Source organism: Paraburkholderia franconis, assembly GCF_009362735.1.
Lineage (GTDB): Bacteria > Pseudomonadota > Gammaproteobacteria > Burkholderiales > Burkholderiaceae > Paraburkholderia > Paraburkholderia franconis.
The window spans coordinates 1-57,671 of the sequence record NZ_WHNP01000040.1 but is presented as its reverse complement, the minus strand read 5'-3'; the positions used below and the strand labels follow the sequence as shown (position 1 = coordinate 57,671).

Sequence of the window (57,671 nt, the reverse complement as noted above, 5' to 3'; positions counted from 1 at the left end):
AACGGCGCCGCCGGGATGCCGTTGAACACGACATCGATACGCGTGTCGCCGAAATTCGTCAGTTCCGCAAATGCGCGCGCCGAGGCCGCCGAGTTCGCGATCACATGCGCGAGGCCCAGCTTCGCGCACCATTTGATGATCGCAAGCTGCCTGCCGCCGAAGTGCTCGCGGCTCACGATGTCGCGCAGATGCCAGACCACGGGTCGTCGCGCGAAGCGGCCCGCGAGCGCGCCGATCACCATCGCGCGCTGCGTGTTCGCGTAGATCACATCGCTATGACGCGCGCGCCCGACCGTTTCGCGCACCAGCGACGCGACGCCCTTCACCGCTTTCATCAGCGGCGGTGTGCCGCCCTGCTTGCGGATATCGCGCGTCGCGCCGGGATCGAGCACATCGACGTCGATGCCTTCGCGACGTAGCGCGACGCGAAACGGTCCGTCGTCGAACAGCACGACCTGAACGCGTGCCTTGAGCGCCTTCACGATTTCGAGCAGCGACAGCTCGGCGCCGCCCATCACGCCGCTCTGGTCGATCGCGAGCACGCGCAATGCGCTCGATGCGTGACCGTGCACGGCGTTGCCAGCGGGGACATCATTCGAGGGCAGCGTCGTGCCCTGCAACGCGGGCACCGTTTCGCGCACGAAGCCGAAGAAGCGCTCGCGGAAATGCCCGATCGAAAAGCGCTCGGCGTTCGCGCGGCAATCAGATGGCTTGAAGCGCGTGGGATCGTCGGCGAAATTCTCGACGGCTGCGACGATCGAATCGACCGACTGCTCGCTGAAAAAGAGGCCCGTCGGATGCGGATCATATTCGTCCCGCACGGTTTCGAGCGCCCCGCCCTTGCCGTATGCGATCACGGGCGTGCCGCACGCCTGCGCCTCGACGACGGAAATGCCGAAGTCCTCTTCCGCCGCGAACACGAACGCCTTCGCGCGGCGCATGTGATCGCGCAACACCTCGAACGGCTGATAGCCGATGATCTGCACATTCGGCGCCGCGTTCCCGCGCACCTTCTGCATGTCGGGACCGTCGCCGATCACGACCAGCTTGCGCTGCGGCATCTTCGCGAACGCTTCGACGATCAGGTCGATCTTCTTGTACGGCACCATTCGCGATGCCGTCAGATAGAAATCCTCCTTCTCTTCGCAAAGAGAAAACGAATCGACATCGACGGGCGGAAAGATCACTTCCGATTCGCGCTGATAGACCTTCCTGATGCGGCGTGAAATGAACCCGGAGTTCGCGATGAAAGCATCGACGGAATTGGACGTGCGGATATCCCAGTTGCGCATGTAATGGAGGATGAGCCGCGCAAACGCGGACTTCGGGCCGCGCGTGAGCTTCGACTGCTGCAGGTACTGATGCTGCAGGTCCCACGCATAGCGGATCGGCGAATGCACGTAGCTGATATGCACCTGGTCCGGGCCCGTGAGCACGCCCTTCGCGACGGCATGGCTGCTCGAGATCACGACGTCATACGCGGACACGTCCAGCTGCTCGATCGCGAGCGGCATCAGTGGCAGATACGTGCGGTACTTCGTGCGCGCAAGCGGCAGTTTCTGGATGAACGAGGTCGTCACGGGCCTGCCGCGCAGGAACGCGCGATCGTCGACGTCGAGAAAATCGACGAGGCTGAAGAGATCCGCATCCGGAAAGCACGCGACGATCTGTTCGAGCACGCGCTCGGCGCCCGCATACGTGACGAGCCAGTCGTGAATGATCGCGACGCGCACAGGCCTGTCGCTGTGCAAATGCCGTCGTTTGACGGGTGGCTTCGTAACCGGCGTCGCGATGAGATCAGCGGCTGCATCGCGTGTCATCGGGCGACGCAACAGGTCTTCTTCTACGATTTCGTGGTTCATGCGCTATTCCTCGGATTGAGTCGCAACTTCAGACGCGCAAGCAGCGAACGCGCAAGATCGCGCAATGCAGGGGTCATCGTGAGCGACCATGCGACGTTCGCGCCCACGACGAGCGCGCCCGTGGCGATGGTCATCGGCAGGCTTGAGAGCAAGGTGGCGAGCCATAGCGTGCCCACCAGGAAGGCGAGATGCGCAAGCATGTCGAGCACGATCGGACGCGCGTGAATGGCGGACAGACGCAGCAGCGCGACGTAGTCGAACAGGCCGCGCGCGGCGACGACGACGGCGGCGCCCGTCAGTCCGAAATGCGCGATGCCATACCACAGTGCGCCCGCATAGAACGGCAACTCGAAGAGGCCGAGGCGCGCGGCCGTCGCCGGATGCACCTGCGACTGGATCAGGATGCGCGCGAGATTCGCCTGGCCGACGAGCCATACGGAGACGATCAGGATGCGTCCGACGGGGCCCGCCGCATCGGCGACTTCGCTGCCTACCCATACGTGCAGGAACGGTTCGAGCACGATGATCGCGACGAGTGCAACGGGCGTGAACACGCCGTTCAGGAATTCGAGCGACTGCCGCATGATGACGTCGGCATCGTCGCGGCCCACTGCGGAAAGGCGCGGAAACAGCGTGCGCAGCATCGCCGTCGGCACGATGTTCAGACGCGTGACGAGGTTCTGCGGCACCGTGTAATACGTGACGAAACGCGCGCCGAGATGGCTGCCGAGCATCACGCGGTCGAGCGATTCGGCGACCGTGTTCGTGAGGCTCGCCACCAGCATCCAGCCGCCGAAATTGAACAGTCCCTTCGCGACATCGAATTGCGGCGCACGGATGTGCCGGATGCCGAGCACGCTGAACGCGGAGCGTCCAAGCAGAATCGCCGCGGCAAGACGCGCGACGACGGCGGCCGCGAGCACGTTCTGCAATGTCGGCCCCATGACCCACGCGGCGGCAAGCGGCAGCAACTGAAACAGGAACGTGCCGAGCGTCTGGTTCGCGTTGTAGATGCCGAAGCGTTCCGCACCGTTGATCGCACCGGCAAAGACCCACGACACGTTCGCGAGCGGAATCGCCACCGCGAGCCACGGCAGCGCGTTGTACACTTCGTGCTGCAACGCGGGCGAGACCGTCGAAAAATACGCGGTATAGAGCGCCGCGCCGAAATAGATCACGAGCCCGCCGATGATCCCCGTCGAGAGGTTGAGCCACGTGGCGCTCCAGAACACCTGTTCGCACGCGTCTTCATCGTTCGATGCGCGCGCCTTCGAAATGTGGTTCTGCGCGGCCATGCTCATCCCCAGATCGAGAACACTGAAGTAGCCGATCAGCGTCCACACGAGGCTGATCACGCCGTAGCGTTCGACGCCCAGCAGCCTGATGTACGACGGCACCGTGACGAGCGATACGAACGTCGGCAAGACCAGTCCGAACAGGTTGATCACCACGTTTCTGAGGATGCCTTTATCCATCGGATACCTTTGGATCGGTACGTGAGTGTTGGGGTAGCGTGTGGGTGGAGAAGCGGCGTCTCTTCATGCGCGAGGCGTTGGTTTCCAGCGGTACATCATCACTTTCCCGCGCGCGTCTTCTTCGACGAACACGAGGTACTCGCCGTCGTTGCGGCGATACGCGCTGATGCCGTTCGGCACGTCGACCCAGCCCGATGCGTGGCCCACTTCCGGTCCGGGCTGCATCGTGCCGATGGGCGTGCCCGTATCCCTGTCGTACACGTGGACCGTGCCCACGGGTTCGACGGCAAACAGGTATTGGCCTTCGACCGTGAGGCCGATCAGCGTCGAGACGGGCTTGCTCTTCGTGTCCCACGGTAGCGGCAGCGTGTAGCGCAGCACCGGCTTGCCGCTCGACCAGTTGTCGTAGCGCACCAGCACGCGCCCCACCTCTTTCCAGAAGCCCCGGTCGAACGGCGCTTCAGGCGTGTAGCCCGTCACGTACATCGAATCCGTTTGCGGGTCGTAGAGCGCGCGCTTCACTTCGCTGAAAGGCGGCGGCACCGGATAGGCCGTCATGTCCGCGTACGAATAGATCGGGTTGCCCTTCGCATCGAGACCACCGAACCTGAAACAGTTGATGCCCTTCGAATCGCGTGCGCGCCAGATGTCGCCGCGCGTATCGACCCACCAGCCCCAGCCGCCCGCGAGGTGCGCGCCCGTCGTGTTCGGCGTGAATTCGTTGGCATCGAAGCGCCCGTTGCCGTTCGTGTCGCGCCAGATCCAGTCGCCGCCGGGCGGCGCGTTCGGCACCTTGAGCACGGCCCGTTCGCGGCCCGCGATGAAGCCCGAAGGCGTGGCCGTCTCGCCGTCGCGGCCGCCATCGAAGCGATAGATCTTCAGATGGTCCGCATACATGTCAGTGAGGAACAGGAACGTGCGGCCCTTCAGCTTGCGTGCGATGGGCAGGCCCGGCCATTGATCGATGTTGAGAACGGGATCGTCGGGATACTTGAAGCGGTTGGTCAGAAAGCCCGCGTACGTCCATTGCCGACCCGGCGGTTTCGACAGATCGAGTTCGAAGCGCTTGTTGCCCGTGTAGACGCTATCGGGCCGCGACGGGTCCATCCACGCGCCATCGACGAACAGCAGTCCCTCTACCTGCCACCGACGCCTGCCATCGGGCGCGTAGCTTTCGAGCGTCGCGCCGAGGCCGGCTCCCGTCGGCTCGAAACGCGGGCCGATGCCGTTGGTCGCCACATAGACGTTGCTGCGCGCATCGATGCCGATGCCCGTCAGTCCGTTGAAGCGCTGCGGACCGGGGCGTCCCGCGATGCCCGCGAAGATGCCGCCGCGTTCGCCCAGCGTCGAAGTGAGCGCGTATTGACCGTCGCGCTTGCCGAAGAACAGCACTTGCTGGCGCGGACCGTTATCGGCGATCAGCACGCGGCCGTGGCTGTCGACCGCGAGATCGACGGCAACGGTATCGGCGGGCAACGGCAATGCGTCGTTCAGGCGCTGACCGTTGGCGTCGAGATGCGCGACCTTCGGCCTGTCGCCGAGCGTATCCGTCAGCACCCACAGCGTGCCGTCACTCGCGCGCGCAATCCGGCCGGGCTCGTGCACGCTCCATTGCGCCTTGCGCTGCATCGATACGGCGTCGTACACCTCGACGCAATCGCGCGACGTATTCGACGCATAGAGCGTCGTGTCGCTCGCCGCGAGCCCGTTGATGTCGCCGCGCGTGCCCGTCGGCACGTCGTTCACCAGCATGAAGGCGGCGGCCGCCTTCGCATGCGGATCGATGCTGTTCGCGACGGGCTGGAATGCGGCGACGCGCTTCGTGTCGCCGTTCTCGCGCCGCGAGATGCCGTACCACTGACGCCCCTTGTCCGGCCACACGCCCGCGCCGACGAGGTGCCCCTTCTCGTTGCCGACGCCGACGGCCACATACGCGTAGCGCCCGTTGATCGCGATCGCGTTGCCGCCGCTGTTGCCCCAGCCGTGCGTGCCGCCTGCAAAGCCGAGCATCTTGCCGTTCTGATAGACGCTCGATTCCGCGCCGCTCTCGTCCCACGGCGCGTTCGTATAGACCTTGCCGTCGGGCGACACGGCGATCGCCGTGATGTTGATCTGCGTCCATGTGCCGTCGCCGAAACCAGACGTATTGCCGATCCATGAGGTCTGCACGTTCAGCGCGGGTTCGGCGAACGCATGCAGGGTCGCGAGAAAAGCGAACGCGCACATCGCGCGGGCAAGCGTGAGTCGGGACAACGCAGGTTCTCCGGTCGAGGCGAAGCGAAGGCGAGCATTTCCCATTCGGATTGCAAAGGAATCGGGAAACGGCAAGGCGCCGCATAGAGCAATGCGCAATGATCCAATCAGCGCTTTACGGTACGTGCAAACAATCGCGATGAAATGCGCAAATAATCCGAAATTATTCGTTCATTGAAATTTATCAAAAAGAATGCGGAAATAATTCGATGCGCATGAGTTGCGGGCGATCTTGTACACGAAAGAGCCTGCATTTGCCGGCAAAATCCGTGCTGCCGCATTTCCCACCATCCATCGTTGGGTGTCCGTGACCGATGCGCAACCGGTCGCAAACGAGAACAAAAATTCAATTCTTTTTATTCGAATCAATTCGTTTATTTGATTCGCGTTTTTTCGGCATTTTATTTACCTAGAATGGAACGCACTTTGCCGTCTTCATGGCGATCGCATTGCGGCGCCATGCATGGCCCTTCGAATGACGGATCAGGCGCATACACGGACGCTCATGACAGCCAGCACCCTGCTCGCATCGCCCTCTCACAACCGACGCATCGTCCAGCTCGACGGACTGCGCGCGGTTGCCGTGCTCGCGGTGTTCGCGCAGCACGCGCTGAAGGCGCCGCTGTGGATGGGCGTCGATCTGTTCTTCGTGCTGAGCGGCTTTCTGATCACGGGCATCCTGCTCGATCGCAAGGCGCGCAAGCAGTCGTATTTCGGCTACTTCTACGCGCGCCGCGCGCGGCGCATCCTGCCGCCCTTTCTGTTGCTGATGGCCGTGTCGTCGCTGCTGTTCGGTTTCGGCTGGGCGCGGCACTGGGAGTGGTATGCGTTCTTCGCGACGAATATCGGCGATGCGCTCGGACAGAGCGGGCATGACAGCCTCAACGTGCTGTGGTCGCTTGCCGTCGAAGAGCAGTTCTATATATTCTGGCCGTTCGTGATTCTGCTCGTGCCCGAACGCGCGCTCGGCTACGTGGCGCTTGCGCTGATCGTGCTCGTGCCCGTGCTGCGCGCCGTCGCGACGCCATGGTTCGACTCGTTCTGGCCGATCTACTACCTGACGCCGTTCCGCATGGACCTGCTTGCGGCGGGCGCGCTGCTCGCCGTCGCTGTGCGGCGCGACGCCGACGCACTGGCCCCCTGGAAGCCGCTCGCCGTGCTCGGCGTGTGCGCGGCGCTTGCGGTGCTCGCGTGGTTGCATCTGCACTTTCCACGTTTTCGCGCGGCCAATACGCCGCTGTCTAACGCGGCGCTGTATAGCGTATCGCTCGTGCTGTGCACGTCGATCGTCGTGATCGCGTTGCAGAGCAAGGGCATCGTGAAGCGCGTGTTGTGTAACCCGGTGCTCGTCTATATCGGCACGATCAGCTACACGATCTACCTGATTCACCTGAGCGTGCTCTATGCGCTGTGGCCGCTGCATGACAACCGCTATGTGACGGCCGCGCTCGCGCTCGCGATCACGCTCGTCTACGCGAGCATCACGTGGTTCGCGTTCGAGCGACGCCTGATTCACGGCAATGCATCAAGCAGCCGCCGACGCGAAGACACGTTGCACGCGGCGCGCGAAGCATCGAGGACGAGCGCATGAAGCGCGCGCTTTCGGTATGCGCCGCAGCGTGCGCGCTCGCCCTTTCCGCGCCTGCTCTTTCTCATGCGGACGACAACACGCAATCGCAAGTGCTGATCGAGGCCTACGGCGATTCGACGACGCTCGGCATCTCGTGCATCGACGGCCGTTGCGGTCCGCAGCCCGACAACGCGGTGACGTATCTGCAAGACGAACTGCGCGCGAAATACGGCGCGCGCGTGACGGTGGCGAATCTCGGCGTCGGCGGCACGATGGCTTCGCAACTGCGCGACGGCACGGGCCCCGGACGCAACGGACCATGGAAAGCGCGTCTTGCTGCATCGAATGCGCAGATCGTCACGATCAACTACGGCATCAACGAAGTGATGCACAACCAGACGCCCGAGCAGTTCTACGAAGCTGAGACCGATCTCGTGAAGACGGCCCAGGCGCTCGGCAAGCTTCCCGTGCTGCAGACGTCGAACCCGATGCCCGACGGCCGCCTGAACACGCGACTCGCCGCGATGGCGGCGATGACGCGACGCGTCGCGGCCGAACAGCACGTGCCGCTCGTCGATCAGTACGCGGCGATCTCCTCGATGGCCGACTGGAAGACGCAGATGTCCGACGGCGCGCATCCGAAGCCCGGGCTGTATCGCGTGAAGGCGCAGCAGGACTTTCGGGTGATCGATCCGCTCGTGCAGCGGATGTTCGACGTCGCCGCAGCATCTGTGCAGAAGCCACAACAGCGACAGCAGCCACAGCGTCAGCGCTCGGCCTCTTCCCTTCATTCAACCTCAGGCAACCCGACGAAAGGCAACTCATGACCCATCAGCGCAAGGCCATCATCACGGGCGTATCCGGCCAGGACGGCGCCTATCTGACGAAACTGCTGCTCGGCAAGGGCTATCAGGTCACGGGCACGTATCGCCGGACGAGTTCCGTCAACTTCTGGCGCATGGAAGAGCTCGGCGTCACGGACAACCCGAACCTGCAACTCGTCGAGCACGACCTCACGGACGCGGGCTCGACACTGCGCCTGCTCGATACCGTGCAGGCCGACGAGCTGTACAACCTCGCTGCGCAGAGCTTCGTCGGCGTATCGTTCGATCAGCCGTCGACGACGGCGCAGGTGACGGGCGTCGGCGTGCTGAATCTGCTCGAAGGTATCCGCACCGTGAATCCGAAGATGCGCTTCTATCAGGCATCGACGTCGGAGATGTTCGGCAAGGTGCAAGCCGTGCCGCAGCGCGAGGACACGCCGTTCTATCCGCGCAGCCCGTATGGCGTCGCGAAGCTGTTCGCGCATTGGTCGACGATCAACTACCGCGAATCGTATGGCCTCTTCGCGACGAGCGGCATTCTGTTCAATCACGAATCGCCGCTGCGCGGCCGCGAGTTCGTGACGCGCAAGATCACCGACACCGTCGCGAAGATCAAGCTCGGCAAGTTCGATGTGCTCGAGCTCGGTAATCTCGATGCGAAGCGCGACTGGGGCTTCGCACTCGAATACGTCGAAGGCATGTGGCGCATGCTGCAGGCCGACGAGCCCGACACTTACGTGCTCGCGACGAATCGCACGGAGACGGTGCGCGATTTCGTGAAGATGGCGTTTGCGGCGGCCGGCTATCAGCTCGAATGGTCGGGCCGCAACGAGCGCGAAACGGGCATCGATGTCCGGACGGGCAAGACGCTGGTTCGTGTGAATCCAAGGTACTATCGCCCCGCCGAAGTCGATCTGCTGATCGGCTGCGCGGACAAGGCGCGTGAGAAGCTAGGCTGGGCGCCTGGGACCTCGCTCGAACAGCTGTGCAAGATGATGGTCGATGCGGATATCGCGCGAAACCGGAATGGGGTGTCGTGCTGAAGGTGTGAGGGGCGCTGAGGCGCCCTTGGTTCTTTTAAAGCAGGTTGCGGTTGACGCGCGGGACCGCGAATTCCAATAGCTCCGATATTGTCGGAATAATCGATGGTGTCGCGTATTGCCGCCCCATAATTCCTGAAATATCGGAACTATGTATTCGTCGGCCGCCTCAATTCGGGATCACAGCCATCTGGAACGAAGAACGAAAAGGAACGGCATCCGTGCCGTTCCTTTTCGTTCGCTGCGTGCCGCCCGGAGGGCCTCCCTACGCCACCCGAATCGCCTCCGCATACACGGCAGCCACGCGCTTCGCGATCACCGGATTGTCGAAATTTGCGCGCGCATACGCACGGCAGGCATCGGCATCAGGCAGTTTCATCGACCCGTCGAGCGCCTTGCCGAGGCCATCGGCGATCGCATCCGCGCCCGTCGAAGGCAGCACGAGATCCTGCGAGAGCCCTGCCACTGCTTCCGGCAGACCGCCGACGGGCGTGACGAGAACAGGCGTCCCCGAGGCCAGCGATTCGACCGTGATCAGGCCAAAGCCTTCGAGCGCGACGGTCGGCACGACGCTGATATCGGCCGCGCGATACAGCGACGCGAGATGCTCGTCGGGCACGAAGCCGAGCAGCTTCACGTTGTTGCCGAGACCCGCATCGTCGATGCGCTGTTGCAGTTCCTCCTGCAAGCGGCCCTTGCCTGCGATCAGCAGCAGCACATCCGGATTGCGGCGCTTGACGATCTTCACGGCATCGATCAGATCTTCGAGCCCCATGCGCCGAACGAGACGCCGCACGGCCAGCACGACCGGACGGCCGAGCGGCAATTGAAGGCGCAGGCGCGCTTCGTTCCGCATCAAAGGCAGGTTGAACTGATCGACGTTCACGCAGCCCGGCACGACGCGAATGCGGTCCGCGGGAATGCCGTAGCGCGACGTGAGAATCTTGCCGAACGCATCCGACAGCACGATCACCCGCGACGAACGCGCATAGACGGTCTGCTCCAGATAGCGCTTCGCGCGCTGTCCGAGCGAGTCGGCGCCTTCGACATGGCTCTCGTCCGCCCACGGCCCCTGAAAATGCGAGACCTGCGGAATGCCGCGCGTCACATCGAGGCCCGGAAACGTGTACAGCGCGAAGTGCGAAGAGATCACGTCGGGACGCTGCGCGCGAATCTCTCGACGCAGCGCGCGGCGCGCGGCCATCAGGCGCATTGGCAGCGATCGCGCGGCGGAACCGAAGCCCTGGATCGCCCCGTTGGTATCCTGCGCGACGCGCTCCGAGCCCGCCACCACGCCTCGCACTTCGACGCCCGCGCCAGGCAACGCGCCGATCAGCGAGTAATACATGCGGTCGAGTCCGCCCGCGCGCTCGGGAAACCAGTGCATGCCGATTTGCAGCGATTTGATGGAACGAGCGTTCATCATGTGTGCCTTCCTTTTCGTAGTCGATGACATCACGCGCGGTCGGCGCGTTGCGGGCCGGGCAGCACGTTCGTCGTCAGCGTGTCGGTGTCGTTTGCATCGGTTTTTTGCGCGCGGCGACGGTCTTCGCGCCGCCCCGCGATCTGCCGATACAGCGCGATGTACTGCTGCGCCATGCGCGCCCAGCCGAAGCCCATCGCGAGATCGCTGGCTGCTTTCCCCATCGCGAGGCGCTCGCCATCGTTCGACGCGAGGCGCGCCACGGCTTGCGCCAGCGCCTGCGGATCGTCGGGATCGTCGAGCACGATCCCGCATTCGGGCGTGATGATCTCCGCCCCGCCCGCCGTGCGCGCCGTCACGACGGGCAAGCCGGCCGCCATCGCTTCGAGTAGCGACAGGCTCATCGCTTCGTAGCGCGACGGAAACACGAACGCATCGACGGAATGCATCAGCACGGGTATCTCCTTCACGAGCCCCAGAAAATGCACGCGATCCGCGACGCCGAGCGCTTTCGCTTCATCCGGATACGGGCTGCCGGGGAGATAGCCCGCCACGGCGATATGCACGCGCTCGGGCAAATGCTGCAATGCCTTGAGCACCGTGCCGAGGTTCTTGCGCGGCGTGCGCAGATCGCCGACGAAGAGCAGCAGGAACGCGTCGTCGGGCAGCCTGAAGCGCGCGCGGTCGCCTTGCGCGGCTGCAAAGGCCTGCGTGTCGACGCCGTTGTAGATCACGTCGAGCCGGTTGCGCGGCGTGAGCCCGATCGCGGCGATCTCGGCCGCGACCTTCTGCGAGACGGCCGTGATCACGCGCGAGCGTCGGTACGCCCAGCCTTCGAGCATCGCGTTCACGCGCGTATAGACGAACTGATACGCGGACCACAAACCCTTGCTCAGGCCGAACGGGTAATACGGGCTCTTGAACCAGCCACTGTGCACGAAGTGCGCGGTGTTGACATCGGCGGGCATCCACGTGATGAAGCCGTTCACGTGCAGCACGTCGTATTCCGCGCGATGCCTGCGCAGCCACCAGGCGCTCTTCAATGCGAACACCTGCTGGCGCAGCAGATTGGTCGGCCAGAAGCGCCCGATCCTGATCGGCACCCAGCGCACGAGCGGGTCCGCGAGCAGCTCGGGCGCGACGTGCGACGCGACCAGCGTGACCGCGATGTGCTCGTCGAGCGCCGCGCGCGCGATCTCATGATTGACGCGGCCCTGCCCGTCGTTATGGCGCACCACGTGCGTGACAATGGCGACTCTCAATCAGTGGCCTCCATGAAGAAAGGGATCGCGGCGGCGGTTCAGCTTCTGCCAGTGCGCCGCGGAAAGAATCGAAAACACGCCCATGAAAAGCAGCAACCCGCCCGTGCCGACGAGCGAATTGGTGAACACGAGCATCGCGAAGATCGCCAGCGAAAGGGACATCGACGCGGACGCGAACTTGTCGTCGGTCAGCCGGAACGATGCGCGCAGCGCGCGCACGAGCAGCCAGATCACGCCCGACATGTACAGCAGCGTGCCCGGCCAGCCGAGCACGAAGGGAATGTTCATCACGCCACTGTCGAAGTTGCCGTACTGGCCGAGCTGGCCGCCGTCGTTCGAGAGCTTCGTCGACGTGCCCGTCGCGCCCAGTCCTTCGCCGGATACATCGGTGAACGCGGTCTTCGCGAACGTCGCATAGAACTCGTTGCGCGCGGCGTAGCTCTGGTCGTCGTGCAGATTGACGATGGTGTCGAGGCGCGCCTGCATTCGCTCGGCAACGGGACCGACGGCAAGCAGCGGCACGCACAGCCCCGCGAGCACCACCGCGCTCGCGACGATGCGGATGCGCACCTTGTTGTTCGACTTCACCAGTTGAATGAGCATCGCGATCACCCAGCCGCCCCATGTCGAGCGCACGAGCGACAGGCAAAACGACAGGAAGCCGAACGCGCCCGCGAGCCAGCGCACGCGGTGCGTCGCGGCCATCACGTAGACCATCGCGCCCATCATCGCGAGCGCAAACGGACCCGACGAGTTCATCGTGCTGAACACGCGCACGCCGAACGGCACGGGGTCGCCCTGCGAGTTCATCTGCGAGCCGAGCATCCACAGCGCGTCCCACTGCGGCATGACGAAGAACTGCACGAGTCCGTAGCCGCCCATCAGCAGCATGCCCCAGATGAACGTGTTGACGATGGTCTCGCGGTAATCGGGATACTGGCGCGAGTGCGCCATGATGTGAAAGCCGACCAGCACGGGATACACCCAGTTCGCCAGGTCGTACAGCGCGGCCAGCGGGCCGCTGGAGACTACGCCGACCATGAACGCATACCCGAGCCCCGCGAGCACCAGCAGGACAGGCAAGCCGCGCTTTTGCGCGAGCGCCGGGTAGAAGCGGATCAGCGACAGCCCGCTGATCATCGTGACGGCGAGCGGCGCGATCTGGATCAGGCTCGTCGGCGTGAACGCACCTTTCGACCAGTCGGCAAGGCGCCGCACTTCGGGGCTCAGGAACCACAGCCACCACATGTAGCCGACGTACTTCGCGGGGCTCCTGAAGTACAGCCAGAAGCCGACGCCGATCGACAGCACCGGGAACGCGAGCGTGAGCACCGTGCCCTGGTGCGCGACGATCAGCATCGCCGTCAGCAGCCACAGCAGCGCGGGCGGCATCCACTCGCTGCGATCGCCGTTGACGATGCGCGCGGCGCTGTCGATACCGGCTCGTGCAATCGACGACATCGCTCACAATCCTCCGCGGCTTTGCGACGGCATCTGCGCGCGGGCATTCGCGTTCGCGCCCGTCGTCGCCTTTGCAGCGGCATGCACATTCGCATGCGCCGGCGAAGGTGCGGCGTCGCCGTGCTGCGTCGTCTGCGCGCGGCGGCGCAACAGCTCGCGCGTGATCCGCACGTGCTGCTGCGCGTAGTGCTGCGTCGTGTGATCGCGCGACACGAGCTGCAATGCGGCCGCCTGCGCCTGTTGCAGCGCTTCATCGGGCGATGCCGCGAGGCCGATCAGCGCGTCGCGCAGTGCGTCGGCGTCGAACGGAGGCACATACGCGGCGGCGCGCGCCGAAAAATAGTCCTGCAAACCGCCGACGTTCGTGACGACCATCGGCTTGCCGACGGCAGCCGCTTCGAGCATCACCGTGATACCCGACGCATGCGAATTCGGCCGCAGCGGCACGACGATCACATCGGCCCAGTCGTACAGTTCGCGCTGCTTCGCGAGCCCCGCAGCGGGCGCGACATTCACGTTCAGCGCGCGCAGCGAGCGCGGAATGCGCCGCCGCGTCGCGAGCCGCACGGCAAAGCGCGGATCGTTGCCGACAGCCTTGATCAGCGTTTCCCAGTCGCGGTCGCGGTCGTTGCCGATCGCGGCGATACGCAGCGGCATGTGCGGCTGCCATTGCTTCGGCGGCTGCACGGGAAAATCGCGCGTGTTCAGGCCGTAGAAGAGCTGCGTCGCGTCGCGGCCGAAATATTGCCCGCATAGTTCGGCGTTGTCGCGCGCGAGCGTCGTCAGCAGATCGGCGCGGTCGATCAGCTTGCGATAGAACCAGCGGCGCAACAGGCCATAGTCCGGCCACTTGTCGAGCAGCCATACGCTTTGCGCGACGAGCAGCGGCTGCCTTTCGTGCTTCATGCGCCCACCGTTCATCAGCAGCATCAGCGCGACGGACAGCCATTCGTGCTCGGTATGCGTCCAGATCACATCGGAGCGCAGCATCTCGTCGCTGTTGCGCAGCGTGTGAATCAGATCGAAGCCGAGCATCGCCTTCAATGCGCGGCGCACGAGCCGCACCGGCTTGCTTTCCTTCGTGTCCTGCGAATAGCTCAGCTGGAACTCGTCGGACTCGGCATGATGATAGCCGTACAGGCAGCCGATGTTCTCGCCGTTGCGATAGAAGCGCGGATCGGCACCGTAAAAGAGATGCACGTGGACTCTGGTCGTCATGCGTGCACTCCCGTGCCCGCGCCTGTCTCGCGGCTCTGCGCGAGCGCGCGGCGTGCCTCGCGCGCGCCTTTGCGCACCGCTCGCCAGCGTGCGAGCTTGGTGCGCCCCTTTTTCGACGTCAACGCGAGCAACGCATGCACGGCGCCCGGATAGACGCGCGTGCCGATCAGCGCATACCACCACCACACCACTTCGCGATGCACGGGCGGCACATGATCGCGCAAGATCAGATGGAGGTTGTACGCGGCGTTGCGCACGGCCGTCATCGTCTGCGCGTCGCGGCCGTCGTCGTCGAAACGCTCGGCGGGGAAGTGATCGACGGCCACGCGCGGATCGTAGACGAGCTTCCAGCCCGCGTTCTTCACGCTCAGGCTGAACGCCATGTCGTTGTGCACCTGCGCGCCCGTGCCGCGCAGGCGCGCGTCGAAACGGATATGGCGGATCGCATCGTGCCGGTAGCTCATGTTCGCGCCCTTGAGCAGATCGACTTCGCGCGCTTCGCCCACGCCCAGATGATGATTGCCGATGATCTTGCCCGATGGCGTCAGCTTGCCGACGAGACCGCGCGAGCCGTCGAGCACGCCGCCCCTCTGATGCACCCAGTCGCGTCCGCCGAGCGCGCCCAGGCGCGGATCGCTTTCGAATGCGGCTCCGATGCGGCGCACCCAGTCCGCGTGCGGCGCGGCGTCGTCGTCGGTGATCGCGATCACGTCGCCCGTTGCGGCATCGAGCCCGCGATTGAGCGCGGCCACCTGGCCGGGCACGTCGACGAGCGCGACGATCAGCGGCAACACGCCGACCATCTGCGGATCGCGCAGACATGCATGCGTCGCGTCGTCGTCGAAGCGCGCGACCACGACGACCTCGTCGGGAATGCGCTCCTGTGTTCGCAGCGCCGCGAGACAGCGCGCGAGATCTTGCGGCCGGCGATATGTCGGCACCAGTACCGTTATCTTCATAGTGTCCTCTCCGTGGCTGGGTTGACGGCATCGACGCCGCATGCGCGGGGCCGATGCGTGCGCGTCAGGTGCTCAGGTATTCCTGTACGGCCGCGTAGCTGCGGTCGTAGTTGCCGCGCGCGCGCGGCGGCATCGCGTTGAAGATCGCACCCTGCACGTGGACGCCCGCCGAATGCAGACGCTTCAACGCATCGGCAAGCTCGCCTTCGCTGTGCATGCCCGAGCGCACGACGAAGAACGTCGAGCCCGCATGACCGCCGATGATCGACGCATCGGTCACGGCGAGCACGGGCGGCGTGTCGATCAGGATCACGTCGTAGCGCCGCGCCAGTCCGTCGAGGTATTGCGGCAGACGCGGTGACATCAGCAGCTCCGATGGATTCGGCGGACGATGGCCACACGAGATGAACGCGAGGTTGTCGATCTCCGTTGCGCGCACGGCTTCTTCGAGCGAGATCTGGCCGCTCAGCAGCTCGGACAGCCCGTTCTCCTGCGTGCCGCCCAAATGTCTTTCGAGCGCGCCGCGCCGCATGTCGCCGTCGATCATCAGCACGCGCTTGCCCGAATGCGCGAGCAGCACGCCGAGATTGATCGTGAGAAAGCTCTTGCCGACGCCCGGCATCGGCCCCGTGAACATCACGATGCGATTGCGCGCGTCCTGCAGCGTGAACTGCATCGACGTGCGCAGGCTGCGCAGGCTTTCGATGCACACGTCCTTCGGCTTTGCGTTCGCGAGCACTTCGCGCTGCTGCGTACCACCGCGCGCCGCGGCGCTTTCGAGCACGGCCTGCTCCGCCGACAGCGGCACGAGGCCGTACACGGGCAGATGAAATGCGCGTTCGACCGTCTCCGGGTCGTCGATGCCCTTGAACATGTTGCGGCGCAGGAACACGAAGCCCGTGCCGACGATGAGCCCGAGTATCGTTGCCGCCGACAGGATCAGCACCTTCTTCGGCTTGACGGGCGAGCCTGGACGCAGCGCCGCGTCGACGATATGCACGTTGCCGCCCGTGCCCGCCTTCTGCACGGCGAGTTCCTGCACGCGATTCAGCAGCAGCACGTAGATGTCTTCGGCGACCTTCGCATCGCGTTGCAGCTGCACGGCCTTCACTTCCGTCGCGGGCAGATCGCGGAAGCGGTCCGCGTATTTCGCGCGCTGCGCCTGCAACTCGGTCATCTGTTCCTGCGCAGCCTTGATCATCGGGTGATCGTCGCCGTAGCGCTGTTCGAGCTGCGAGATCTGCAGGCGCAGCGCCGAAATCTGCTGCTCGTACTGGATGCTGCCTTCCAGATAGACCTTCGCTTCGTCGCTTGCATTGATCGAGCCGCTCTTGCTCTGGTACGCGGTGAGCGCGGCCTCGGCGCGTTCGAGATCGCCCTTCAGACGCGGCTCTTCGCTCTTCAGGAAGTCGAGCATCTTGCTCGCGTCGGCCTGCTTCGTCTTGATGTGCTCGTGCAAGTACGACTGCGCGAGCGCATTGGCGACGGCGGCCGCGTGCGCCGGGTCCTGGTCTTCGAGCGAGATCGAGATCACGCCCGTCTGCTTGCCCTGCTCCTGCACGTTGATCGCCGACTGAAACGCGCCTATCGCATCGAGATCGTTCGCGCGCATCACGGTGAACTGCGTGCCGGGCCGCGCGACCAGCCTGTTGACGAGTATCGACACGCCGCCGCCCTGCGCGGGCTGGCCCGCCTCGCCGCGCAACAGCAATACGCCGTCAGGCGACATCAGCGCGTAGCGTCCGTTGTCGAGCGCGGTGAGGACGAGCTTCTTGCCTTCGAGCGCGGGCGTCACGTCGATGGAGTCGACGTTGGCCACTTCGCCGCCCCACGCATACGAGCGGAGTCCGAGCCACGGCTTCGCAGGCTCGCCCGGCGTTGCGAGACGCGCGGCAAGGCTGCCGAGGATCGGGATCGTCTTCGGCGTCACCGAGAAGTTCAGCTTCATCTGCTGAACGACGGGCGCAACCACGCCGCGGCTCTTGATCATTTCGATCTCTGCGTCGGTGGGAACGGTCGTCTGTCCCGTCGAGATCGTCGCGCCCGTTTGCGTCTGCGTGAGCGCCTGTGACGTGTTGTCGGACGCTTCGACGCGCACGTGCGCATCGGCGGAATACACGGGCCGCGCGACATAGCAGTAGAAGCCGGCGATCGCGACGATCGCGAACGCAATGCCGATCAGCCACCAGATGTCGTCGAGGATCACCTGCAGCAATTGGCCGAGGACCACGTCCTCTTCTTCGGTCCTGGCCTGCATGGCCAGATGGGGATTCGCTTGAGTGCTCACTTGGATGCTCGCTCGAGTGCTCAGGGTTGTGACCCGGATCGGGTCGCCGACGGACATCCGGCGCGTTGCACCCGTTCGTGTTCCGGATGCGAAGCGCCGGGACGCCGTCGGCGGTTCAGGCGTTGCGTCTGCTTGCTATCAGCGCGTCAGCTGCTTCAGATAGAACACGCTCTGCAACGTCGGCAGTACCTGCTGCAAGACGCGGTTGAAGGTCGTCGATGCCGCGGTGCCCACATACACCACGTCCATCGGCTGCAACTGGAATTGCGACGACAGCATGATCGCGTCGGGCTGCGTCATGTCGAGGCGATACACGTCGGGCGTGGCCGGCCTGTCCTTCATACCGCGCATCACGTAGATCTGGCGCGGGTTCGCGTCGGTATCGAGAATGCCGCCCGCTTGCGTGAGCGCATCGGCGATCGTCAGCGTGCCCTTGATCATCGTGACGGGCATCGGCGTCTTCACTTCGCCCATCACGAAGATGCGGCTGTCGCTACGGTCAGGCACGTTCACGATGTCTCCCGCTTCGAGCATCACGTTCTGTGTCGTGTCGCCGCGATCGAGCAGACCGTTCGCGTCGAGCACATAGAGCTGGTTCTTGCGCGTGAGGCGCACGCGCTGCAGGTCGGCATCGGCCGTCGAGCCGCCCGAGCGCGTGATTGCGTCGACCAGCGTGAGCGGCACATCGGACATCGCGAGCGGACCCGGCGACTTCACGTCGCCCGTCACCTGCACCTTCTGGCTGCGATACGACAGCACGCGCACATCGACTTGCGGATTGCGGATATACGGCACGAGCTTCGTGGCCAGCTCCTCGCGGATCTGCGCCGTCGTCTTGCCGGCCGCGCGGATGCGGCCGACGAACGGGAAATAGATCGTCCCGTCGGGCGCGACCGTCTGGCCGTATGGATCGGCCTGCCCCGGCAGCGCCTGCGTGTACGGCTGCTGAAGCGCGCCGCCGAGCGTCTGTGTCGTGTTGCCGCCCGCGGACAGCGTGCTGCCGTTCGGCGTCGTCAGTTCCGGGTGGTCCCACACGGTGATGCCGAGAATATCCTGCGGCGCGACGCGATAGACGTACTGCGTCGGATCGGCAAACGGGCCCGGCGGCGGCAGCACCTGTGCCGCCGTTTTCATCTGGGCCTGCTGCACGATGAGATCCGAGTCGATCAGCCTGACGGGATACGTCTCCTTCGGCGCGCTCTGCGGCTCGTCCCTCAGACGCGACGTGTCGAGGTAATTACCCGGCGCCGTCGCGCAAGCCGACAGAAAAGTCGTCAGCAGAATAGATAGCGTGATGTTTCGCTTCAGCATATTTTTTTCAGCCATCCGATGACCAGGTGTTCGATGTGCGCGAGGCTCTCGCGATAGACGCCTTCGTCGAGCCCATACGGATCGACGACATCGGTGTTCTCCCACTTGCCGAGCGGATAGACCTTGCCGCGCGAAGTGGGCTCGAGCGCTTCCACGTCTTTCACTTGCCGCTGTTCGGTGACGAGGATCAGATCGGCTTCGCGCACGATGCGGCCGTCGAGCCGCCGCGCGCGATGCACGCCGCTCTCGACGCCGCGTTCTTCGAGCAGACGCCGCATCACGGGGTCCATGCCGAGTCCGTCGATCGCGCGCAAGCCCGCCGAGCGGAACGCGATGGACAGCGCGCCGCGCTCGTGCTGACGGGACCTGAAGAGCCGCTCGGCGGCGGGCGAGCGGCACACGTTGGCGTGGCAGACGATCAGGACGTTCGCGAACATGAGCGGCCTCTCAGGAAAGTCGATGACGTTCGCCGGTTACAGCGCGGCGGCCGCGAGCGATGCGAGATCACGCGCGGACGCCTCGGGCTGCGCGTGCTGACGTCCGATCGCGTGATACTCGATGCCGAGCTCGCGCAGCGTTTCCGGTTCGTACAGATTGCGACCGTCGAAGATCAGCGGCGCTTTCAGCAGCGCCTTGAGGCTGTCGAAGTCCGGACTCTTGAAGACCTTCCATTCGGTGAGGATCACGAGCGCATCGGCTCGTTCTGCGGCCTGCATCTCTTCGTGCGCGAACGCGAGCCGCGCGAGATGCTGCGGCTTGCCGTGCAGATCGAGTGCGAACACGCGCTTCGCTTCGTCGATCGCAACGGGGTCATAGGCGACGACTTTCGCGCCGCGTGCAAGCAGTTCCGCGATCAGCGCGCGGCTCGGCGCTTCGCGCATGTCGTCGGTGTTCGGCTTGAACGCCAGGCCCCAGACGGCGAACGTGCGATCCGACAGATCCTCGCCCATGCGCGCGACGATCTTCTGCGCGACGATCTTCTTCTGCGTTTCGTTGACGGCTTCCACCGCTTCGAGAATGCGCAGCGTGTGGCCCATTTCGCTGCCCGTGCGGATCAGCGCCTGCACGTCCTTCGGGAAGCACGAGCCACCATAGCCGCAGCCCGCATACAGGAAGTCGTAGCCGATGCGCGGATCGGAGCCCATGCCGCGGCGCACGGCTTCGATGTCGGCACCCACGCGGTCCGCGAGATTCGCGAGGTCGTTCATGAACGAGATGCGGGTCGCGAGCATCGCGTTGGCCGCGTACTTCGTGAACTCGGCGGAACGCACGTCCATGTAGAGCGTGCGCTCGTGGTTGCGGTTGAACGGCGCATAGAGGCGCTTCATCAGTTCGCGCGCCTTTTCGCCGGGCACGTCGTCGTCGCAGCCGAGAATGATGCGGTCGGGGCGCGTGAAGTCGTCGACGGCGGCGCCTTCCTTCAGGAACTCGGGGTTCGACACGACCGAGAACATCTGCTTCACGCCGCGCCTGTCCAGCTCTTCCTGCACGGCCTGCGCGACGCGGCGCGCGGTGCCGACGGGCACCGTCGACTTGTCGACGATCACCTTGAAGCCCTTCATGTGGCGGCCGATATTGCGCGCGGCGCCGAGCACGTATTGCAGATCGGCGGAGCCGTCTTCGTCGGGCGGCGTGCCGACCGCGATGAACTGGATGTCGCCATGCGCGACGGCCGCTTCGATATCCGTCGAAAACTTGAGGCGCCGCGCCTTGCGGTTGCGCGCGATGATCTCCAGCAGACCCGGCTCATGGATCGGCACGCCGCCGTCGTTCAGCACGTCGATCTTGCGCTGATCGACATCGAGGCAGAGTACGTCGTGCCCGATGTCGGCAAGACAGGCGCCCGTCACGAGGCCTACGTATCCGGTTCCAACGATCGTCAGGTTCATGAATCACACCTCGGAGATTGAATGGTTCAGTGAGTGAAGAATGCGTGGTGCGCTCAGTACGCGTTGCTGCCCGCGAAGCCCTTCCACAGCGTGAGGCCCACGATCTTGATGTCGAGCCAGAAGCTCCAGTGCTGCATGTAGTACAGGTCGAGCTTCACGCGGCCCATCATCTTTTCGATGCGATCGGTTTCGCCGCGATAGCCGTTGATCTGCGCCCAGCCGGTGATGCCCGGCTTGATCCGGTAGCGGTGCATGTAGCCCTTCACCAGGTCCTTGTAGATGTCGTCGTGCTCGAGCGCGTGCGGACGCGGACCGACCACGGACATCTCGCCGCGCAGCACGTTGATGAACTGCGGCAGCTCGTCGAGGCTCGTGCGGCGCAGGAACGCGCCGACGGGCGTGATGCGCGGATCGCGGCGCGTGGCCTGCGTGAGCCTGCCCGCTTCTTCCTTGTGCACCTTCATCGAGCGGAACTTGAAGATTTCGAACTCGCGTCCGTCGATACCCTTGCGCCGTTGACGGAAGAACACGGGGCCCGGCGACGACAGCTTGACGGCCGCCGCGATCGCGAGCATCAGCGGCGCGAGCGCCGTCAACGCGGCAAGCGCGAACAGCCGGTCGAACACCCGCTTGGGCAGCACGCGCAGATCGGTGATCGGCGACGCGGCGAGATTGATCGCGGGCACGCCGAGCAGATCGACCATCGGCTGACTGAAGAGCGTGAGGCTGCGCACATCGGGGATAAAGCGGATGTTCACGAAGTCGTTGCGGAACTCCATCACGAAGCGATGGATGAGCTTCTCTTTCGACATCGGCAGCGCCATCCACAACTCACGCACCGAACGGCGGCGCATCTCGTCGATCATCGCCGCGTAGTCGCGCTTCACGGGCACGCCCGCGATCGTTTGAGGCCCGTCGGTGTCCTCGTAGTGGCTGCGGCTATCGTCTTCGTCATAGACGACGACGGGGCTGAAGCCCGCCTCGGGACGGCTGCGCATCTGGTCGATCAGGAACTTGCCATACGGCGCGCCGCCGACGATGGCCACCTTCTTCTGGTTGTAGCCCTCGCGACGCAAGCCGCGCAGCACGGCATGCACGGCCGCTTTCGATACGACCAGCAGCACCACGGTCGCGACCGCCCAGTACGCGAGCCACAGGCGGGACAGCATGTCCGAGCGGTGCAGGCTGAAGCCCATCAGAATGCCCGTCATCTCGGCCATCAGCCAGCCCATCGACACGCGCCACAACAGGTCGTAAATCGGCTTGCCGCGCCACGACTGATAGATGCCGAGCGCGGGAAAGAACAGGATCACGAGCAGGCAGTCGAACGCGAGCGACACGCTTTGCATGTCGTCGAGCCACACGAAGCGTCCATTGTGCACGGCCGACGCGATCAGCGCGCCGAGCGCCACCATGCCGATGTCGATGATTCTCGATAGAACGCTCAGCATCTGCTGCACCTCGCCTTGTCTGTCGGGTCAATCAAGTTTTGTCCACGGTCTGTCGATCGATGCGCGACGTTTGCCGCGCGGCTATTGCCGATAGGGTCATTGGTTTGGCGGACGCGCATCGCGGCTGGCCAAGGCTTATTGCCGCGCATCTTTTCAAACGAATTGCAATCGGCATTGCAATCTCTATTGCGAAGCGATTGCCGCGATGAGTGAATACCCTCGTTCAAGCCTAGATAAAGCGGCATTAAAATTCGCGTAGCAAGACAGCAAAAAATCTCAAAATGTATCGGCAGGAGTTGCATTATTTTTTCTGCATTTGTTCGGTAATTATTGCCGAAATATTCGGAATTCGCATATTTGCCGCGATTTTTCTTGTCCCTTTCTCCGCTTTATTTCTCTTGGCGATGCGGATTGCTTATAGGACGACGCCGCGTCACCTTCTTTATTTTCCTCAGCGCAACTTATGTCACACCGATTTCGAATCGAATTTATTTTGATTTTTTAATATTTGCGAATCTGAAATTTAACGCGCATCCGGCGTTTTCAATTATGGACGGCAAAATAAATCCGATGTCGATTTATTGCGTTTTTACGACGTGATAAAACGAGGCCATTTCCCCCGCTTCGAGGAGTTATCACCATGACTGCTACGGCGTCGGCCGTCGACAATCGACAGGCGAATCAGAACCGGCTCAATGTGAAGCTCAAGATTCATCCCGTCATTCTGGCCGGCGGCTCGGGTACGCGTCTGTGGCCGATGTCGCGCGAACAGCATCCGAAGCAGCTGATCGGCCTGCTCGGCGAAGACTCGCTGCTGCAATCGACCACGCGCCGGCTCGACGGACTCGACGCCGGCTACCCTGTCGCGGAGCAACTGGTTGTCGTGTGCAACGAGGAGCACCGCTTCACGACAGCCGAGCAGTTGCGCGTAAGCGGCAAGGCGAGCCGCCTCATTCTCGAACCCTGCGCGCGCGATACCGCGCCCGCGCTGACCATTGCGGCGCTGACGGTGCTCGCGCAAGACGACGACGGCCTCATGGTCGTGATGCCCGCGGATCATGCCGTCGCCGATCTCGACGGCTTTCGGGCGGCCGTCGCGGCCGGCGCGCGGCACGCGGCGAACGGCCCTATCGTGACGATGGGCATCGTGCCGACGCGCGCTGAAACGGGCTATGGCTATATCCACATCGGCGCGCAGCTGCCCGCGAGCGGCAACGAGGACGACGGCGCCATCGATGCGCATCAGCTCGACCGCTTCGTCGAAAAGCCGCATCTCGAACTCGCGCAGCACTACGTCGAGTCGAAGGAGTACTGGTGGAACAGCGGCATCTTCATCCTGCGCGCGTCGACGTGGCTCAAGGCCGTGCGCCACTTCCATCCCGCCATCTACGACGCCTGCGAAGCCGCGCATAAACAAGGCGCGGCCGACGGCGACTTTTTTCGCGTGCAGCGCGAGGCGTTCGGCGCGTGCCCGTCCAATTCGATCGACTACGCGGTGATGGAACAGTTGGGCGGCGACACGTCGGTGTGCTCGGGCGTCGTGGTGCCGCTCGATGCGGGCTGGTCGGACGTCGGCTCGTGGGATGCGATCTGGGACATCCTGCCGAAGGACAGCGACGACAACGTCGGCCGCGGCAACGTGATGTTCGAAGGTGCGGCGTCCACGTTCGCGCATTCGGAAGGCCGCCTGATCGCGTGCGTCGGCACGCAGGATCTGGTCGTCGTGGAAACGGACGACGCGATTCTCGTCGCCGACAAGCGCCGCGTGCAGGAAGTGAAGAAAGTGGTCGGCCGTATCCGTGAAGCGCACCGCCCGGAGGCCGTGAACCATCGCAAGGTGCACCGCCCGTGGGGCCACTACGATTCCGTCGACGTGGGCGAGCGCTTTCAGGTCAAGCGCATCGTCGTGAAGCCGGGCGCGCAGCTGTCGTTGCAGATGCATCATCATCGCGCCGAGCACTGGATCGTCGTGCGCGGCACGGCGCTCGTCACGCGCGGCGACGAACGCTTCATCGTGTCGGAAAACGAGTCGGCGTATATCCCGCTCGGCATCACGCACCGCCTCGAGAATCCGGGCAAGATGCCGCTCGAAATCATCGAGGTGCAGTCAGGCTCGTATCTCGGCGAAGACGATATCGTGCGCTTCGACGATAGCTACGGGCGTCGAACGTAGTGCGGGTGGCGGGCTGTTGCGCCCGCCACCGATGTTGCGTGAGGTGATTCGACGAAACGCACGCAATATCGAAGATGAATCCGCGCGCGAGCGGCGCGCGCGGGTGCCGACGCTACCGGTTCCTTCGCTTTGGCAAACGTTTGCGCACGAGCACCGGAATTTCAGACGTGCGTGATCAATTTCGGATTCGACGGATAACGCTCGACCGCAGTGTCCATCGCCGTATCCGGGGACGGATAGCGGCGCAACGGCATCACACGCGGATTCAGCGGCTGCGGCAGATGCGGATCGCCGGACGACGCAACGGACGAAGCGCCAGACGCGCCTGCATTCGACGCCATCAGCGCGGGCATCGGCGTGAGCTCGGGGATCACGCGCGCCACGGGCCTGACGTCGGCCGTGACGCTCAGCGGCGCGATCGCACTCGCCTTCTGCTTCGCTTGCTGTTCTGCCGCCGCTTCGTGGACGCGGCATTCGCGATCGATCCACTGACGCGCCCAGTCGAGCGCGAAACGATGCGCGGCATCGGCATCGGCGAAACGCGGGCCGATCAGGCCCGAACGTTCGACGCGCTTGCCATCCTTCATGATCTCGGCCCACGCGCGGAACATGTCGTTGGGCACGCGCTCCGCCGCGACATAGACCACATACCCGTGGCGGTCGGCGAACTGCAGGCCGCGCGGTTCCGTGTGGCCGATCCACAGTGGCGCGTGGTGGACGCTGGCCGTCGGCGAGCTGTCGCCGCGGGCTTCGGGGCCGTGAGTTGCGGATGCGGCAACGTCCGGTGGCATGTGGGCCGTATCGAGCGTCATGGCCACAATCGTCGGCGCACCCATGGCCTGCGGATTACCGAACGCATCGCCCGAAGGCACGGGACTGGTTACGTGCGCGCGCGTGTCGACGAAACCCGTCTCGACGGCCGCCGAGCCCGCAAGCTGGCGCGTGATGTCGGCCATCGGCGCGAGCGCGTGCCAGCCGAACGGCGAGCCGTTCGCGACGCCCGGCTCGTCGGCCGCCGATTTCCACGTCTCGGGGCTCTTCCAGTAGACACCGCGAGCAAGCTCATCGCGCGGCTTCGGCGCTTCGACAACGGGTGCGGGCTTGGGTGGTGCAGGCGGCGTGGGTTCGGGAATGTAGGCGAACGTGCGCCCGATTTGCGTGAGGCGGCGGATCATCTCGGCCAGCGTGCCGTTGGCCTGCCACTCTTCGAATCGTCGCCGGCACGTAGGGCCTGACGGATAGCGACCGGGAAGCTTCGACCAGGGTTCTCCAGTGGTCAGTATCCACAGGACGGCGTTTGTCACGATGCGTGGTTCGGCGCGGGGCCGTCCGCGTCGGTTCAGACGGACGGCTGGCTCGTCGGAAACGAGCGCTGCCAGCTGAGCCCATTCGTCATTGCTTAGCTCATCGAAAAACATTGAGTTCTCCACGCAGCCTGGCCTGGCCGCGGCTTGGGACAATCACGAACTTCATCGGACGGTTCGTGTCGTGCCCCCGGTTGCACAATATGCTTATACGTTCTTGCGCCGGTATTACGAAACCGCACATCGATAGTGCGCTGTTTCACCGCTACGACGCACAAAACGTGGTCTCACTCGTGCATGGGAGAATTTGTGCACGAAGCATACCATCGCCAGGATTTGTCTGAATATGACTGAATGCAAGTGTTACGGATAGAAACAAACTTGTCCTTTTTGCTATGCCGTTTAATGCTTGACTGTCACAGAAACGACGTCGACCACGACGTCCAGCGCAATGCACGAACAGCGCGCGACACCGTCTCAATGCTCGCGCCGACGCGATGACAAATGTGTGTGAACGTGGACGATGCGCAACAAACAGGCGCAGGTGGAATCAACTTAATGTGCCAGGCATAAAACGCCATCGCGCAGACGGATTTTCTATTTGAGCCGCATATTTTCCGCTGCGCGAGGCGCTCGCGATCGCTTCGACGAACCGTCGTTTTTGTCTTCTGCGATGCACTCGCAGTGTGCAAGCGAAGGATGTGCGTTCAACGAACGGGCGTCGACGCGTGCTCGCCGACGACGGTCGTCCAGGGACGCACGCGCCATTGCGTGACGAGCCCATTGAGCACGTACGGGTCCGCTTTGGCGAACGCTTCGGGCACTTCGGGCGAATCGGCTTCGAACAGCAGCACAGCGGTATCGACGGGGTCGGCCAGCGCGCCCGCCAACAGCAGCTCGCCGCGCTCGGCGGCCGCCCATGCGAGCTTCAGATGCGCGCCACGAAATTCGGCACGGCGTTCGAGATAATCGGATGACACATCGTAGATCAACAGATAGTGCATAGTGAAAACTCCTGGATGGTTACGACTCAAGCATAGCGGTACCGATTGTTTGAACTAGCGGTCCTGGGGAAATACCTGTGCATTCCGAACGGTGTCCCGGTCAACCGATTGCCCTGTCCATTCGTTCTGACAGGCACCATGCGAAGCAATGGTGACGGCCAATCACAGCGAAGGCGACCCGCCCGGCTCGAAGCCCGTCTCACGAGAATCAACAACATCCACAACCCGTGATGGAGTGTCCCATGAAGATGCAAGCCATTATCACCGCCCTCGCCCTGACGGGCTTGCTCGCGTCGCCGGCATTCGCCGCGAACAGCCAGCAAACGAAGATGGCCGATTGCAACAAGCAGGCCGGCGACAAGAAAGGCGACGAGCGCAAGGCGTTCATGAAGAGCTGCCTGTCGGCCACGCCGGCGGCTGCTTCCACGCCGATGTCGCAACAGGACAAGATGAAGGCGTGCAACACGCAAGCCGGCGACAAGAAAGGCGACGATCGCAAGGCATTCATGAAGACCTGCCTGAGCAACAAGGGCTAACGAAGGTCCGGTTCGCTGTCTCGTGGCTTCGTCCTTTACGCGGGATGAAGCGAAATCGAACAGCAAAGCGCGAAAAGCGGCGTCCGTTGTGTGGGCGCCGTTTTTTTTTGCGCTAGGGCCGTGCGCGTAGCCGGTGTCACGCGTCACGTCACGCACCGGCGCTTTGCGCGCCTTGCGATGCCACGCACATATCCGCGCTGCCCGGCGCATCGCGCCCTGCACTTTGCGGGCCATTTTCTTCTATGATGGCTGCACAGACGGCCCACCCCCACCTAAAACAAGTCCCGCGGGCCGCCAGCTTGTCGTTGATGCCCCTCGCGCATCGCACGGAGGCAAGGATGGTTGGGAGACACAAGAATCGCTGGCTGCGTCGCTGGCTGGTGGTGATCGTATTCTGGGCGGTGCCCGTGGCGATCGTCGCCGTGCGCGAGATTCAGGAGGAGATGGCTTACAACCGGGTCGACCTGAACAACGCGCTCACGACCTGGCAGCTCACCGATGCGCAACGCGCCGCCGGCGCCGCCGCGCGGTGTCGCGGCACGCCCGACGATGCGCGCGCGGCCGGCTGTCCCGCCGACGTGCTCGCGGCCAATGCGCCGCGTCAGCAGGACGCGCTCAACGAATACGAGGTCCGCAAGAGCACGCTCGCCAGCTATCTGTGGCATGCGTTCGTCGGGTATTGGGTCGTCCCGGCCGCAACGATCTTCGCGATCGGCTTCGTCATCGGGATGGTGCGGCGCGCGCTGCGGAGGCCGCCCGTGAACAAGAGCCCGGCGAATCATTAGCGCACTGGCTGGCTCGCACAATCCAGGCGCGCTCGCCCGCACAGATGTTATGGCAATGCGGTGCGCATGCCGATTGTGGCGCAACCGACGCTGATGCGGCATTCCAGCAACACTTTCCATTGGCTTTCGAGCGATTTTTTCGCAGCGCAGAAACCGGTAAATACGCCCTGTCTTCACCGTAGCCGAACGGTACGGAGAGCGCGGCGAAGCGAGCCATTCGTATGACATCGCGAGATCGTTCGACGCAGCCGGGACGCGGTTGCGGCATACGGCCACCGACCGGCCAGAATTACCCAACGATTCGCTGACCATCCCCAGAGTGCCCGTCGCACAAGGGTTTGCGCGATGTTCGCAAGACCCTTGCTTTCTTGTGCGTGTGATATAACTAAACAGGCAACCCGCGTGAACTGAGGCTGCACCCCCGGAACCACGATGGAGAAAAACGATGCAAAGACGAAACTTCATTCTGAAGAGTACCGCCGCGCTCGCTTTCGGAAGCCTTGCACTGGCCGGCTGCACCACCACCAAGAGCAGCGGAGAATCTGCCGCTACCGACATGTCCAAACGACAGTCGATCGACGCCAGCGTCGACGGCACGATGTCGCGCCTGTACACCTCGGTCAGCGGGTCGCGCGAGCTGGTCTCGAAGGCGCGTGGCGTCCTCGTGTTCCCGTCCGTGCTGCAGGTCGGCTTCGTGGTCGGCGGGCAGTACGGTGAAGGCGCGCTGCGCGTCGGCGGCCACTCCGTCGGATACTACAGCACGGTCTCCGGCTCGTTCGGCCTGACGGCGGGCGCGCAGTCGAAGGCGATCATCTTCCTCTTCATGACGCAGGACGCGCTCGACAAATTCCGCAATTCGGATGGCTGGTCGGCGGGCGCGGATGCGTCGGTTGCGCTCGTCAAGGTCGGCGCGAACGGCGCCGTCGACACGACGACGGCCACCGCCCCCGTCCAGGCCTTCGTGCTCACGAATGCCGGCCTGATGGCCGACGTGTCGCTGAACGGCACGAAGGTATCGCGGCTGAAGATCTGACGATGTGACGCCGGCGCGGCCCGCTTTCCTCCGTGCACCGGGGCCGGGCCGCTGTTGGCGCATGGCGAGGGGACGCGGACGCAAGTCCGCAAGGCAGTCGGTGTTCCGGCAGGCTGTCGATCAACCGTGCGGCGTCGCAGACCGTCGACGGCGAATATGACAAAGGGCGATGCAGCTACCCACTGCATCGCCCTTTCTTATGCGCGATTTTTATCCGCGATCCTTTGCGTCTGCTGACGTGGACTGTGCGGACGCGCATCAGGTAGTGCTCGACGACGCGTCGATCACCTTGAAGCGCGAGCGCTTCTGCGCGCGGATCACGGATTGATACGCCTCGATGTACTCCCGCGCCATCCGGTGCGACGTGAAGCGTTCTTCAAAGCGCTTGCGCACGAGCGCGCGCGGCAGCTTGTGCAGACGATTGATTGCGGCCACCGCGCCTATTTCATCTTCGACGATGAAGCCCGACACGCCGTCGTCGACGACTTCGGGCACCGCACCACGATTGAACGCGATGACGGGCGTGCCGCACGCCATCGCCTCGATCATGACGAGCCCGAACGGCTCGGGCCAGTCGATTGGAAAGAGCAGCGCATGCGCGCCCGACAGGAATTCGGCCTTTTGTTCGTCGGCGATCTCGCCGATGTATTCGACATACGGCAGATCGAGCAACGGCTTGATGTCGCGTTCGAAGTACTCGCGGTCGGCGGCGTCCACCTTCGCGGCGATGCGGATCGGCAGCCCGCAGCGGCCCGCGATGCGGATGGCCGTATCGACGCGCTTTTCAGGCGAAATGCGCCCGAGGAACGCAAGGTACTTCTGCTCGACGGGTTGCGGCACATAGAGCATTTCTGGCAGCCCGTGATAGACGGTGGAAAGCCATTTCGCCTGCGGCAGCGGATGACGCTGCGCGTTCGAGATCGAGATGACGGGTGCCGTGTTGAACGTATCGAATACCGGCTGCTGCTCGGGCAGATCGAGACGTCCGTGCAACGTCGTGACGAACGGCGTGTCCTGGCGCTTGAACACCGAAAACGAGTAGTAGTCCATGTGGAAATGGAGCACGTCGAAATCTTCTGCCTGACGGCGCACGAGTTCCATCAGCAGCATGTGCGGCGCGATGCGGTCTCGAATGCCCGGATCGAGCCGCAGCGCGCGCGGCCACACCGCTTCGAGCTTCGCGCTCGTGACGGAGTCGCCGCTTGCAAAGAGCGTCACGTCGTGCCCGAGGTCGACGAGCGCCTCGGTGATGTACGACACGACCCGTTCGGTGCCGCCATACAGTTTCGGCGGCACTGATTCGGTCAAAGGGGCGATCTGCGCAATTCTCATGTGTGTCTCCAGGCGGACAATGATACGGGCCCGCGGCGGCGAGTCGGTGGCGAACGAGTATGCCAGCACGCAGACGGCCGATCAAACGCGGCGCAGCGGTTCGATGCACGCTCACGCGTCGATGCGCCGCCCGGCTCGGGTCGAACGCCGGTCAACCCGGACAACCCCTAAGCGGCGCTATCGCTATTGCTTCGGCCGCAAAGGGGGCGCTTCGCTTCTTCACCCGGCACTTCTCGTTTCCATCTACGGATTATTGCCTACCGTTTCGCGAAAGACCCTGGGGTATTTCAATTGCATGTCGCTGTTACAGTCGCGAAACACTCGATTACGGCGCCCGGTTCTTCGCGCATCGCGCACGTTGCGTAGCCCTTCACGGTGCGTAGCGTTATCGCTCAGGCCACTTCCATGCGGGCAGATCGCGCGCGAGCGACGGAATGACGCCGCCGCGCGCCGTCGCTGCCAGCAGACGCAACGCGCGGCACACACTCGACTTGCCGCTTCCATTGGGTCCCCTGACGATGTTCGGCCGTCCGAGCGGCACGATCAGATCGCGAAGCGACCGATAATTGGCGATCGCAAGCGTGCTCAGCATCCGCACTCCGAACGGCGGGCATTTTCTTCAGAACGATCGAGATTGATCGGGATCGCGAATGAATTCTGTCGACGAATCACGTATCCCTCGCCTGTCTCGCCGATGACCAGCTCTCGGGAAACTCAGCGGGCGCCGGCACGTTGCGCAGATCGCGCAGGAACGAGTCGCGCCACACGCCGAGATCGTTCTTGCGCAATGCTTCCATGTCCGTTTCGTGGCGCTGCTGGCGCTCCGCGAGCGGCATCGCGAGCGCCTGCTGCAACGCTTCGCACATGCCGATCGAATCGTGCGGATTCACGATCAGCGCGCCCTTCAGTTCCGCCGCCGCGCCCGCGAACATCGAGAGCACCAGCACGCCCGGATCGTCCGGATTCTGCGCGGCCACGTACTCTTTCGCGACGAGATTCATCCCGTCGTGCAGCGGTGTGACGAAACCGACCTGCGATTCGCGGAACAGCGACATCAGTTTCCAGCGGTCGTATTGCTGGTTCAGATAACGGATGGGCGTGTAGTCAAGGCCTGAGTATTTTCCGTTGATACGCCCTGCTTCATATTCGAGTTGCTGACGAATGTCCTGGTATGTCGTGACGTCGGAACGCGTCGGCGGCGCGATCTGGACGAGCGAGACATTGCCGCGCCACTCAGGCGAACGTTCCAGCAACGCTTCGAACGCGCGAAATCGCTCGACGAGCCCTTTCGAATAGTCGAGCCGGTCGACGCTCATGATCAGCTTGCGCCCTTCGAGGCTCTGCTTCAGATCGAGCACATGCTGACGGCTCTCGTACCGCTTCGCCTGCTCGGCGATTTCATCGGGGAACACGCCGATCCGGTACACACCCGTGCGCAGCTTGCGGCCGAACGCTTCCACCTGCCCATCGTCCGATACGGTGCCGCGCGCGTGCCTGGACAGATAGTCGTGAAACGCAAGCTCGTCGTTTTGAGTCTGGAAGCCCAACAGGTCGTAGCAGCACAGTGACTTCACCAGTTCTTCGTGCGGCGGAATGTTGAGCAGAATCTGCGGCGATGGAAACGGAATATGCAGGAAGAATCCGATGCGGTTCGACACGCCTTCGGATCGCAGCGCTTCGGCGAATGGAATCAGGTGATAGTCGTGGACCCAGATGATGTCGTCGGGCTGGAGCAGCCTGATCAGCTTGTGTGCGAGCCATGCGTTGACGCGCCGGTAGCCCGCGTACTCGTCGCGCTCGTAGCGCGCGAGGTCGTTGCGGTAGTGGAAGACGGGCCACAGCGTCGCATTCGAAAAGCCGCGATAGTACTGGTCGTAGTCCTTGCGCGTGAGCCCTGTGGTGGCGAACGTCACGGGGCCGTCCACTTCGAGTGTCGGCCCGGCATTGGCGACCGTTTCGCTGACGACGTCGCCGCTCCATCCGAACCACACCCCGCCCGTGTCCTTCAGCGCGCCGAATACGCCGACGGCCAGCCCGCCCGCGGAGCCCTTGGTTTCCGTCGGCGTTGCCACGCGATTCGACACGACGATCAGTCGGCCCATGTTGCTGTCCCTCCACTTTCGTTGAGGCGGCCGGTCGTCGTGGCCGGCGCGCGTTGTTCAGTGTTGGTTCGACCGCGGTTGCACCGAATCAGTTGCACACTTGTCCACATCCGGAAGGCATAGGCAAAAAGACCGGCCACATCGGCGCTGCCGCAGATCCGCGAGAAAACACAACGATGAAGAGAGGAGGCGCGCGTCGGCAACGAAAGACGCGGCGGCAAAGCACTCAGAAATGAAGCGTAGATGCCGAACGAAATGGGAAATAAAGCATACGCGCCGCAAGCGCAAAAACGCGCGCCGTGCATGCAACACGGCGCGCGTCGGAATGTGGCGCGGACGGACGCAGCGGGCGCGACGCCCGCTGCCGATCAGCTACCCGACTTGCAGGGGAACGCCTTGCCGAGCCCGAGCGAGACGGCCGTGCTCGCGTTGTAGCCCGCGACGTTCGGATTGTCGGCGATGTATTTGCGCACGGCGTCCGTCAGTTGCTGCGAGCGCGCGTCCGGCGGCAGGCAGAAGTACTGGCCGACGCGCGGGCCCGTCGTCCCGCCGATAGCATCGATCGTGTTGAAGACGCCGTCCGCGGCCCCTTCGATGTACGCCGCGCACGCGCTACGGGATGCAACGTCCGTCTTCGTGCACAGCTTGTTGAGGTCGCCCCCCGTGAACGCGGCGGCCGTCAACGGCACAGCGAGCGCGCCGGCGCAAATCAAAACCCGCAGCATGTTTTTTTCCTTCCTCGTATGAGCCCGGCAACGTGGACGGTGCCCGGCTGTCTTTGCCGCCAAACAGACATGGCTGCAATTCGCGCGCGTGGTGACTCGCGCCGAAGCCGCTATTTTGCACTGTTTTGCGGCGTTGCAGGCGCGCCGGCGGGCGCCTGTTTCTGCGTCTTCTGCATGCGCGCCGTCAGCCCCTCGACGACGTCCGGCTCCTTGTACTGCTTCGCGAAGTCGAGCGCCGTCAGGCCGATCTGGTTCTTCACGTTCAGGTCCGCACCGCCGTCGAGCAGCAGCTTGACGGTCGACACGTGACCGCCGCGCGCGGCCATCATCAGCGGCGTCGTGCCGTTCGGCGAACCCGCGTCGATATATGCGTCGTGATCGAGCAGCAGCTTGACGATGTCGTCGTGGCCGTTCGCCGCCGCGTAGTGCAGCGGCGCCCAGCCCTTCTTGTTGACCTCGGCGTCCTTCGCGATCAGCAGCTTCACGATATTGATGTCGCCGTTCAGCGCGGCCATCATCATCGCGTTTTCGCCCGCCTTGTCGAGAATCTCGACGTCCGTTTTCGGATTGTCCATCAGCGCGGCGACCACCTTGTCCGACTTCTCGCGCGCGGCGATCACCAGAAGCGGCATGCCCTGGTTGTCGGCCATGTTCGGGTCCATGCCGTTCGCCAGTTGCTTCTTCACTTCCTTCACGTCGTCAAACTTGACGGCCTTGATCAACGTGTCGGTGGACGCCGCATGCGCGGGCAGCGCGCCGAGCGTCGCGAACGCGACACCCGCCGCCAGCGACACTGCCGCGAAACGTCGGCGCAGGCCGACGGCGCGAGCGATGGTCGGACGGAAAGGCATGCCGTTATGGCCCTCGATCATATATTTCTTCATGCTTTACTTTAGGAAAAATTCCTATCCTATTGATATTGCTAATTTTTCAACTCAAGCACCTGCCGGCGCCGGAATCTTGAACAGGCGGAAGAAGTTCTCGGTCGTCGCAGCGGCGAGCGCTTCGTCCGGCATCTCGCGTTGCTGCGCGATGAAGCGTCCGACATAGCTCACGTACGCAGGTTCATTCGGCTTGCCGCGATACGGCACGGGCGCGAGGTACGGCGAGTCGGTTTCGATCAGCAATCGATCGAGCGGTACGCGGCGCGCGACCTCCTGCACGTCGGTTGCATTCTTGAACGTGACGATGCCCGACAGCGAAATGTAGAAATTCTGCGCGAGCGCCTGCTCGGCGACGGCCCACGGCTCGGTGAAGCAGTGCATCACGCCGCCCGGCTCGCTCGCGCGCTCCTCGGCCATGATCCGCAGCGTGTCCGCTGACGACGCGCGCGTATGGATGATCAGCGGCTTGCCCGTCCGATGCGCGGCGCGGATGTGCACGCGAAAACGCTCGCGCTGCCACTCCATGTCGTCGATCGAGCGGCCTTCGAGCCGGTAGTAGTCGAGCCCCGTCTCGCCAATCGCGACCACCTTCGGATGCTGCGCCAGCTCGACCAGTTCGGCGACGGTCGGCTCGCGCGCGTCCTCGTGATCGGGATGCACGCCGACCGACGCGTACACGTTGTCATACGCGCTCGCGATGTCCAGCACGGACGGCAGCGTTTCGAAATCGACGGATACGCACAGCGCATGCGTCACGGCATGCGAACGCATGTTCTCCAGCACTTGAGGCAGGCGGTCGCCGAGTCCCTCGAAGTTGATGTGGCAATGCGAATCGACAAACATGGTGAAGTCCTGCGAAAAATCCGATGGCGAGTCAGAGCGCCCTTAATGTGAACCGTCCAGACGCTTGCCGAGAATGACGAGATCGCGCTCGACGCCATCCAGCACCGCGACGCGCGGCAGCGTGCCCCAGGCGGTAAAGCCGAACGATTGGAAAAGCCGCACGCTCGGCTCATTGTGGCCGAACACGAAACCGAGCACCGTATCGATGCCAAGCTTCGGCGCCGCCTCCAGCGAAGCCGCAAGCAGTTTCTTGCCCAAGCCCTTGCCGCGTGCCGCTTCGTGCAGATAGATGCTGACTTCGGCCGTACGCTGATAGGCCGGACGGCCGTAGAAATCAGAAAAACTCAGCCATCCGATGATGCGCCCCTCGTCTTCGACCACCCACAGTGGACGCTTCTCGGGGCCGTGCGCATCGAACCACGCGCGGCGGCTGTCGATGCTGACGGGCTCCAGATCGGCCGTGACCTGCCGCGACGGCACGGTCGAGTTGTAAATGGCGACGATTTCGGGCAGATCGTCGAGCGAGGCGTCGCGGTACTGAAAGGTCATGTCGATATCGTTCAATGAAATGGGACGGGAAGCACGGTGAAACGGCAGGCGCGCGCCGCTCTGCGTGGGCTACGCGAACAGGTCGCGATAGCCGAGAAACAGTTCCTCAAACACGAGCCGCGCGTTGAGCGGATGGTTTTCGACGGCGCGCTGCCGCGTGACCGTCCGCATGAAACGCGCGAATGCGTGCGCATCGGCCAGCGACGCGCAACGCGCGAGCGCCGACGCAGCCGCCGGAAAATAGCGCGGCGTGCCCGCCGTGGACTGCGCGAGCAGGTCGTACATCCAGCGCTGCAGCCAGCCGAGCACGAGCGGCACAGGCAGCTTCTGCAGCGTCTCGCCGCAGGCGAAAGCATCGCAGTCCGGACCGGCCGCCAGTTGCTTCAGCGTCCAGTCGCGCAGCGGCCGGTTTTCGTCGCTGGCCAGCGCGAGCGCCGTGAGCGGCGCGCCGCCTACTTCCGCGAGCAGGCCCGGCGCATCGTCGATGCCCTGCGCCGCGAGCCAGGCCGTGGCGGCTTCGGGCGAAGGCGTCGTCATCGGCCATTGACGGCAGCGGCTGATGATGGTCGGCAGCAGACGGTCGATGCGCGCCGACACCATCAGGAACACGACGCCCGCAGGCGGCTCTTCGAGCGTCTTGAGCAGCGCATTGGCGGCGGCGACATTCAGCGCCTCGGCGGGATACAGCACGACGACGCGCATGCCGCCGCGATGCGAGCCGACGCCGCAAAAGTCCAGCAGCGCCCGCACCTGCTCGATCTTGATTTCCTTGCTCGGCGCGCGTGTTTTCTTGCCGCCGTCGTCGACGTCGGCCTTGTCGGCTTTCTCCGCTTTTTCATCGGCTGCGGCGTTGACGAACCCCGCTTCGGCGGCCAAGGCCTCGGGCAGCACGATCCGGTAGTCCGGATGATTGCCCTGGCTGAACCAGTTGCACGCCGCGCACTTGCCGCACGGCTCGCCGTTCGGCAACGCCGATTCGCACAGCCGCCCCTGCGCAAGATGCTGGGCAAAGCGCAACTTGCCGATTCCGGCCTGCCCATGGAGCAGCAACGCATGCGGCCAGTGGGCGCGCAGCTGCTGCAGGCGGTTCCAGTCGTCGGTTTGCCACGGATAAATCATTGTTTGTTTTTTGATTCAATAAGTTGTAGAGACTATTTCATGTATTGGCCGAGCATTAAGGCCGACCATACGCAATGCTTATAACGCTTTAAAATCAAAGCGACGTAATCAATTTCTGAAGTTGCCTCTGAATATCGGCGATACTGCGCGTCGAGTCGATGATAGCGAATCGATAAGGCGCTTCCTCGGCGCGGCGCAGATATTCGGCGCGCGTGCGGGTAAAGAACGCGTCCGATTCGCTCTCGAAACGGTCTGGCGCGCGCGCCGCGCTGCGGCGTTCGCTGGCTGTATCGGGCGGCACGTCGAACAGCACCGTCAGATCCGGCTGGAAACCGCCCTGCACCCAGCGTTCGAGCGTCTCCAGCTTGTCGCGCGGCAGGCCGCGCCCGCCGCCCTGATAGGCGAACGTCGCATCGGTAAAGCGGTCAGACAGCACCCAGTCGCCGCGCGCCAGCGCCGGCTCGATCACCTGGGCGAGATGCTCGCGGCGCGCCGCGAACATCAGCAGCGCCTCGGTTTCGAGATCCATCGGCTGATGCAGCAGGATGTCGCGCAGCGTTTCGCCGAGCTTCGTGCCGCCCGGCTCGCGCGTCACGACGACGGAACGGCCCGTCGTCGCCACCTTCTGCTCGAGCCTGTCGCGGAACCACCCTAAATGCGTGGTCTTGCCCGCGCCGTCGATGCCCTCGAACGTGATGAATTTGCCCCGCGCCATCATTGCCCTCGAATGTATTTGTCGACGGCCTTGTTGTGATCGCCGAGCGTGTCAGAAAAAATGCTGCTGCCGTCACCGCGCGAGACGAAATACAGCGCGCTGGTCGGCGCGGGATTGAGCGCGGCCTGTAGCGACGCGACGCCCGGCAGCGCGATCGGCGAAGGCGGCAGGCCCATCCGCGTGTAGGTATTGTAGGGAGTGTCCGTCTGCAGATCCTTTTTGCGCAGATGCCCCGTGTAGCTGTCGCCCATTCCGTAGATGACGGTCGGGTCGGTCTGCAGCGGCATGCCCGCGCGCAGACGGTTCGCGAACACGCCCGCGACCATCGCCCGGTCGGAGGCCTTGCCCGTTTCCTTTTCGACGATCGACGCCATCGTCAGCGCCTCATACGGCGTCTTGTACGGCAGGCCCGGCGCGCGCCCGGCCCACGCCTCGTCGATGCGCAGCTTCATCAGCCGGTACGCGCGGCGATAGACGTCGAGATCGCTCGTGTCCTTGTCGAACAGGTAGGTATCGGGGAAGAACAGCCCTTCGCCCACGCCCGTCGGCGTTTCCGGCGCGCCGATCGCTTTCAGGATGTCGGCATCGGACATGGTCGCCGTGTCGTGCTTCAGCGCCGGATTCGAATCGAGTTCCGAGCGCATGTGCCTGAACGTCCAGCCTTCGATGATCGTCGCGACGTACTCGTTGACGTCGCCGCGCGCGATTTTCTGCAGCACCTCATACGGCGTGATGCCCTGCTTGAATTCGTAGTTGCCCGATTTGAGCGCCGTCTGCAGGCCGAGCACGCGCGTCATGATGACGAAAAGCTCAGGCTCGACGGGCACACCGCCCCTGTTGAGCTGCGCCGTAACGCTGCGCAGGCTGCTGTGCGGTTTGATCGTGACGTCGAGTTGCGGGGTGGCGAGTTGGACGGGTGTCGTGGCCCAGTGATACGCGCCGAAGGCCGCGGCGACGGTCAGCATCGCGAGCACGACGCAAGCGATGAGACATTTCTTCAAAAAGGTCATGCGAAACATGGCTGGAGTGAAGCCAATATAATACTTGCTTGCCTCTGCCAAAGTCAGATTTGACTGTTCTCCGAATCCATGAACGCTCCGCTCGCAGCACCCGGCACCGCTGTCCCCGCTTCCGTTTCGCTTCCTGCGTTCCCGCGACCCGCGCGCGACGAGTTCGACGCCGTGCTCTTGCGCGGCGCTTTCATGCCGTTGCCGCAGTTCGGCGTGATCGATACGAAGGGCGACGACGCGGCCTCCTTCCTGCATTCGCAGCTCACCAACGACACACAGCATCTCGACGCCGCCACCGCGCGCCTCGCCGGCTACTGTTCGCCGAAGGGCCGCCTGCTCGCGTCGTTGCTCATGTGGTGCAGCGGCGAGTCGATCCGGATGCTGGTGTCGAAGGACGTGCAGGCCGCCGTGCAAAAGCGTCTGTCGATGTTCGTGCTGCGCGCGAAAGCGAAGCTGTCCGACGCGACGGACGACACGCTCGTGATCGGCCTCGCCGGTGACGTGCGCGCCGCGCTCTCCGGCGTGTTCGACGCGATTCCCGACGGCGTGCACGTGAAGGTCGACGGCCCGGCGGGCTCGCTCGTGCGCGTGCCGGATGCGGCGGGACGGCTGCGCTACGTGTGGGTCGGCCCGATTGCCGAAGTCGAAGCGCGCCTGCCCGCGCTCGAAGCGAAACTCACGCGCGTGTCGCCTGCCGTGTGGGACTGGCTCGATATCCGCGCCGGCGAGCCGCGCATCACGCAGCGCGTGACCGAGCAGTTCGTCCCGCAGATGGTCAACTTCGACGTGCTCGGCGGCGTCAATTTCCGCAAGGGCTGCTATCCAGGCCAGGAAGTGGTCGCGCGCAGCCAGTATCGCGGCACGATCAAGCGGCGCATGGCGCTCGCGAACGTCGCGGGCGAAACGGAATGCGTCGTGCCGGGCGCCGAGCTGTTCCATTCGGACGATCCGGGCCAGCCGTGCGGAATGCTCGTCAACACGGCGGCGGCGCCCGACGGCGGCGTCGATGCGCTCGTCGAGATCAAGCTCGCCGCGCTCGAAAACGGCACCGTGCATCTGGGCTCGGCGGACGGTCCGGCGCTCGCTTTCCTGCCGTTGCCATACGCGCTGCCGGCGGAGATCTGAGCGACAACAACACCTGCATGCCCCGCGCGCCGCGCCTTTTGTTCGGGCGCGGCGTGTTCCCGCCGTGTTCACGCATTCTCGTTACGTAGACCTTTTCCGATGTGTCTGATCGTGTTCGACTGGCGCCCCGATGCGTCCGACGGTCCGCTGTTCACGCTCGCCGCGAATCGCGACGAATTCCTGAAGCGCACGGCCGAGCCGATGCACTGGTGGGACGACGCGCCCAACCTGCTCGCGGGACGCGATCTCGTCGGCGGCGGCACATGGCTCGGGATGACGCGCGACGGACGCTTCGCCGCGCTCACCAACTATCGCGCGCCGAGCGAAATGCGCGCCGACGCGCCGACGCGCGGCACGCTGGTCAGCAACTGGCTGTCGAACGGCCACGGCATCGAACGCGGCACGCCGCCGCTCGACTATCTGCTGCAAGTCGCGCAAGACGGCGACATGTATAACGGCTTCAATCTGCTGGTGGGCGACTGGAAGCGGCGCGAGCTCGCCTGGTACTGCAACCGCTCGCCCGCCGCGCCGACGCTGCTCGCGCTGGGCACGCACGGCATCTCGAATGCGGTGCTGGACACGCCGTGGCCGAAGCTCGCGCACAAGCGCGCCGAACTCGCGCAGGTGCTCGCCGGCGACGCGCGCGCGCCGCTCGCGACGCTGGTCGGCCTGATGCGCGATCCGCGCGTCGCGCGCGACGACGAACTGCCGGCGACGGGCATTTCGCTCGAGCGCGAACGCGCGCTGTCGGCGGCCTTCATCGATACGCCCGACTACGGCACGCGAGGCACCACGGCGCTGCGAGTGCTTGCGCAGGACGGGCGCCTCAGCGTGTCGGCGCTCGAACGCAGTGACGACAACGGTTCGCACCGCGTCGTGCGCCCCGGCGATTACGAGCGCTGCTTCACGTTCGACATCGCGTGACGCAAAGCGTCGCCACAGAGCACGCGCCCTATTCGACGCCGAACGCGGCGCGCAATGCCGCCGCGGCGTCCGCGTGCGCGAGGGCGACGTCGGGCACGTAGCCGCCCATCTTGAAGAACTCGTGGATCATGCCGGCATAGCATTTGAAAGCGACGGCATTGCCCGCCTCGCGCAGCTTGTGCGCATAGGCTTCGCCTTCATCGCTCAGCGGATCGTATTCGGCCGTCGCAATCCACGCGGGCGCCACGCGATGAAAATCGGGCGCGCCGCGCGTGCCGTCGAGCGGCGCGAAACGCCAGTCGTGGCGATCGTCGTCGTTGCGCACGTATTGCTCGAAGAACCATTGAATCGTGTCCCCGGACAGCAGGTAGCCGTCCGAGAGACGTTCGTGCGAATCGGTCTGTTGATGGCCCGTCGTGCCCGGATAGATCAGCAGTTGGAGCGCGAGCTCAATATCCGCGTCTCGCGCGAGCACGGCGCAGACGGTGGCGATCGTGCCGCCCGCGCTATCGCCGCCGACGGCGATGCGGCGTGCGTCGATGCCATAGAGCGCCGCGTTCTCATGCAGCCACTTGAGCGCGTCGAATGCATCGTCGACGGCCGTCGGAAACTTGTGCTCGGGCGCGAGCCGGTAATCGACCGACATCACGACGCACTGCGCGTCGCGCGCGAACATCCGGCAGATCGCATCGTGCGTGTTCACGCTGCCGACCGTGAAGCCGCCGCCGTGATAGTAGACCAGCGCGGGCGCGGGGTTCGCCCACTGCGGCTCGGCGGGATGATAGAGACGCACACGGATCGTCAGGCTATCGCGCATCGGCACGTCGATGTCTTCGACGGAAAACATCGGCGCGGCGGGCACTTCGAGTATCGGCGCGCTCTTTTCGTAAGACGCACGCGCTTCCTGCGCGGTCAGATCGTGATACGCGGGGCGCTTCGCACGCGCGATCATGTCGAGCACCTGCTCGATCTTCGGGTTCAACGGCATGTTCGGTCGGCGGCGCATGAGCGCCCGTCGGTTGAGTGAGCGCCGTATGATGCCACGTGATGCCACGAAGCGCTCACGTCACTCGTGTCGGGCACGCGCGCTAACGGGCTTCCTTGACCTCGGGCTTCAGCGACAGCGGATCGGTCGGATTACGCTGCTGCTCGATATCCTCGTGGCGCAGCCGCACGGTCGCGAGAATGGCGGGATGCGTGAGGATATAGAAGCGCCGCTCGGCGATCGCGTCGAACGTCAGGCTCGCGACATCCGCCGCGCTCAGCTTGCCGGAATGCACGGCGCGCTGTAGCTGCTTGTCGGCGGCGAGTTGCGAGCGCGTCGGTTGCGCGCCGTTGCGCAGCGACTCGGGACGCGAGCGCTCGGCGTCCGCAATGCCCGTCGGCACGAACGCAGGACACAGCAGCGAGCAACCGACCTCGCCGCCCGCGTTCTGCAGATCGTGATAGAGCGTCTCCGTCAGCGACACGACCGCGTGTTTCGACGCGTTGTAGATGCCCATCGACGGCGGCGACAGCAAGCCCGCCACCGACGCCGTATTGATGATATGCGCGGGCTCGTTCTGCGCGAGCATGATCGGTGTGAACACGCGCACGCCATGTGCGACGCCCATCACGTTGACGCCGAACACCCAGGCCCAGTCGTTCGCCGAGCTTTCCCACAGGAAGCCGCCCGCGCCGACGCCCGCATTGTTGAAGAGCAGATGGACCTTGCCGAAGGCCGCAAGCGCGGCATCGGCCAGCGCCTGAACCTGCGCGCCATCGGAGACGTCCGTGGGCACGCCGACGACTTCGGCGCCCGACGCGCGCAGCGCGTCGACCGTTTGCGCGAGCGCGCCCGCATCGACATCCGCGAGCACGAGCTTCATGCCGAGCGACGCGCCCTTTTCGGCGAACGCGCGGCCAAAGCCGCTCGCCGCGCCGGTGATCACGGCGACCTTGCCGTCGAACTGGAACATGCAGACTCCCTTAGTGGACCCATTGCGCACAATAACTATCTGACGACGCCCGCCCGCTCAAATCAGCTTGACAAGCTGCTTGCCGAAGTTGCGCCCCTTGAGCATGCCGAGAAACGCTTCGGGCGCGTTCTCCAGACCGTGCGCGATCGACTCGCGATAGTGCAGCTTCTTTTGCGCGACGAGCGTGCCGAGCTCCTTCAGCGCAGCGGGCCACACGTCCAGGTGTTCGGTGATGACGAAACCCTGCACGAGCAGACGCTGCGTGAGGATCAACGACGGATGCTTGAGCGGCACCGGCTCGCCGTCATAACCGGCGATATAGCCGCACAGCGCGATGCGGCCGAACGCGTTCATCCGCGCGAGCGTCGCGTCGAGGCCGTCGCCGCCGTCGGCACGTGCGTGTCATCGACCTTCTGCAAACCCTTGCCGTCGGACGTGCCGAACTCCTGCCAGCCGAACGTGCCGACCACCTTGTCGCCGGCCTTGAACGCCGCGTTCTTCGACTCGACCACTTCGCCCACCGTGCCGCCGATCATCACTTCGTTCAACGGCTGCGGCGGCGCGTATGACTTCGCGTCGTTCATGCGGCCACGCATGTACGGATCGAGCGACAGGTAGTGATTGCGCACGCGCACTTCGCCGTCGCCGAGCGGCGCGAGCGGCGTTTCGACGAGCTTGAAATTGTCCGCGGATGCTGCGCCCTGCGGACGCGACACGAGGAGGATCTGACGATTGACTTTGGCCATGACAGTTGTCTCCGTAAATTGTTCGGTCATCGATGAAAGCGCCGGCCCTCGCGTTCAGCCGTCGCTGGGGCCGGGTCTCGCGGACGGATCGCTGCGCAGCCGCTGCTGCCTGACCTCGCGGCCGACGGCGAGCCGCCGCATGTACTTGAACGTGCCGAGCGCCTTCGCGACGAAGTGGCCTTCGCTGTCGCGAATCTCGCCTTCGCAATAGGCCATCGTGGTCGAGCGGTGCAGCACGCGGGCCGTCGCGCGCAACTCGCTGCTGCCGGGCTGCATGAAGTTCACTTTCATTTCGACGGTCACGACGCCGATGCCGTCTGCCGCGAGACTGCGCGCGGCCATCGCCAGCGCGCAATCGGCGAGCGTCATCGTGATGCCGCCGTGCGCGACAGCCCATGTGTTCAGATGCTCGGGGCGCAATGTCAGCACGACTTCGCTCGCGCCGTCCGTTGCCGACACGAGTTGCGCGCCGAGATGATCGATGAATGGGCTCTCGATCACCATGTGATTGGGTTGATGGGTCATCGGTATTCAGATTTCGTAGTCGACGGCCTCGCGCGATTCGCGGATGGGCGCAAGAAAGGCCTTCACGAGCTGGTGCGCGGGATGAACCTGATAGGCATCGAGGGCCGCCTTGTCGGTGAAGTCGCAGACAAGCACGACGTCGCAGGTCGAGTCGAGACCAGGCGTCGCGATGCCTACATCGAGACGCACGATGCCCGGCACGGCATCGCGGCATGCCTCCAGTTTTTCCTTCAGCAGCAGCGCGTTCTGTGCGCGCGTCGCGCCCTCTGCCGCTTTGAGCTTCCACATCACGATATGACGAATCAAGGAGATCACCTTTGCTGTTGACTGTGCGCTGGCTGCGCATGCCCGGCATGCCTTGCATCAAAGACGCGTCGTCAGATGATACCCGCACTGTGCGCGTGCATGGATCGGGCTGCACGGCATAGGACAAAAGCACCTCGGCGCTTTCAATCAGCTCTTTCGGACGCACCGCGTCGCCTATACTTTTCTGGCAGTCAGCCCGGCCGTGCGCGGCATCCGCAATGCAGTCGCACAGTAGTCGAAAGCAGCGCGCAACGCGAAACCGGGCGTCAACGATCCGCGGCCATTCCTCTCCCGAGCGCCCGTCCTCTCGTACTGCGGCCGCCTTGTCTTCCTTTCTCTTTGCGTCTTTATGCACGCATAGAAAACGGCCCGCGCGCTGTGCCGCGTTCGTTCGTTCGTCCGTCGCGAACGATGTCACGGCACACGCGCGGCAGTTTCACTTTCCCATCACGAGGACAACATGGCTACTTACATCATGCTCGCCAACTGGACCGATCAGGGCGTGCGCACTGCGAAAGACACGGTCAACCGGGCGCGCGCATTCCGCGAAACCAGCAAGGCGATGGGCGTAACGATTGGCACCGTGAACTGGACGCTTGGCGCGTACGACCTGGTGATCTCGTTCGATTCGCCCGACGACGAAACCACGACCCGCCTCGGCCTCGCGCTCGCTGCGCTAGGCAACGTCCGCACGGCGACGCTGCGCGCGTTCGGCGAAGACGAGATGGAGCGAATCGTCGGCGGATTGAAGTAGGCGCGCGACACGACAGCAAGAAGGCGCGGCGCCCAAGGTCATCGACCGATGCGCGGGCGTTGCGCCGCCGAACACGCCGACGCTTGACGTCTACTGTTGACGTCGACTTTTGACGCCTGCGATTCGTATCGGTCGTACAGACGGCGCTCAGATCATCGCGCGCGGCAGATGCCATCCATGCGTGGCCGCGACAACGCGCAGGCCGAAACACGCGACGCCACCCATCACGCCCGCCATCGCGGGGGACAGCCCCAGGCGGCGCGCGATCAACACGACAACCGCGCCGAAGAACGCCGCTGTCGCGTAGATATCGGCGACGAGCACGGACGGGATGCGCGCGAGCAGCACGTCCCTGATCACACCGCCGCCGACGCCCGTCACCGCGCCCATCAGCGCCGCCACGAACGGCCGGATTCCGAACAGGATCGCCTTCTCGACGCCCGCGACGGCGAACAGCGCCAGCCCCGCTGCGTCGAGCACCATGAGCCAGAACGCGGGAAAGCCTTCGGCGTCGGAATGAAAGACGAAAGTGAGCAGGCCGGCGACGAAGGTCAGCGCCGGATAGCGCCAGTCGCGAATCGCATTCGGCGGGCTCGCGCCGATCAGCAGATCGCGCGTCACGCCGCCGCCCAGCGATGCGACGAACGCGATCACCATCACGCCGAGCAGATCGAGGCCGCTGTGCATCGCCGCCACCGCGCCCTCGATCGCGAAGATGAACGTGCCGGCGAGATCGGCGGCGAGGACGATGGTTTCCATTTTTGGTTTCATGCGATTCGTTGCAATCGAGATGAGCCGGGCGGCATGGCGAAACGCGCGGTGATGGCATCGTTCACGGGCGCCGCCCCCGGCACGAAACAGGTCGGCGCGCGACGGGCGGCGCGACGGGCGGCGCGATTGTCTCATCGCGGCGGCAATCGGAAAAGCGGGAGCACCGGGCACGTTGTATCGCTCGCCGCTTCACTGGCCGTTGCACGCGCCGTTGTGGTTGCAGGGGCGCGCCGTCAGTCGTGCGCTCCGCTAGAATTCATCCGATGCACGCCGTTTCGCGTGCTTGCTTGACGAGGTGCATGACCATGGCCATTCAGCGCATCTGGCGCTCCCTTCGCGTGTTGTTCTTCGTCGTCGCGATGCTGTCGGTGGCCGGCTGCGCGGGCATGTTCGGCCACGATCCGTTGCGCGTGAACGTCGCCGGCATCGAGCCGCTCGCGGGCCAGGGCATGGAAATGCGCTTCAGTCTGAAACTGCGCGTGCAGAACCCGAATGACACACCGATCGACTACAACGGGGTTTCCGTCGAACTCGATCTCAACGGCAAGCCGTTCGCGAGCGGCGTCAGCGATGAGGCCGGCACGGTGCCGCGTTTCGGAGAAACAGTGATCAGCGTGCCGCTGACGGTGCCCGCATTCGCCGCCGTGCGCCAGGCGTTCGCGTTCGCCGACAGCGCGCAGACGGGCAACCTGCCCTACGTGCTGCGGGGACGCCTGGCGGGCGGCATCACGGGCGGTACGCGCTTCATCGATCAGGGCACGCTGTCGCTGCCGATGGGCAATATGAGCGGGCTGTAGCGGTTACGGCGGGTGTCGCTCGACCACTGATTGCGGCTGACGTCATGTGCGGCGCGTTCGCCGTTGATCGGGCGGCGTGAACGCGCCGGGATTTGCGGCCGGTGAGTACGCTTCGTCGACGCGAGAGGCTCAGTGATTCGACGTGGACGGGCCTTGTCCCGGCGTCGTGCCTGTCGGCCTCGGCGCATTGTGTTCCCCTTGCCCCGGTGGCGGACCGGATGGACGCGCCACCGCCTGACCGGGCGGCGGCCCCGGCGGACGTCCACCACCTTGGGCAGGCGGCGGCCCCGGTGGATGTCCACCCCCCTGAGCGGGCGGCGGTCCCGCTGGACCTCCGCCCTGCATCGGCGGCTGTTGCGGCCGAGGTCCACCGCCCTGCATCTGAGGTTGCCCCGGTTGTGGTCCACCGCCCTGCATCTGAGGCTGCCCCGGTCGCGGTCCACCGCCCTGCATCGGCGGCGGCGGGCCACCTTGCGGTGGCCCCGCCCGATGTCCGTGTTCGGCGCCAGGCGGCCGCGGACCTTGCCCGGACGGTGGTGGCTGATTCGGCGATGACGGCGGAGGCCGGTTTGCGCCCTGCGGCGGAGGCGGCGGCCGGTGTGGCGGCGGTGGATGATGCTCCCAGCGCGAACGGTCCGGATACCACGGGCGCTCGCGATAGTAATGGCCCCAGTACGTCCCCAGCGAGAAGGTGACGAGGGGCAAACCGATGACTGCGCCGTAGTTCATGATAGGGACACTGCTGCCCTGATACGCATACGTCAGATAGCCGCCGTAGACCCAGCCACGCGCGTCTGCAATTTCGACATCGCACCACGTATAGCCGCTCACGCAGCCGTAGACGGTCACGGGCTGTCCCGATGGCAGTTGCGCGACGACGGGATAGTCCTGCGCCGGTCCCGCGTAAAGATAGACGGGCTCGTTCGTGTAAGCCTGCGATTGCGCCGACGCAGCACCCGTCGCGACCGAGAGCGCCACCGCCTCCACAACGGCGACGCAAGCAACCCGCATTCGCATGATTCCCTCCTGTGTCGACCGGAGTTGGCGCTTTAGCGCCTACTCCGGTCCCATGCAACGCTATCGACCGGAGTTGGCGCTTTAGCCCCGGCTCTGGTCCGATGCAAACCCGTAGATCAGAACTGGCGCTTCAGCGCCTACTCCGATCCCATACAAACCTGTAGATCAGAGTTGGAGCCTTAGCGCCTTACTCTGTTCCCGTACGCCATTGTCTGCGGTGAACTTCGCTACCCGCCTTCGACGATGGCCGAAGCCAGGCCGAAGCCATCCCCGCCTGTGCATCGTGGAACCAGTTTAAGCCGGCAGCGCTTTGACGATCGCGAGCGAATCCTGTGCCTGCTCCGCGTCGTCGTTGTCATCGTCGCGCGCTGAACGAACGTTGGACGAATCGCAGCGCCATCGACGCCAGCAAAAAACGTTGGCAACAAAAAAGCCCGCGTGCTTTCACACGCGGGCTTTCCCATCAGCCGATGCAAACGCGATCAGGCGATTTCGAACAATCCCGCCGCGCCCTGGCCTCCGCCGATGCACATCGTCACCACGACGAACTTCGCGCCGCGCCGCTTGCCTTCGATCAGCGCATGGCCCGTCAGGCGCGCGCCCGACACGCCATACGGATGCCCGACGGCAATCGCGCCGCCGTTGACATTCAGGCGTTCGTTCGGAATACCGAGCTTGTCGCGGCAATACAGTACCTGCACGGCGAACGCTTCGTTCAGTTCCCACAGACCGATATCGTCGACCTTGAGTCCCGCCTGTTTTAGCAGTTTGGGCACGGCGAAGACAGGGCCGATGCCCATTTCGTCCGGCTCGCAGCCCGCGACCGCGAAGCCGCGGAAGATGCCCAACGGTTGCAGGCCTTCGCGTTCCGCGACCTTCGCGTTCATCACCACGCACGCCGACGCGCCGTCCGAAAACTGGCTCGCATTACCCGCGGTGATCACGCCGCCCGGCACCGCCGTGCGGATCTTCGACACGCCTTCGAGCGTCGTATCCGCGCGGATGCCTTCGTCGGCGGCGATCGTCACTTCTTTCGTGAACATGCGCCCGCTCGCCTTGTCGGCGACGCCCGCGAGCACCGTCATCGGCACGATCTCGTCGTTGAAGCGCCCTGCTTCCTGTGCCGCCGCCGCGCGCTGCTGCGACTGGACGCCGTATTCGTCCTGACGCTCCTTCGAAATCGAATAGCGTTTCGCGACGGTTTCGGCCGTCTGCAGCATCGGCCAGTAGATCTCCGGCTTGTGCTCCATCAGCCAGCCTTCGCGCAGCATGTGCAGATTCATTTCGTTCTGCACGCACGAGATCGACTCGACGCCGCCCGCGACGAACACATCCCCCTCGCCGACCATCACGCGCTGCGCGGCCAATGCGATCGTCTGCAGCCCCGACGAGCAAAAGCGGTTCACCGTCATGCCGGGCACCGTCACGGGCAGGCCTGCGCGCAGCGCGATCTGCCGCGCGATGTTCGAGCCCGTCGCGCCTTCGGGGTTCGCGCAGCCCATGATCACGTCCTCGACGCGCGCCGGGTCGATCTTCACGCGCTCGACGGCGGCCTTCGTCACATGTCCGCCAAGCGTCGCGCCATGTGTCATGTTGAACGCGCCGCGCCACGATTTGGCAAGACCCGTGCGGGCAGTCGATACGATTACGGCATCAGTCATCTACGTCTCCAACTTTCCAAAGAGTGTGTGAGGTTCGCTTTGCGCGCTGGACAACTCAGGCCAGCACGTCGGCCGATTGCACGCGCTCGACACCCGCGGCGCGCATGTCGCGCCACGCGTCGTCCAGCGAACCGTTCAGATCGATCGCGCGGGTCGCGTCTTCGATGACGGCGGCCTCGAAGCCCGCCGCGCGCGCGTCGAGCGCGGACCACGCGACGCAATAGTCGGTCGCGAGCCCGCAGCACCACACGCGCGTCACGCCCGTGTCGCGCAGATAGCCGGCGAGTCCCGTCGGCGTCGTGCGGTCCGCTTCGAGAAACGCCGAATAGCTGTCGACGTCGGCGTGATGGCCCTTGCGGATCACCGCGCGCGCATGCGGAATGTCGAGGTCCGCATGCAGCGCAGCGCCCGGCGTGTCCTGCACGCAATGCGTCGGCCACAACACCTGCTCGCCGTACGGCAGCGTGATCGTCTCGAACGGCTGGCGCCCCGCGTGGTTCGCCGCGAACGAAACATGCGACGGCGGATGCCAGTCCTGCGTCAGCACGATATGGCTGAAACGGCGCGCGAGCCGGTTCACGAGCGGCACGATTTCGTCGCCGCGCGCGACCGCGAGCGCGCCGCCCGGCATGAAGTCGTTCTGCACGTCGACGACGAGCAGAACGTCGTTGGCACTTTTCATCGCTGCTCCTTCCGCGCTGTTGCTGACGCCATTGCTTCGACCCTGCGCTTCGATCCAGTCAGCAGCCCGTTCGCGTTCAGCCGTTAAAGCCGCGCCCTTGCGCCGCGCGTTCGGCGATGCCCTGAGCAATCTGCCAGGCGTCGCCGTTCGCTTGCGCCGCATAACGGCGGATCGCGCGCTCGACGTTGTAGAGCCCGACGGTATCCGCGTAGAGCATCGGACCGCCGCGCCACACCGGGAAGCCGTAGCCCGTCAGATAGACCATGTCGATGTCCGACGCCTTCGACGCGATGCCTTCCTCGAGAATCTTCGCGCCTTCGTTGACGAGCGCGAACACGAGGCGCTCGACGATCTCATCGTCGGAAATCTTGCGGCGCTCGACGCCGAGTTCCCTCGAATGCGCGACGATCATCTCGTCGATCTGCTTCGACGGATACGCGTTGCGGTCGCCCGCCTTGTAGTCGTACCAGCCGCCGCCCGTCTTCTGCCCGAAGCGGCCCGTCTCGCACAGACGGTCGGCGATCTTCGAATAGTGCATCTCCGGGTGTTCCTGATAACGCCGCTTGCGAATCGCCCAGCCGATGTCGTTGCCCGCCAGATCGCTCATGCGGAACGGGCCCATCGCGAAGCCGAATTTCTCGATCGCCTTGTCGACCTGCGCGGGCAACGCGCCTTCTTCGAGCATGAAGAGCGCCTGACGGATGTACTGCTCGATCATCCGGTTGCCGATGAAGCCATCGCACACGCCCGACACGACCGCCGTCTTTTTGATTTTCTTCGCGACCTTCATGACAGTGGCGAGCACGTCCTTCGCGGTCTCCTTGCCGCGCACCACTTCGAGCAGCTTCATCACGTTCGCGGGGCTGAAGAAGTGCATGCCGACCACGTCCTGCGGACGCTTCGTGAACGCAGCGATTTTGTTCAGATCGAGCGTCGACGTATTCGACGCGAGGATCGCGCCCGGCTTCGCGACTTCATCGAGACGTCCGAACACCTGCTCTTTCACGCCGAGCTCTTCGAACACGGCTTCGATGATCAGATCGGCGTCGTTGAGATCGTCATACGATAGCGTCGGCGTGATCAGCGCCATGCGCTCTTCGAGCGCCTCCGTCGTCAGCTTGCCCTTCTTGACGGTCGTCTCGTAGTTCTTGCGGATCGTCGCGACGCCACGATCGAGCGCTTCCTGTTTCGTTTCGAGCAGCATCACGGGCAGGCCCGCGTTGACGAAGTTCATTGCGATGCCGCCGCCCATCGTGCCCGCGCCGATCACGGCCACTTTCCTGATGTCGCGCACGGGCGTATCGGACGGCACGTCGGGAATCTTGCTCGCCGCGCGCTCGCCGAAGAACGCGTGACGCAGCGCCTTGCTCTCCGGCGTCTGCACGAGCGCGAGAAAGCATTCGCGCTCGACTTTCATGCCTTGTTCGAAGCCCTTCAGCACGCCCGCTTCGATCGCGTCGATACACTTGTGCGGCGCCGGGAACTGCTTCGCGACGGCCGCGACGCTGTTGCGCGCGAACTGGATGAAGCCCGCCGCATTCGGATGCTCGATCTTGCGGTCGCGAATCCTGGGATGCGGACCGCTTTGCGCGCCGACCTTGCGCGCAAACGCGAGCGCGTTTTCAAGCAGATCGCCTTCGACCAGCTCATCGAACAGGCCCGTGCCCGCGAGCTTTTCCGACATGACAGGCGTACCCGACACGATCATGTTGAGCGCCGCTTCCAGTCCCAGTGCGCGCGGCAGACGCTGCGTGCCGCCCGCGCCCGGCAGAATGCCGAGCTTCACCTCGGGCAATGCGATCTGCGCGCCCGGCGCCGCAACGCGATAATGCGCGCCGAGCGCGAGTTCCAGCCCGCCGCCCATCGCGACGTTGTGAATCGCGGCGACGACCGGCTTCGCGCTGCCTTCGACGGCCTTGATGACCGTCATCAGCGTCGGCTCCTGCAGCGCTTTGGGCGTGTTGAATTCGGTGATGTCGGCGCCGCCCGAGAACGCCTTGCCCGCGCCCGTCAGCACGATCGCCTTGATGGCGGGATCGTGCTGCGCGCGGTCGATGCCCTCGATGATGCCCGTGCGCGTCGACAGGCCGAGGCCGTTGACGGGGGGATTGTTCAGTGTGATGACGGCGACGCCGTCGTGTGTCGTGTAGTCCACTGCCATCTGCCTGCCTCCATGCCATGCGGCCGCGATTCGGGTACGCGGCCATGATGGGAACATGCGGACCATTGTCCGCCGTTTTGACGTTCCTTAACGATAGCAGGCAGGATACACAAAAAAGCACGCTCGTTCAATTCACGCGACGTGCCTTTGTAGTGGGGGTAAACCCGGTTCTACGACGGATCGCTTTTCGCGTGCGCTTCGTCGTCGAAGGGGCAGTTTTCGATTGCGAGCGCCGACGGCAGCACATGATCGCGAAACCGTTCGCGCAGCTTGAGCTTTTGCAGCTTGCCCGTCGCCGTGTGCGGCAATTCGTCGACGAACACGACATCATCGGGAATCCACCACTTCGCGATCTTGCCTTCGTAGAACGCGAGCAGTTCGTCGCGCGTCACGTCGGCATCGGGGCGCTTCACGACGACGAGCAGCGGGCGCTCCGTCCACTTCGGATGCGCGCACGCGATACACGCCGCTTCCGCGACGGCGGGATGCGCGATCGCGATGTTCTCGACGTCGATCGAGCTGATCCACTCGCCGCCCGACTTGATCACATCCTTGCTGCGATCGGTGATGTTCAGGAAGCTGTCCTTGTCGATGGTCGCGACGTCGCCCGTCGGGAACCAGCCGTCGACGAGCGGCGACGCATCGCTGCGGAAATACCGGTCGATCACCCACGGCCCGCGCACGTGCAGATCGCCGAACGCGACGCCATCCCACGGCAGTTCGCGGCCGTCGTCGCCGACGATCTTCATGTCGACGCCGTACATCGCGTGCCCCTGCTTCTCGCGCAGCTTGCGCTGCTCGTCCGGCGAGCGCTGCGACTGCTCCCACGTGAGCTTGGACAGCGTGCCGAGCGGCGACATCTCCGTCATGCCCCACGCGTGAATCACCTCGACGCCGTACGTGTCCTGGAACATCCTGAGCATCGCGGGCGGACACGCGGAACCGCCGATCACCGTACGCTCCAGCGACGAAAACCGCACGCCCGCTTCGCGCACGTGGTTCAGCAGTCCGAGCCAAACGGTCGGCACGCCCGCCGAATACGTGACGCGCTCGGCCTCCATCAGCTCATACAGCGACTTGCCGTCCAGATCCTTGCCCGGAAACACGAGCTTCGTGCCCGTCAGCGGTGCGGCGTGCGGAATGCCCCATGCGTTCACATGGAACATCGGCACGACGGGCAGCACGCAATCGCGCGCGGACAGGCCCATCGCATCCGGCAGCGACGCGCCAAACGCATGCAGCACCGTCGAGCGATGCGAGTAAAGCGCGCCCTTCGGATTGCCCGTCGTGCCCGACGTATAGCAAAGGTTGGATGCGCAACGTTCGTCGATGAGCGGCCAGTCGAAGTCGCCGTCGTGCTGCGCGAGCAACGCTTCGTAGCTCGATGCGGCCGTCGACATGCGCGGCATGTGCGCCTCGTCCGTCATCGCGATCCAGCCGCGCACGTTCGGACATTGCGGCGCGAGCACATCGACGAGCGGCGCAAACGTGATGTCGAACAGCACGTAGCGGTCATCCGCGTGATTGATGATCCACGCGATCTGATCGGGAAAGAGGCGCGGATTGATCGTGTGACACACGGCGCCGAAGCCCGTCGTGCCAAAGTACGTTTCCAGATGCCGGTAGCCGTTCCATGCGAGCGTGCCGATCCGGTCGCCCATTTCGACGCCCAGCGCGATCAGTGCCTGCGCAAGCTGCTTCGCACGCTTCTCGCAGTCGCGGTACGTGTAGCGATGCACGTCGCCCTCGATGCGCTTCGACACGATCTCGGTCGTGCCGAAGTGGCGTGATGCATGCGCGAGCAACGAAGAGACCGTCAGCGGCACGTCCATCATCTGTCCATAGAGCGGCGTCTTCATACGCGGGTGTCTCCCAGTTTGTGTATTCGTTCGAATGCGTGACCGCGACCGCGCCGCCGAATGACCAGGCATTCGATATGCGCCGCAGACGTGCGCCCTGCAGCGCGGCAGGCGCGCAATTACAATATCGGTTAATAAAGAGGCGCTCAACATGTCGTTTTCCCCATGCAATGAAGGGCTATCCGCCGGCTTGTCCGGTCCCATGTCGACGGCGGCAGGCAGCATCGACAACCAGCGCGAAGGCAGCTTCGCGGCACTCGGCACCGTCTTTCTGACACGACTGCCCGCGGCGCCGTTGCCCGCGCCGTATGTCGTCGGTTTCGCGCCCGATGTCGCGGACATGCTCGGCTTCGATTCCGCGCTCGCCGGCACGCCGGGCTTCGCGGAGTTCTTCTCGGGCAACACCACGCGCGACTGGCCGTCCGACTCGCTGCCGTATGCATCGGTGTATTCGGGACATCAGTTCGGCGTGTGGGCCGGTCAGCTCGGCGATGGCCGTGCGCTCACGCTCGGTGAAGTCGAGCACGCGGGCGAACGGTTCGAGCTGCAACTGAAAGGCGGCGGACGTACGCCCTATTCGCGCATGGGCGACGGCCGCGCGGTGCTGCGCTCGTCGATCCGCGAATATCTGTGCTCCGAGGCGATGCATCACCTCGGTATTCCGACCACGCGCGCACTCTGCGTGACCGGCTCCGATCAGCCCGTGCGCCGCGAAGAAATGGAAACGGCGGCCGTGGTCACGCGCGTGTCGCCGAGCTTCGTGCGCTTCGGGCATTTCGAGCATTTCTACGCGAACGATCGCGTCGATGCGTTGCGCTCGCTCACCGATCACGTGATCGACCGTTTTTATCCGTCGTGCAGGCAAGCCGAAGACCCGTATCTCGCGCTGCTGAACGAAGCCGTGCTGTCGACGGCCGACCTGATGGCGCAATGGCAGGCCGTCGGCTTCTGCCATGGCGTGATGAACACGGACAACATGTCCATCCTCGGCCTCACGATCGACTATGGTCCGTTCGGCTTCATGGACGGCTTCGACGCGAATCACATCTGCAATCACTCGGATTCGCAGGGCCGCTACGCGTACCGGATGCAGCCGCAGATCGCGTACTGGAACCTCTTCTGTCTCGCGCAAGGTCTGCTGCCGCTGTTCGGCGAACGTTACGACGAAGCGCAGCGCGGCGAGCGCGCGGTGCAGGATGCGCAGCACGTGCTCGAAGGCTTCAAGACGCGTTTCGCGCCCGCGCTCGAAGCGCGGATGCGCGCGAAAGTCGGCCTCGAAACCGAACGCGAAGATGACGATGCGCTCGTCAACAAGCTGTTCGAGATCATGCATGCGAACCGCGCGGACTTCACGCTGACGTTCCGCAATCTGTCGAAGCTGTCGAAGCACGATGCAAGCGGCGATGCGCCCGTGCGCGACCTGTTTCTCGATCGCGCCGCTTTCGATGCATGGGCGAACGACTATCGCGCACGCCTGTCACACGAAACGCGCGACGACGCCGCGCGCGCCGAAGCGATGAACCGCGTGAATCCGAAATACGTGCTGCGCAATCACCTCGCCGAAACGGCAATCCGGAAGGCCAGGGAGAAGGACTTCTCCGAAGTCGAGCGCCTTGCGAGCGTGCTGCGTCATCCGTTCGACGAGCAGCCCGAATATGAAGCGTATGCCGGGCTGCCGCCCGATTGGGCTTCGTCGCTGGAAGTCAGCTGCTCGTCGTGATGGCCGGCTTGCGCGACTGCATCAGGCGGCCTGCGTTACAATTCCAGCCCAGATAGCGTCGCTCGCGCTCCGCTTTTTTCCGCGGGCGTGCGAGCGCGGGCTGATGCACGCAGTCGCGGACAAGATCGACAGCACGCTTTTTTCGGACTGCCCGGGCTGGCCTTTGCCGCCATTCACGTCACGTCACCGAAACGATCACAGACTGCGCGTATGACGCGCCCAACTTCCCCGAACTCCCGACCCCGATAATGAAATTCCTGTTCGATCTGTTCCCGATCATCCTGTTCTTCGTTGCATACAAGGTGTGGGGCATTTTCACGGCGACGGCCGTCGCGATCGCCGCCACGCTGGTGCAGATCGCCTGGGTCGCGTTCCGTCACCGCAAGGTCGACCCGATGTTGTGGGTGAGTCTTGGGGTCGTTACCGTTTTCGGCGGTGCGACGCTCGTGCTGCACAACGACACTTTCATCAAGTGGAAGCCGACCGTCCTCTACTGGGCGTTCTCGGTCGTGCTGGTCGTATCGGCGATCGCGTTCAACAAGAATCTGATCGAAGCGATGATGGGCAAGCAGATCCAGTTGCCGCATCGCGTGTGGGGTCAGCTGAATATCGTGTGGGCCGTGTTTTTCGTGCTGCTCGGCATCCTCAACCTGTTCGTCGCGTACAACTTTTCCACCGATGCGTGGGTCAACTTCAAGCTGTTCGGCGCTACCGGCTGCCTTGTCGTGTTCATTGTCGGGCAGAGCCTGTGGCTGTCGAAGTATATGAAGGAAGAGTGACATGAGTGACGACGTTTCCCCTGATGTTTTTCTTCACGCAAGCCCCGCCGAGCGCATCGCGCTGATCGAGTCGCGCATCGCGGCCGCGCTCGCGCCCGTCGATTCGATCAGCGTGCGCGACGACAGCGCGCAGCATGCGGGCCACGCCGGCGCGTCGGCGGGCGGCCATTACGCGGTGACGATCGTGGCGGCCGCGTTCGCCGGCAAGGCGCGCGTGGCGCGGCATCGCATGGTGTATGATGCGCTGGCCGATGCCATGCAACGCGGCATTCACGCTCTCGCCATCACGGCTTACACGCCAGAAGAATTCAATTTGCTGTCCCGTTAGGAAACTTCCGATGACCTTGAAAAAAACCCGCTATTGGGTCTTGCTGGCTGCTTGCGCGGCCGCGCCTGCATTCGCACAGAACATCGCCGTCGTAAACGGCACGCCGATTCCCAAGTCGCGTGCCGATGCGCTGATCCAGCAACTCGTGCAGCAGGGTCAACAGGATTCGCCGAAGCTGCAACAGGCCGTGCGCGAAGAACTGGTGAACCGCGAAATCCTGATGCAGGAAGCGGTCCGCGAAGGCATTCCGTCGAAGCCCGAAGTGAAGGCGCAGGTCGCCGTCGCGCAACAGACGGTCGTGCTGCGTGCGCTGATCGAAAACTACCTGAAGCAGAACCAGCCGTCTGACGCCGAAGTGAAGGCGAAATACGACGAACTGGTCAAGCAGATCGGCGGCAAGGAATATCACCTGCACCACATCCTCGTCGACAACGAGCAGCAGGCGAAGGATCTGATCGCGAAGATCAAGGGCGGCGCGAGCTTCGAAGACCTCGCGAAGCAGTACTCGAAGGACCCGGGCTCGGGCAAGAACGGCGGCGACCTCGACTGGTCGGACCCGAAGGCTTATGTGCCGGAATTCGCCGACGCCGCGCAGAAGCTGCAAAAAGGCCAGATGACAGATACGCCGGTGCATACGCAGTTCGGCTGGCACATCATCCGCGTCGACGACGTGCGCGAGACGCCGCCGCCTCCGTTCGAGCAGGTGAAGAAGCAGATCATGCAGCAGATGCAGCAGGAAAAGCTGCAAGCGTTCGAAGAGGACCTGCGCTCGAAGGCGAAGATTCAGTAAGCGTCGCCGTCTTGCTTGCTGGCAGTGTTGGCTGTCAGCCGGATGTGAAAAAGCCGCCCTCGGGCGGCTTTTCTTTTTTCGTGTGCGCCCAGCATGGGCGCACTCCTGCGGGTGGAAGTCCCGCCATAAGCTGATCACGGCAAATGAAGTGAAGCGCAACTGCATGAGGGTGACCGAGTGTGGGGAGGAAGCGTGGAGCGTAAATCGCGAGCCGATGGACAAGAACCGTATAGAAGGCGCTGCCGAGCAGGGCGAGCGGGCACGTAACCGCGAAGCTCCCGTGATCAAGGCGAAGTGGCGTAGATGCGGCGGTTGTGCGATGAAGGAGTGCGTTCTTACCTGGGGAGATCTCGCCTTGTGCCTGAAAGG

General features: G+C 64.2%; 49 protein-coding genes and 2 pseudogenes (1 of these 51 running past the window's edge). 15 read left to right on the top strand and 36 right to left on the bottom strand.

Translation table 11 applies throughout. From position 1 onward, the window contains the following. The 3 genes from GCT13_RS31500 to GCT13_RS31490 all read right to left on the bottom strand — a co-directional run. Positions 1-1,862, bottom strand: partial view of a glycosyltransferase family 4 protein gene (locus tag GCT13_RS31500; protein ID WP_152764831.1) — the 5' portion only. The gene continues 625 nt to the left of window position 1, outside the view; 1,862 of the gene's 2,487 nt are visible here — the first part of the coding sequence; it begins with the start codon at positions 1,860-1,862; its stop codon lies off the left edge, out of view. After that, positions 1,859-3,337 (bottom strand): flippase, encoded by a 1,479-nt coding sequence (locus GCT13_RS31495; protein WP_152764829.1) that lies wholly within the window; start codon positions 3,335-3,337, stop codon positions 1,859-1,861. The genes GCT13_RS31500 and GCT13_RS31495 overlap by 4 nt, the downstream gene beginning before the upstream one ends. A 63-nt stretch (positions 3,338-3,400) precedes the next feature. Beyond that, complete coding sequence (locus tag GCT13_RS31490; RefSeq protein ID WP_227747100.1) at positions 3,401-5,563, bottom strand: NHL repeat-containing protein; 2,163 nt, start codon at positions 5,561-5,563, stop codon at positions 3,401-3,403. Between the two features lie 532 nt (positions 5,564-6,095). On the opposite strand from GCT13_RS31490, the gene GCT13_RS31485 reads away from it, so the two are divergent. Genes GCT13_RS31485 through gmd form a run of 3 tightly spaced genes read left to right on the top strand, consistent with a single transcriptional unit; the run spans position 6,096 to position 9,027 of the window. Next, on the top strand, positions 6,096-7,181 hold the full coding sequence (locus GCT13_RS31485; RefSeq protein WP_152764825.1) for an acyltransferase family protein: 1,086 nt from the start codon (positions 6,096-6,098) through the stop codon (positions 7,179-7,181). Next, complete coding sequence (locus tag GCT13_RS31480) at positions 7,178-7,987, top strand: SGNH/GDSL hydrolase family protein (RefSeq protein ID WP_152764823.1); 810 nt, start codon at positions 7,178-7,180, stop codon at positions 7,985-7,987. The genes GCT13_RS31485 and GCT13_RS31480 overlap by 4 nt, the downstream gene beginning before the upstream one ends. After that, entirely contained in the window at positions 7,984-9,027 is a 1,044-nt protein-coding gene (gene gmd / locus GCT13_RS31475) for a GDP-mannose 4,6-dehydratase (protein ID WP_152764821.1), read from the top strand. The genes GCT13_RS31480 and gmd overlap by 4 nt, the downstream gene beginning before the upstream one ends. Positions 9,028-9,289: 262 nt before the next feature. Here the strand turns inward: gmd and GCT13_RS31470 are convergent, their stop codons facing one another. The 10 genes from GCT13_RS31470 to GCT13_RS31425 form a co-directional block, all read right to left on the bottom strand. Then, positions 9,290-10,447 carry a glycosyltransferase family 4 protein gene (locus GCT13_RS31470; protein WP_152764853.1) on the bottom strand — a complete coding sequence of 386 codons (1,158 nt, stop codon included), beginning with the start codon at positions 10,445-10,447 and terminating at the stop codon, positions 9,290-9,292. A gap of 32 nt (positions 10,448-10,479) precedes the next feature. Further along, the gene (locus GCT13_RS31465; RefSeq protein WP_152764819.1) at positions 10,480-11,709 is read right to left on the bottom strand and encodes a glycosyltransferase family 4 protein; all 1,230 of its coding nucleotides are present in this window, start codon (positions 11,707-11,709) and stop codon (positions 10,480-10,482) included. Then, a complete protein-coding gene (locus GCT13_RS31460; RefSeq protein WP_152764817.1) occupies positions 11,710-13,170 on the bottom strand; it encodes a glucose-6-phosphate isomerase in 1,461 nt (486 codons plus the stop codon). Between the two features lie 3 nt (positions 13,171-13,173). Then, positions 13,174-14,388 carry a glycosyltransferase gene (locus GCT13_RS31455; RefSeq protein WP_152764814.1) on the bottom strand — a complete coding sequence of 405 codons (1,215 nt, stop codon included), beginning with the start codon at positions 14,386-14,388 and terminating at the stop codon, positions 13,174-13,176. Further along, entirely contained in the window at positions 14,385-15,347 is a 963-nt protein-coding gene (locus GCT13_RS31450) for a glycosyltransferase family 2 protein (protein WP_152764812.1), read from the bottom strand. The genes GCT13_RS31455 and GCT13_RS31450 overlap by 4 nt, the downstream gene beginning before the upstream one ends. 64 nt (positions 15,348-15,411) lie before the next feature. Beyond that, the gene (locus tag GCT13_RS31445; RefSeq protein ID WP_152764851.1) at positions 15,412-17,604 is read right to left on the bottom strand and encodes a polysaccharide biosynthesis tyrosine autokinase; all 2,193 of its coding nucleotides are present in this window, start codon (positions 17,602-17,604) and stop codon (positions 15,412-15,414) included. Between the two features lie 168 nt (positions 17,605-17,772). Further along, positions 17,773-18,945 carry a polysaccharide biosynthesis/export family protein gene (locus GCT13_RS31440; protein WP_152764810.1) on the bottom strand — a complete coding sequence of 391 codons (1,173 nt, stop codon included), beginning with the start codon at positions 18,943-18,945 and terminating at the stop codon, positions 17,773-17,775. Then, a complete protein-coding gene (locus GCT13_RS31435; RefSeq protein ID WP_152764808.1) occupies positions 18,939-19,382 on the bottom strand; it encodes a low molecular weight protein-tyrosine-phosphatase in 444 nt (147 codons plus the stop codon). The genes GCT13_RS31440 and GCT13_RS31435 overlap by 7 nt, the downstream gene beginning before the upstream one ends. A gap of 36 nt (positions 19,383-19,418) precedes the next feature. After that, a complete protein-coding gene (locus GCT13_RS31430; RefSeq protein WP_152764805.1) occupies positions 19,419-20,834 on the bottom strand; it encodes a UDP-glucose dehydrogenase family protein in 1,416 nt (471 codons plus the stop codon). Between the two features lie 53 nt (positions 20,835-20,887). Beyond that, positions 20,888-22,285, bottom strand: a complete 1,398-nt coding sequence (locus GCT13_RS31425) for an undecaprenyl-phosphate glucose phosphotransferase (protein ID WP_152764803.1) — start codon at positions 22,283-22,285, stop codon at positions 20,888-20,890. Positions 22,286-22,925: 640 nt separating this feature from the next. On the opposite strand from GCT13_RS31425, the gene GCT13_RS31420 reads away from it, so the two are divergent. Continuing rightward, positions 22,926-24,458, top strand: a complete 1,533-nt coding sequence (locus GCT13_RS31420; RefSeq protein WP_152764800.1) for a mannose-1-phosphate guanylyltransferase/mannose-6-phosphate isomerase — start codon at positions 22,926-22,928, stop codon at positions 24,456-24,458. Positions 24,459-24,619: 161 nt separating this feature from the next. On the opposite strand, the gene GCT13_RS51340 is transcribed toward GCT13_RS31420, so the two are convergent. Beyond that, positions 24,620-25,876, bottom strand: a complete 1,257-nt coding sequence (locus GCT13_RS51340) for a transposase (protein WP_152764798.1) — start codon at positions 25,874-25,876, stop codon at positions 24,620-24,622. A gap of 593 nt (positions 25,877-26,469) precedes the next feature. Beyond that, on the bottom strand, positions 26,470-26,766 hold the full coding sequence (locus GCT13_RS31410) for a YciI-like protein (RefSeq protein ID WP_152764796.1): 297 nt from the start codon (positions 26,764-26,766) through the stop codon (positions 26,470-26,472). 242 nt (positions 26,767-27,008) lie between these two features. On the opposite strand from GCT13_RS31410, the gene GCT13_RS31405 reads away from it, so the two are divergent. The 3 genes from GCT13_RS31405 (at position 27,009) to GCT13_RS31395 (ending at position 29,120) form a co-directional block, all read left to right on the top strand. Then, the gene (locus tag GCT13_RS31405) at positions 27,009-27,302 is read left to right on the top strand and encodes a PsiF family protein (RefSeq protein ID WP_152764794.1); all 294 of its coding nucleotides are present in this window, start codon (positions 27,009-27,011) and stop codon (positions 27,300-27,302) included. Positions 27,303-27,640: 338 nt separating this feature from the next. Then, positions 27,641-28,087: a hypothetical protein gene (locus GCT13_RS31400; protein WP_152764792.1), complete on the top strand. Its 447-nt coding sequence runs from the start codon at positions 27,641-27,643 to the stop codon at positions 28,085-28,087. A 445-nt stretch (positions 28,088-28,532) separates the two neighbouring features. Beyond that, positions 28,533-29,120 carry a BPSL1445 family SYLF domain-containing lipoprotein gene (locus GCT13_RS31395; protein ID WP_152764790.1) on the top strand — a complete coding sequence of 196 codons (588 nt, stop codon included), beginning with the start codon at positions 28,533-28,535 and terminating at the stop codon, positions 29,118-29,120. Positions 29,121-29,378: 258 nt separating this feature from the next. On the opposite strand, the gene GCT13_RS31390 is transcribed toward GCT13_RS31395, so the two are convergent. The 10 genes and pseudogenes from GCT13_RS31390 to mltG all read right to left on the bottom strand — a co-directional run bounded on the left by GCT13_RS31390 (position 29,379) and on the right by mltG (position 38,399). Continuing rightward, positions 29,379-30,452, bottom strand: a complete 1,074-nt coding sequence (locus GCT13_RS31390; RefSeq protein ID WP_152764788.1) for a glycosyltransferase family 4 protein — start codon at positions 30,450-30,452, stop codon at positions 29,379-29,381. 388 nt (positions 30,453-30,840) lie between these two features. After that, positions 30,841-31,044 (bottom strand): annotated as a pseudogene (locus GCT13_RS31385) (AAA family ATPase); the annotation flags it as partial. Positions 31,045-31,120: 76 nt separating this feature from the next. Next, complete coding sequence (otsA, locus tag GCT13_RS31380; RefSeq protein ID WP_152764786.1) at positions 31,121-32,554, bottom strand: alpha,alpha-trehalose-phosphate synthase (UDP-forming); 1,434 nt, start codon at positions 32,552-32,554, stop codon at positions 31,121-31,123. Positions 32,555-32,922: 368 nt separating this feature from the next. After that, positions 32,923-33,279, bottom strand: coding sequence for a Rap1a/Tai family immunity protein (locus GCT13_RS31375; protein ID WP_090862326.1), 357 nt, complete (start codon positions 33,277-33,279; stop codon positions 32,923-32,925). A gap of 110 nt (positions 33,280-33,389) precedes the next feature. Beyond that, a complete protein-coding gene (locus tag GCT13_RS31370) occupies positions 33,390-34,163 on the bottom strand; it encodes an ankyrin repeat domain-containing protein (RefSeq protein ID WP_152764784.1) in 774 nt (257 codons plus the stop codon). Positions 34,164-34,214: 51 nt separating this feature from the next. Further along, positions 34,215-35,006 (bottom strand): TatD family hydrolase, encoded by a 792-nt coding sequence (locus GCT13_RS31365; protein WP_152764782.1) that lies wholly within the window; start codon positions 35,004-35,006, stop codon positions 34,215-34,217. 42 nt (positions 35,007-35,048) lie between these two features. Then, complete coding sequence (locus GCT13_RS31360; protein WP_152764780.1) at positions 35,049-35,555, bottom strand: GNAT family N-acetyltransferase; 507 nt, start codon at positions 35,553-35,555, stop codon at positions 35,049-35,051. A 69-nt stretch (positions 35,556-35,624) separates the two neighbouring features. Beyond that, positions 35,625-36,674, bottom strand: coding sequence for a DNA polymerase III subunit delta' (locus GCT13_RS31355; RefSeq protein ID WP_152764778.1), 1,050 nt, complete (start codon positions 36,672-36,674; stop codon positions 35,625-35,627). Between the two features lie 94 nt (positions 36,675-36,768). Next, positions 36,769-37,389: a dTMP kinase gene (tmk, locus tag GCT13_RS31350; protein WP_152764776.1), complete on the bottom strand. Its 621-nt coding sequence runs from the start codon at positions 37,387-37,389 to the stop codon at positions 36,769-36,771. Further along, the gene (mltG, locus tag GCT13_RS31345) at positions 37,389-38,399 is read right to left on the bottom strand and encodes an endolytic transglycosylase MltG (RefSeq protein ID WP_152764774.1); all 1,011 of its coding nucleotides are present in this window, start codon (positions 38,397-38,399) and stop codon (positions 37,389-37,391) included. The genes tmk and mltG overlap by 1 nt, the downstream gene beginning before the upstream one ends. A 78-nt stretch (positions 38,400-38,477) precedes the next feature. Here mltG and ygfZ point away from each other — a divergent pair, with 78 nt between their 5' ends. Both ygfZ and GCT13_RS31335 read left to right on the top strand, forming a co-directional pair. Then, positions 38,478-39,524 (top strand): CAF17-like 4Fe-4S cluster assembly/insertion protein YgfZ, encoded by a 1,047-nt coding sequence (ygfZ, locus tag GCT13_RS31340; RefSeq protein ID WP_152764772.1) that lies wholly within the window; start codon positions 38,478-38,480, stop codon positions 39,522-39,524. A 99-nt stretch (positions 39,525-39,623) separates the two neighbouring features. Next, positions 39,624-40,448, top strand: coding sequence for an NRDE family protein (locus GCT13_RS31335; protein ID WP_152764770.1), 825 nt, complete (start codon positions 39,624-39,626; stop codon positions 40,446-40,448). A 28-nt stretch (positions 40,449-40,476) separates the two neighbouring features. Here GCT13_RS31335 and GCT13_RS31330 read toward each other — a convergent pair whose 3' ends face one another. From GCT13_RS31330 to GCT13_RS31310, 5 genes and pseudogenes are all read right to left on the bottom strand, one after another. Then, positions 40,477-41,436 carry an alpha/beta hydrolase gene (locus tag GCT13_RS31330; protein ID WP_152764849.1) on the bottom strand — a complete coding sequence of 320 codons (960 nt, stop codon included), beginning with the start codon at positions 41,434-41,436 and terminating at the stop codon, positions 40,477-40,479. A 100-nt stretch (positions 41,437-41,536) separates the two neighbouring features. Beyond that, entirely contained in the window at positions 41,537-42,406 is an 870-nt protein-coding gene (locus GCT13_RS31325) for an SDR family oxidoreductase (protein ID WP_152764768.1), read from the bottom strand. Positions 42,407-42,463: 57 nt separating this feature from the next. Beyond that, positions 42,464-43,152, bottom strand: a pseudogene (locus GCT13_RS31320) (hypothetical protein). A gap of 54 nt (positions 43,153-43,206) precedes the next feature. Continuing rightward, on the bottom strand, positions 43,207-43,677 hold the full coding sequence (locus GCT13_RS31315) for a PaaI family thioesterase (protein ID WP_152764766.1): 471 nt from the start codon (positions 43,675-43,677) through the stop codon (positions 43,207-43,209). Positions 43,678-43,683: 6 nt separating this feature from the next. Then, complete coding sequence (locus GCT13_RS31310; protein WP_152764764.1) at positions 43,684-43,983, bottom strand: Dabb family protein; 300 nt, start codon at positions 43,981-43,983, stop codon at positions 43,684-43,686. Between the two features lie 460 nt (positions 43,984-44,443). On the opposite strand from GCT13_RS31310, the gene GCT13_RS31305 reads away from it, so the two are divergent. Next, positions 44,444-44,737 carry a GYD domain-containing protein gene (locus GCT13_RS31305; RefSeq protein WP_152764762.1) on the top strand — a complete coding sequence of 98 codons (294 nt, stop codon included), beginning with the start codon at positions 44,444-44,446 and terminating at the stop codon, positions 44,735-44,737. Between the two features lie 147 nt (positions 44,738-44,884). Here GCT13_RS31305 and GCT13_RS31300 read toward each other — a convergent pair whose 3' ends face one another. Then, on the bottom strand, positions 44,885-45,508 hold the full coding sequence (locus GCT13_RS31300) for a trimeric intracellular cation channel family protein (protein ID WP_152764760.1): 624 nt from the start codon (positions 45,506-45,508) through the stop codon (positions 44,885-44,887). A 359-nt stretch (positions 45,509-45,867) separates the two neighbouring features. Here GCT13_RS31300 and GCT13_RS31295 point away from each other — a divergent pair, with 359 nt between their 5' ends. Next, complete coding sequence (locus tag GCT13_RS31295) at positions 45,868-46,305, top strand: LEA type 2 family protein (RefSeq protein ID WP_407670887.1); 438 nt, start codon at positions 45,868-45,870, stop codon at positions 46,303-46,305. A 129-nt stretch (positions 46,306-46,434) separates the two neighbouring features. Here the strand turns inward: GCT13_RS31295 and GCT13_RS31290 are convergent, their stop codons facing one another. The 5 genes from GCT13_RS31290 to GCT13_RS31270 form a co-directional block, all read right to left on the bottom strand. Next, the gene (locus GCT13_RS31290; RefSeq protein ID WP_152764758.1) at positions 46,435-47,322 is read right to left on the bottom strand and encodes an SH3 domain-containing protein; all 888 of its coding nucleotides are present in this window, start codon (positions 47,320-47,322) and stop codon (positions 46,435-46,437) included. 482 nt (positions 47,323-47,804) lie between these two features. Further along, on the bottom strand, positions 47,805-48,983 hold the full coding sequence (locus GCT13_RS31285; RefSeq protein WP_152764756.1) for an acetyl-CoA C-acyltransferase: 1,179 nt from the start codon (positions 48,981-48,983) through the stop codon (positions 47,805-47,807). Positions 48,984-49,038: 55 nt separating this feature from the next. Next, entirely contained in the window at positions 49,039-49,665 is a 627-nt protein-coding gene (gene pncA, locus GCT13_RS31280) for a bifunctional nicotinamidase/pyrazinamidase (protein ID WP_152764754.1), read from the bottom strand. A gap of 76 nt (positions 49,666-49,741) precedes the next feature. After that, positions 49,742-51,826 carry a 3-hydroxyacyl-CoA dehydrogenase NAD-binding domain-containing protein gene (locus GCT13_RS31275; RefSeq protein ID WP_152764752.1) on the bottom strand — a complete coding sequence of 695 codons (2,085 nt, stop codon included), beginning with the start codon at positions 51,824-51,826 and terminating at the stop codon, positions 49,742-49,744. 170 nt (positions 51,827-51,996) lie between these two features. Further along, positions 51,997-53,685, bottom strand: a complete 1,689-nt coding sequence (locus GCT13_RS31270; protein WP_152764750.1) for a 3-(methylthio)propionyl-CoA ligase — start codon at positions 53,683-53,685, stop codon at positions 51,997-51,999. A gap of 151 nt (positions 53,686-53,836) precedes the next feature. Here GCT13_RS31270 and GCT13_RS31265 point away from each other — a divergent pair, with 151 nt between their 5' ends. The 4 genes from GCT13_RS31265 (at position 53,837) to GCT13_RS31250 (ending at position 57,302) form a co-directional block, all read left to right on the top strand. Continuing rightward, positions 53,837-55,405 (top strand): protein adenylyltransferase SelO, encoded by a 1,569-nt coding sequence (locus GCT13_RS31265; RefSeq protein ID WP_152764748.1) that lies wholly within the window; start codon positions 53,837-53,839, stop codon positions 55,403-55,405. Between the two features lie 248 nt (positions 55,406-55,653). Then, positions 55,654-56,184 (top strand): septation protein A, encoded by a 531-nt coding sequence (locus GCT13_RS31260; protein WP_090862268.1) that lies wholly within the window; start codon positions 55,654-55,656, stop codon positions 56,182-56,184. A gap of 1 nt (position 56,185) precedes the next feature. After that, positions 56,186-56,512: a BolA family protein gene (locus tag GCT13_RS31255; RefSeq protein ID WP_152764746.1), complete on the top strand. Its 327-nt coding sequence runs from the start codon at positions 56,186-56,188 to the stop codon at positions 56,510-56,512. Positions 56,513-56,522: 10 nt separating this feature from the next. Beyond that, positions 56,523-57,302, top strand: coding sequence for a peptidylprolyl isomerase (locus tag GCT13_RS31250; protein WP_152764743.1), 780 nt, complete (start codon positions 56,523-56,525; stop codon positions 57,300-57,302). Positions 57,303-57,671: the final 369 nt, after the last annotated feature.

Bases quoted from the DNA above. Each gene is read 5' to 3' on its own strand.
- GCT13_RS31270 (WP_152764750.1), bottom strand. From the start codon at position 53,685: ATGAAGACGCCGCTCTATGGACAGATGATGGACGTGCCGCTGACGGTC.
- gmd (WP_152764821.1), top strand. From the start codon at position 7,984: ATGACCCATCAGCGCAAGGCCATCATCACGGGCGTATCCGGCCAGGAC.
- GCT13_RS31445 (WP_152764851.1), bottom strand. From the start codon at position 17,604: ATGCAGGCCAGGACCGAAGAAGAGGACGTGGTCCTCGGCCAATTGCTG.
- GCT13_RS31315 (WP_152764766.1), bottom strand. From the start codon at position 43,677: ATGACCCATCAACCCAATCACATGGTGATCGAGAGCCCATTCATCGAT.
- GCT13_RS31430 (WP_152764805.1), bottom strand. From the start codon at position 20,834: ATGAACCTGACGATCGTTGGAACCGGATACGTAGGCCTCGTGACGGGC.
- GCT13_RS31285 (WP_152764756.1), bottom strand. From the start codon at position 48,983: ATGACTGATGCCGTAATCGTATCGACTGCCCGCACGGGTCTTGCCAAA.
- GCT13_RS31490 (WP_227747100.1), bottom strand. From the start codon at position 5,563: ATGTGCGCGTTCGCTTTTCTCGCGACCCTGCATGCGTTCGCCGAACCC.
- mltG (WP_152764774.1), bottom strand. From the start codon at position 38,399: ATGACCTTTTTGAAGAAATGTCTCATCGCTTGCGTCGTGCTCGCGATG.
- GCT13_RS31335 (WP_152764770.1), top strand. From the start codon at position 39,624: ATGTGTCTGATCGTGTTCGACTGGCGCCCCGATGCGTCCGACGGTCCG.
- GCT13_RS31290 (WP_152764758.1), bottom strand. From the start codon at position 47,322: ATGCGAATGCGGGTTGCTTGCGTCGCCGTTGTGGAGGCGGTGGCGCTC.
- GCT13_RS31460 (WP_152764817.1), bottom strand. From the start codon at position 13,170: ATGTCGTCGATTGCACGAGCCGGTATCGACAGCGCCGCGCGCATCGTC.
- GCT13_RS31440 (WP_152764810.1), bottom strand. From the start codon at position 18,945: ATGCTGAAGCGAAACATCACGCTATCTATTCTGCTGACGACTTTTCTG.
- GCT13_RS31265 (WP_152764748.1), top strand. From the start codon at position 53,837: ATGTCGTTTTCCCCATGCAATGAAGGGCTATCCGCCGGCTTGTCCGGT.
- GCT13_RS31325 (WP_152764768.1), bottom strand. From the start codon at position 42,406: ATGTTCCAGTTCGACGGCAAGGTCGCCGTGATCACCGGCGCGGCGAGC.
- pncA (WP_152764754.1), bottom strand. From the start codon at position 49,665: ATGAAAAGTGCCAACGACGTTCTGCTCGTCGTCGACGTGCAGAACGAC.
- GCT13_RS31390 (WP_152764788.1), bottom strand. From the start codon at position 30,452: ATGAGAATTGCGCAGATCGCCCCTTTGACCGAATCAGTGCCGCCGAAA.
- GCT13_RS31355 (WP_152764778.1), bottom strand. From the start codon at position 36,674: ATGATTTATCCGTGGCAAACCGACGACTGGAACCGCCTGCAGCAGCTG.
- GCT13_RS31250 (WP_152764743.1), top strand. From the start codon at position 56,523: ATGACCTTGAAAAAAACCCGCTATTGGGTCTTGCTGGCTGCTTGCGCG.
- GCT13_RS31255 (WP_152764746.1), top strand. From the start codon at position 56,186: ATGAGTGACGACGTTTCCCCTGATGTTTTTCTTCACGCAAGCCCCGCC.
- GCT13_RS31480 (WP_152764823.1), top strand. From the start codon at position 7,178: ATGAAGCGCGCGCTTTCGGTATGCGCCGCAGCGTGCGCGCTCGCCCTT.
- GCT13_RS31275 (WP_152764752.1), bottom strand. From the start codon at position 51,826: ATGGCAGTGGACTACACGACACACGACGGCGTCGCCGTCATCACACTG.
- GCT13_RS31300 (WP_152764760.1), bottom strand. From the start codon at position 45,508: ATGAAACCAAAAATGGAAACCATCGTCCTCGCCGCCGATCTCGCCGGC.
- GCT13_RS31400 (WP_152764792.1), top strand. From the start codon at position 27,641: ATGGTTGGGAGACACAAGAATCGCTGGCTGCGTCGCTGGCTGGTGGTG.
- GCT13_RS31360 (WP_152764780.1), bottom strand. From the start codon at position 35,555: ATGACCTTTCAGTACCGCGACGCCTCGCTCGACGATCTGCCCGAAATC.
- GCT13_RS31370 (WP_152764784.1), bottom strand. From the start codon at position 34,163: ATGAAGAAATATATGATCGAGGGCCATAACGGCATGCCTTTCCGTCCG.
- GCT13_RS31395 (WP_152764790.1), top strand. From the start codon at position 28,533: ATGCAAAGACGAAACTTCATTCTGAAGAGTACCGCCGCGCTCGCTTTC.
- GCT13_RS31305 (WP_152764762.1), top strand. From the start codon at position 44,444: ATGGCTACTTACATCATGCTCGCCAACTGGACCGATCAGGGCGTGCGC.
- GCT13_RS31450 (WP_152764812.1), bottom strand. From the start codon at position 15,347: ATGAAGATAACGGTACTGGTGCCGACATATCGCCGGCCGCAAGATCTC.
- GCT13_RS31425 (WP_152764803.1), bottom strand. From the start codon at position 22,285: ATGCTGAGCGTTCTATCGAGAATCATCGACATCGGCATGGTGGCGCTC.
- GCT13_RS31410 (WP_152764796.1), bottom strand. From the start codon at position 26,766: ATGCACTATCTGTTGATCTACGATGTGTCATCCGATTATCTCGAACGC.
- GCT13_RS31365 (WP_152764782.1), bottom strand. From the start codon at position 35,006: ATGTTTGTCGATTCGCATTGCCACATCAACTTCGAGGGACTCGGCGAC.
- GCT13_RS31435 (WP_152764808.1), bottom strand. From the start codon at position 19,382: ATGTTCGCGAACGTCCTGATCGTCTGCCACGCCAACGTGTGCCGCTCG.
- GCT13_RS51340 (WP_152764798.1), bottom strand. From the start codon at position 25,876: ATGTTTTTCGATGAGCTAAGCAATGACGAATGGGCTCAGCTGGCAGCG.
- GCT13_RS31405 (WP_152764794.1), top strand. From the start codon at position 27,009: ATGAAGATGCAAGCCATTATCACCGCCCTCGCCCTGACGGGCTTGCTC.
- ygfZ (WP_152764772.1), top strand. From the start codon at position 38,478: ATGAACGCTCCGCTCGCAGCACCCGGCACCGCTGTCCCCGCTTCCGTT.
- GCT13_RS31470 (WP_152764853.1), bottom strand. From the start codon at position 10,447: ATGAACGCTCGTTCCATCAAATCGCTGCAAATCGGCATGCACTGGTTT.
- GCT13_RS31375 (WP_090862326.1), bottom strand. From the start codon at position 33,279: ATGCTGCGGGTTTTGATTTGCGCCGGCGCGCTCGCTGTGCCGTTGACG.
- tmk (WP_152764776.1), bottom strand. From the start codon at position 37,389: ATGGCGCGGGGCAAATTCATCACGTTCGAGGGCATCGACGGCGCGGGC.
- otsA (WP_152764786.1), bottom strand. From the start codon at position 32,554: ATGGGCCGACTGATCGTCGTGTCGAATCGCGTGGCAACGCCGACGGAA.
- GCT13_RS31455 (WP_152764814.1), bottom strand. From the start codon at position 14,388: ATGACGACCAGAGTCCACGTGCATCTCTTTTACGGTGCCGATCCGCGC.
- GCT13_RS31295 (WP_407670887.1), top strand. From the start codon at position 45,868: ATGCTGTCGGTGGCCGGCTGCGCGGGCATGTTCGGCCACGATCCGTTG.
- GCT13_RS31330 (WP_152764849.1), bottom strand. From the start codon at position 41,436: ATGCCGTTGAACCCGAAGATCGAGCAGGTGCTCGACATGATCGCGCGT.
- GCT13_RS31495 (WP_152764829.1), bottom strand. From the start codon at position 3,337: ATGGATAAAGGCATCCTCAGAAACGTGGTGATCAACCTGTTCGGACTG.
- GCT13_RS31485 (WP_152764825.1), top strand. From the start codon at position 6,096: ATGACAGCCAGCACCCTGCTCGCATCGCCCTCTCACAACCGACGCATC.
- GCT13_RS31260 (WP_090862268.1), top strand. From the start codon at position 55,654: ATGAAATTCCTGTTCGATCTGTTCCCGATCATCCTGTTCTTCGTTGCA.
- GCT13_RS31420 (WP_152764800.1), top strand. From the start codon at position 22,926: ATGACTGCTACGGCGTCGGCCGTCGACAATCGACAGGCGAATCAGAAC.